Annotated in this window: 53 protein-coding genes and 2 pseudogenes (1 of these 55 cut by a window edge); 26 read left to right on the forward strand and 29 right to left on the reverse strand. The window is 66.2% G+C overall.

Annotated features, from left to right (window positions below):
- Together ABB30_RS00150 and ABB30_RS15980 are read right to left on the reverse strand one after the other, a co-directional pair.
- On the reverse strand, nt 1–1,280 hold a 1,280-nt coding region (locus ABB30_RS00150), incomplete at its 3' end, for a DUF7507 domain-containing protein (protein WP_161808796.1).
- Between the two features lie 294 nt (nt 1,281–1,574).
- The gene (locus ABB30_RS15980; protein WP_152980461.1) at nt 1,575–1,781 is read right to left on the reverse strand and encodes a hypothetical protein; all 207 of its coding nucleotides are present in this window, start codon (nt 1,779–1,781) and stop codon (nt 1,575–1,577) included.
- Between ABB30_RS15980 and ABB30_RS00155 the strand changes: the two genes are divergently transcribed.
- Complete coding sequence (locus ABB30_RS00155) at nt 1,774–2,031, forward strand: DUF2789 domain-containing protein (protein ID WP_057636282.1); 258 nt, start codon at nt 1,774–1,776, stop codon at nt 2,029–2,031. The two genes, ABB30_RS15980 and ABB30_RS00155, sit on opposite strands and share 8 nt — an antisense overlap.
- 87 nt (nt 2,032–2,118) lie before the next feature.
- Here ABB30_RS00155 and ABB30_RS00160 read toward each other — a convergent pair whose 3' ends face one another.
- From ABB30_RS00160 to ABB30_RS00180, 5 genes are read right to left on the reverse strand one after another with little or no spacing between them, the layout of a single operon-like run.
- Complete coding sequence (locus tag ABB30_RS00160; RefSeq protein WP_057636283.1) at nt 2,119–3,354, reverse strand: CaiB/BaiF CoA transferase family protein; 1,236 nt, start codon at nt 3,352–3,354, stop codon at nt 2,119–2,121.
- The gene (locus tag ABB30_RS00165; RefSeq protein WP_057636220.1) at nt 3,351–4,745 is read right to left on the reverse strand and encodes an amidase; all 1,395 of its coding nucleotides are present in this window, start codon (nt 4,743–4,745) and stop codon (nt 3,351–3,353) included. The genes ABB30_RS00160 and ABB30_RS00165 overlap by 4 nt, the downstream gene beginning before the upstream one ends.
- Before the next feature lie 10 nt (nt 4,746–4,755).
- Nucleotides 4,756–6,153: a phenylacetate--CoA ligase family protein gene (locus ABB30_RS00170; RefSeq protein WP_057636221.1), complete on the reverse strand. Its 1,398-nt coding sequence runs from the start codon at nt 6,151–6,153 to the stop codon at nt 4,756–4,758.
- Nucleotides 6,150–7,541, reverse strand: coding sequence for an MmgE/PrpD family protein (locus ABB30_RS00175; protein WP_057636222.1), 1,392 nt, complete (start codon nt 7,539–7,541; stop codon nt 6,150–6,152). The genes ABB30_RS00170 and ABB30_RS00175 overlap by 4 nt, the downstream gene beginning before the upstream one ends.
- Entirely contained in the window at nt 7,532–8,941 is a 1,410-nt protein-coding gene (locus ABB30_RS00180; protein WP_057636223.1) for an MmgE/PrpD family protein, read from the reverse strand. Before ABB30_RS00180 ends, ABB30_RS00175 begins: the two co-directional genes overlap by 10 nt.
- Nucleotides 8,942–9,026: 85 nt before the next feature.
- Here ABB30_RS00180 and ABB30_RS00185 point away from each other — a divergent pair, with 85 nt between their 5' ends.
- Together ABB30_RS00185 and ABB30_RS00190 are read left to right on the forward strand one after the other, a co-directional pair.
- Entirely contained in the window at nt 9,027–10,268 is a 1,242-nt protein-coding gene (locus ABB30_RS00185) for an acetyl-CoA hydrolase/transferase family protein (RefSeq protein WP_057636224.1), read from the forward strand.
- A 19-nt stretch (nt 10,269–10,287) separates the two neighbouring features.
- On the forward strand, nt 10,288–11,028 hold the full coding sequence (locus ABB30_RS00190) for a GntR family transcriptional regulator (protein WP_057636225.1): 741 nt from the start codon (nt 10,288–10,290) through the stop codon (nt 11,026–11,028).
- Nucleotides 11,029–11,191: 163 nt separating this feature from the next.
- On the opposite strand, the gene ABB30_RS00195 is transcribed toward ABB30_RS00190, so the two are convergent.
- Together ABB30_RS00195 and ABB30_RS00200 are read right to left on the reverse strand one after the other, a co-directional pair.
- Nucleotides 11,192–11,383: a hypothetical protein gene (locus ABB30_RS00195; RefSeq protein WP_057636226.1), complete on the reverse strand. Its 192-nt coding sequence runs from the start codon at nt 11,381–11,383 to the stop codon at nt 11,192–11,194.
- Nucleotides 11,384–11,385: 2 nt separating this feature from the next.
- Nucleotides 11,386–12,897, reverse strand: a complete 1,512-nt coding sequence (locus ABB30_RS00200; RefSeq protein WP_057636227.1) for an FAD-dependent oxidoreductase — start codon at nt 12,895–12,897, stop codon at nt 11,386–11,388.
- A 109-nt stretch (nt 12,898–13,006) separates the two neighbouring features.
- Between ABB30_RS00200 and ABB30_RS00205 the strand changes: the two genes are divergently transcribed.
- On the forward strand, nt 13,007–13,930 hold the full coding sequence (locus ABB30_RS00205) for a LysR family transcriptional regulator (RefSeq protein WP_057636228.1): 924 nt from the start codon (nt 13,007–13,009) through the stop codon (nt 13,928–13,930).
- 43 nt (nt 13,931–13,973) lie between these two features.
- On the opposite strand, the gene ABB30_RS00210 is transcribed toward ABB30_RS00205, so the two are convergent.
- Nucleotides 13,974–14,918, reverse strand: a complete 945-nt coding sequence (locus ABB30_RS00210) for a sensor domain-containing diguanylate cyclase (protein WP_083489584.1) — start codon at nt 14,916–14,918, stop codon at nt 13,974–13,976.
- 247 nt (nt 14,919–15,165) lie between these two features.
- Here ABB30_RS00210 and ABB30_RS00215 point away from each other — a divergent pair, with 247 nt between their 5' ends.
- The 4 genes from ABB30_RS00215 (at nt 15,166) to ABB30_RS00230 (ending at nt 17,722) form a co-directional block, all read left to right on the forward strand.
- Nucleotides 15,166–15,453 carry a hypothetical protein gene (locus ABB30_RS00215; RefSeq protein WP_057636230.1) on the forward strand — a complete coding sequence of 96 codons (288 nt, stop codon included), beginning with the start codon at nt 15,166–15,168 and terminating at the stop codon, nt 15,451–15,453.
- Nucleotides 15,450–15,884 carry a hypothetical protein gene (locus tag ABB30_RS00220; protein ID WP_057636231.1) on the forward strand — a complete coding sequence of 145 codons (435 nt, stop codon included), beginning with the start codon at nt 15,450–15,452 and terminating at the stop codon, nt 15,882–15,884. Before ABB30_RS00215 ends, ABB30_RS00220 begins: the two co-directional genes overlap by 4 nt.
- A gap of 2 nt (nt 15,885–15,886) precedes the next feature.
- Nucleotides 15,887–16,768, forward strand: coding sequence for a formylglycine-generating enzyme family protein (locus ABB30_RS00225; RefSeq protein ID WP_057636232.1), 882 nt, complete (start codon nt 15,887–15,889; stop codon nt 16,766–16,768).
- A 117-nt stretch (nt 16,769–16,885) separates the two neighbouring features.
- The gene (locus ABB30_RS00230; protein WP_161808797.1) at nt 16,886–17,722 is read left to right on the forward strand and encodes a MipA/OmpV family protein; all 837 of its coding nucleotides are present in this window, start codon (nt 16,886–16,888) and stop codon (nt 17,720–17,722) included.
- Nucleotides 17,723–17,737: 15 nt separating this feature from the next.
- Here ABB30_RS00230 and ABB30_RS00235 read toward each other — a convergent pair whose 3' ends face one another.
- Nucleotides 17,738–18,613, reverse strand: a complete 876-nt coding sequence (locus ABB30_RS00235; protein WP_057636234.1) for a MerR family transcriptional regulator — start codon at nt 18,611–18,613, stop codon at nt 17,738–17,740.
- A gap of 97 nt (nt 18,614–18,710) precedes the next feature.
- Here ABB30_RS00235 and ABB30_RS00240 point away from each other — a divergent pair, with 97 nt between their 5' ends.
- Both ABB30_RS00240 and ABB30_RS00245 read left to right on the forward strand, forming a co-directional pair.
- The gene (locus tag ABB30_RS00240) at nt 18,711–19,259 is read left to right on the forward strand and encodes a fasciclin domain-containing protein (protein WP_169788477.1); all 549 of its coding nucleotides are present in this window, start codon (nt 18,711–18,713) and stop codon (nt 19,257–19,259) included.
- A gap of 35 nt (nt 19,260–19,294) precedes the next feature.
- Nucleotides 19,295–19,535, forward strand: a pseudogene (locus ABB30_RS00245) (DUF378 domain-containing protein); the annotation flags it as partial.
- Between the two features lie 130 nt (nt 19,536–19,665).
- On the opposite strand, the gene ABB30_RS00250 reads toward ABB30_RS00245, so the two are convergent.
- Nucleotides 19,666–20,529, reverse strand: a complete 864-nt coding sequence (locus ABB30_RS00250; RefSeq protein ID WP_057636236.1) for a PA4780 family RIO1-like protein kinase — start codon at nt 20,527–20,529, stop codon at nt 19,666–19,668.
- Between the two features lie 199 nt (nt 20,530–20,728).
- Here ABB30_RS00250 and ABB30_RS00255 point away from each other — a divergent pair, with 199 nt between their 5' ends.
- A complete protein-coding gene (locus ABB30_RS00255; RefSeq protein WP_057636237.1) occupies nt 20,729–21,178 on the forward strand; it encodes a hypothetical protein in 450 nt (149 codons plus the stop codon).
- Between the two features lie 45 nt (nt 21,179–21,223).
- Nucleotides 21,224–22,396, forward strand: coding sequence for an XAC2610-related protein (locus ABB30_RS15985; protein WP_152980462.1), 1,173 nt, complete (start codon nt 21,224–21,226; stop codon nt 22,394–22,396).
- A gap of 113 nt (nt 22,397–22,509) precedes the next feature.
- On the opposite strand, the gene ABB30_RS00265 is transcribed toward ABB30_RS15985, so the two are convergent.
- From ABB30_RS00265 to ABB30_RS00295, 7 genes are all read right to left on the reverse strand, one after another.
- Nucleotides 22,510–24,072, reverse strand: coding sequence for an FAD-binding oxidoreductase (locus tag ABB30_RS00265; RefSeq protein WP_057636239.1), 1,563 nt, complete (start codon nt 24,070–24,072; stop codon nt 22,510–22,512).
- Nucleotides 24,073–24,091: 19 nt separating this feature from the next.
- The gene (locus ABB30_RS00270; RefSeq protein WP_057636240.1) at nt 24,092–25,672 is read right to left on the reverse strand and encodes an alpha/beta hydrolase; all 1,581 of its coding nucleotides are present in this window, start codon (nt 25,670–25,672) and stop codon (nt 24,092–24,094) included.
- Nucleotides 25,672–26,685, reverse strand: coding sequence for an NADP-dependent oxidoreductase (locus tag ABB30_RS00275; protein WP_057636241.1), 1,014 nt, complete (start codon nt 26,683–26,685; stop codon nt 25,672–25,674). The genes ABB30_RS00270 and ABB30_RS00275 overlap by 1 nt, the downstream gene beginning before the upstream one ends.
- Nucleotides 26,686–26,687: 2 nt before the next feature.
- Nucleotides 26,688–27,851 (reverse strand): acyl-CoA dehydrogenase family protein, encoded by a 1,164-nt coding sequence (locus ABB30_RS00280; protein WP_057636242.1) that lies wholly within the window; start codon nt 27,849–27,851, stop codon nt 26,688–26,690.
- Between the two features lie 53 nt (nt 27,852–27,904).
- The gene (locus ABB30_RS00285; protein WP_057636243.1) at nt 27,905–29,263 is read right to left on the reverse strand and encodes a flavin monoamine oxidase family protein; all 1,359 of its coding nucleotides are present in this window, start codon (nt 29,261–29,263) and stop codon (nt 27,905–27,907) included.
- 108 nt (nt 29,264–29,371) lie between these two features.
- The gene (locus ABB30_RS00290) at nt 29,372–31,804 is read right to left on the reverse strand and encodes a TonB-dependent receptor (protein WP_057636244.1); all 2,433 of its coding nucleotides are present in this window, start codon (nt 31,802–31,804) and stop codon (nt 29,372–29,374) included.
- A gap of 128 nt (nt 31,805–31,932) precedes the next feature.
- Complete coding sequence (locus ABB30_RS00295) at nt 31,933–32,787, reverse strand: DUF1838 family protein (protein ID WP_083489589.1); 855 nt, start codon at nt 32,785–32,787, stop codon at nt 31,933–31,935.
- Between the two features lie 351 nt (nt 32,788–33,138).
- Between ABB30_RS00295 and ABB30_RS00300 the strand changes: the two genes are divergently transcribed.
- From ABB30_RS00300 to ABB30_RS00325, 6 genes and pseudogenes are all read left to right on the forward strand, one after another.
- Nucleotides 33,139–34,326 (forward strand): class I SAM-dependent methyltransferase, encoded by a 1,188-nt coding sequence (locus ABB30_RS00300; protein WP_057636246.1) that lies wholly within the window; start codon nt 33,139–33,141, stop codon nt 34,324–34,326.
- Nucleotides 34,323–34,688 carry a hypothetical protein gene (locus ABB30_RS00305; RefSeq protein ID WP_057636247.1) on the forward strand — a complete coding sequence of 122 codons (366 nt, stop codon included), beginning with the start codon at nt 34,323–34,325 and terminating at the stop codon, nt 34,686–34,688. Before ABB30_RS00300 ends, ABB30_RS00305 begins: the two co-directional genes overlap by 4 nt.
- 56 nt (nt 34,689–34,744) lie before the next feature.
- Complete coding sequence (locus tag ABB30_RS00310) at nt 34,745–35,251, forward strand: hypothetical protein (protein WP_057636248.1); 507 nt, start codon at nt 34,745–34,747, stop codon at nt 35,249–35,251.
- Between the two features lie 91 nt (nt 35,252–35,342).
- Nucleotides 35,343–36,485, forward strand: coding sequence for a nitrilase-related carbon-nitrogen hydrolase (locus ABB30_RS00315; RefSeq protein WP_083489590.1), 1,143 nt, complete (start codon nt 35,343–35,345; stop codon nt 36,483–36,485).
- A gap of 114 nt (nt 36,486–36,599) precedes the next feature.
- A pseudogene (locus ABB30_RS00320) lies at nt 36,600–37,292 on the forward strand (IlvD/Edd family dehydratase); the annotation flags it as partial.
- Nucleotides 37,293–37,322: 30 nt separating this feature from the next.
- On the forward strand, nt 37,323–37,919 hold the full coding sequence (locus ABB30_RS00325) for a hypothetical protein (RefSeq protein ID WP_057636250.1): 597 nt from the start codon (nt 37,323–37,325) through the stop codon (nt 37,917–37,919).
- A gap of 518 nt (nt 37,920–38,437) precedes the next feature.
- Here ABB30_RS00325 and ABB30_RS00330 read toward each other — a convergent pair.
- Nucleotides 38,438–39,733, reverse strand: coding sequence for a GGDEF domain-containing protein (locus ABB30_RS00330; protein WP_245626376.1), 1,296 nt, complete (start codon nt 39,731–39,733; stop codon nt 38,438–38,440).
- Between the two features lie 234 nt (nt 39,734–39,967).
- On the opposite strand from ABB30_RS00330, the gene ABB30_RS00335 reads away from it, so the two are divergent.
- The gene (locus tag ABB30_RS00335) at nt 39,968–40,438 is read left to right on the forward strand and encodes a hypothetical protein (protein ID WP_057636251.1); all 471 of its coding nucleotides are present in this window, start codon (nt 39,968–39,970) and stop codon (nt 40,436–40,438) included.
- A 402-nt stretch (nt 40,439–40,840) separates the two neighbouring features.
- On the opposite strand, the gene ABB30_RS00340 is transcribed toward ABB30_RS00335, so the two are convergent.
- The 8 genes from ABB30_RS00340 to ABB30_RS00375 form a co-directional block, all read right to left on the reverse strand.
- The gene (locus ABB30_RS00340; RefSeq protein ID WP_057636252.1) at nt 40,841–41,959 is read right to left on the reverse strand and encodes a CaiB/BaiF CoA transferase family protein; all 1,119 of its coding nucleotides are present in this window, start codon (nt 41,957–41,959) and stop codon (nt 40,841–40,843) included.
- Nucleotides 41,956–43,140, reverse strand: a complete 1,185-nt coding sequence (locus tag ABB30_RS00345; RefSeq protein ID WP_057636253.1) for a CaiB/BaiF CoA transferase family protein — start codon at nt 43,138–43,140, stop codon at nt 41,956–41,958. The genes ABB30_RS00340 and ABB30_RS00345 overlap by 4 nt, the downstream gene beginning before the upstream one ends.
- Before the next feature lie 83 nt (nt 43,141–43,223).
- On the reverse strand, nt 43,224–44,393 hold the full coding sequence (locus tag ABB30_RS00350; protein ID WP_211263424.1) for an acyl-CoA dehydrogenase family protein: 1,170 nt from the start codon (nt 44,391–44,393) through the stop codon (nt 43,224–43,226).
- 11 nt (nt 44,394–44,404) lie between these two features.
- Entirely contained in the window at nt 44,405–44,923 is a 519-nt protein-coding gene (locus ABB30_RS00355) for a MaoC family dehydratase (protein WP_057636254.1), read from the reverse strand.
- Nucleotides 44,924–45,018: 95 nt separating this feature from the next.
- The gene (locus ABB30_RS00360; protein ID WP_057636255.1) at nt 45,019–45,873 is read right to left on the reverse strand and encodes an HpcH/HpaI aldolase/citrate lyase family protein; all 855 of its coding nucleotides are present in this window, start codon (nt 45,871–45,873) and stop codon (nt 45,019–45,021) included.
- Nucleotides 45,870–46,736, reverse strand: coding sequence for a polysaccharide deacetylase family protein (locus ABB30_RS00365; RefSeq protein WP_057636256.1), 867 nt, complete (start codon nt 46,734–46,736; stop codon nt 45,870–45,872). The genes ABB30_RS00360 and ABB30_RS00365 overlap by 4 nt, the downstream gene beginning before the upstream one ends.
- A gap of 30 nt (nt 46,737–46,766) precedes the next feature.
- Nucleotides 46,767–47,609, reverse strand: coding sequence for an SDR family NAD(P)-dependent oxidoreductase (locus ABB30_RS00370; RefSeq protein ID WP_057636257.1), 843 nt, complete (start codon nt 47,607–47,609; stop codon nt 46,767–46,769).
- Between the two features lie 23 nt (nt 47,610–47,632).
- Nucleotides 47,633–47,941 carry an REDY-like protein HapK gene (locus tag ABB30_RS00375; protein WP_057636258.1) on the reverse strand — a complete coding sequence of 103 codons (309 nt, stop codon included), beginning with the start codon at nt 47,939–47,941 and terminating at the stop codon, nt 47,633–47,635.
- Between the two features lie 141 nt (nt 47,942–48,082).
- Between ABB30_RS00375 and ABB30_RS00380 the strand changes: the two genes are divergently transcribed.
- From ABB30_RS00380 to ABB30_RS00410, 7 genes are all read left to right on the forward strand, one after another.
- A complete protein-coding gene (locus ABB30_RS00380) occupies nt 48,083–49,306 on the forward strand; it encodes an MFS transporter (RefSeq protein ID WP_057636259.1) in 1,224 nt (407 codons plus the stop codon).
- A gap of 32 nt (nt 49,307–49,338) precedes the next feature.
- The gene (locus ABB30_RS00385) at nt 49,339–50,013 is read left to right on the forward strand and encodes an isochorismatase family protein (protein WP_211263425.1); all 675 of its coding nucleotides are present in this window, start codon (nt 49,339–49,341) and stop codon (nt 50,011–50,013) included.
- The gene (locus tag ABB30_RS00390; protein WP_057636261.1) at nt 50,010–50,945 is read left to right on the forward strand and encodes a polysaccharide deacetylase family protein; all 936 of its coding nucleotides are present in this window, start codon (nt 50,010–50,012) and stop codon (nt 50,943–50,945) included. Before ABB30_RS00385 ends, ABB30_RS00390 begins: the two co-directional genes overlap by 4 nt.
- Nucleotides 50,942–51,877, forward strand: coding sequence for a polysaccharide deacetylase family protein (locus tag ABB30_RS00395; RefSeq protein ID WP_057636262.1), 936 nt, complete (start codon nt 50,942–50,944; stop codon nt 51,875–51,877). Before ABB30_RS00390 ends, ABB30_RS00395 begins: the two co-directional genes overlap by 4 nt.
- A gap of 63 nt (nt 51,878–51,940) precedes the next feature.
- Nucleotides 51,941–53,620, forward strand: coding sequence for an electron transfer flavoprotein-ubiquinone oxidoreductase (locus ABB30_RS00400; protein ID WP_057636263.1), 1,680 nt, complete (start codon nt 51,941–51,943; stop codon nt 53,618–53,620).
- Nucleotides 53,621–53,661: 41 nt separating this feature from the next.
- Nucleotides 53,662–54,549 carry a methylisocitrate lyase gene (gene prpB / locus ABB30_RS00405; RefSeq protein WP_057636264.1) on the forward strand — a complete coding sequence of 296 codons (888 nt, stop codon included), beginning with the start codon at nt 53,662–53,664 and terminating at the stop codon, nt 54,547–54,549.
- A 281-nt stretch (nt 54,550–54,830) separates the two neighbouring features.
- Nucleotides 54,831–55,244, forward strand: a complete 414-nt coding sequence (locus ABB30_RS00410) for a c-type cytochrome (RefSeq protein WP_083489593.1) — start codon at nt 54,831–54,833, stop codon at nt 55,242–55,244.
- 23 nt (nt 55,245–55,267) lie between these two features.
- On the opposite strand, the gene ABB30_RS00415 is transcribed toward ABB30_RS00410, so the two are convergent.
- On the reverse strand, nt 55,268–56,251 hold the 3' portion of the coding sequence (locus tag ABB30_RS00415) for a T6SS phospholipase effector Tle1-like catalytic domain-containing protein (protein WP_057636265.1). The gene runs 459 nt beyond the window's last position; 984 of the gene's 1,443 nt are visible here — the last part of the coding sequence; the start codon falls outside the window, past its right edge — the gene reads right to left on this strand; its stop codon occupies nt 55,268–55,270.

Raw genomic sequence — 56,251 nt, forward strand, 5'->3', positions numbered from 1 at the left:
TCTTTACTCGGGCACCGGGTGCCGCTCACCGTGTCGATCACCGAGGTACCGGCAGCCACGGTCACGCGGGCCTTGTAGGTCACGGTGTGGGTGCCGATGGCGGCACCGGCCGGCAGCGTGCACACCAGCGGATTGGCGGCATTGCAGCTGAAATCCGGCGCGACGATCGAGCCAGCCACCAGCTCCAGGCCGGTACCCAGGGTATCGGTCAGGGTGGTCGCGGTGACGGTCTTGGCGTCGGTCACCACCACACTCAGGGTGTAGCTGATCTCGTCATTGACCTGGGCCGGAGTGCGCGGTGCAACCGCGCTCTTGCTCAGGGCAACGGTTGGCAGCAGCACCGGATGGGAGGTGGTGCAACTGGCACCGGCCGTACAGGCCGCGCCAGTCACCGTATTGGTGACCGTACCAGTGGCTGCGGCGTTGACCGTGACCTGGTAGGTGAGATCGAGGGTACCGACGGCAGTACCCGCCGGCAGCACGCAGCTCATGACCCTGCCGCTGGCAGTACAACCGGCAGGCAACGGGGTAACGAAGTCGAGCCCTGGCGACAGGGTGTCGGTCAGCGTGGTGGCAGTGACGGTGGCCGCACCGCTAACGGTGGCAGTCAGGGTGTAGCTGATCTGGTCACCGCGTTGTACGGCCGTGCCACTGGCCGGAGTGGCAGCCTTGGCCACAGTCACCACCGGCTGCACCACCGTGCTGGTCACGGTGCTGCTGCAGGACGGGCCGGGCGTACCTTCGGTCGGGCAGCGGGCATCACCACCACCAGCGACCGTGGCGGTATTGACGACCTGCGGCAACGCGGCCGGCAATACGCTGGCGGTCACCGTGATCGGCGGTGCTGCGGCACCGACAGCCACCGCGGCGGTACGCGTACAGACCACCACATTGCTGGGGTTAGAGCAGGTCCAGCCCGTACCTGTGGCCGATACATAGCCCAGGCCAGCAGGCAGGGGGTCACGTACGGTGATCGTCCCGGAGGTTGCCAAGGTGCCGGTGTTGTTGACCTGCAGGGTGTAGATGACGTTGCCACCGACCACCAATGGGCTGGCCGTGGCGGTCTTGCTGATGGCCAGCTGCGGGGAGCCAACCTGATTGGTCACGGCGGAAGAAACGGTGCAGTTGCCCTGCTCGTTCGGGGTGGTGCAACGCCAGCCCGTCGGCGGCGAGAGATAGGCGGTGTTGGTCACCGAGGTCTGTGCAAGCGCACTGCCCGCCATTGCCAACAGGGCAAACACCACCCAGACCCGGCCAGTACGCAACAAATGACGATCCATGTTCACAGCCGACCCCTGCATGCCAATTCAGTCGATTCCCACGGATTTCCGCGGGTACTTTGGGATGCAAGGAAACGTGACCTGGGTCGCACAAATCAAGCGGCTCGCGCCGGAGTTTTGGCGCACAACAGACTGCGAAAAGCTAAACGGGTCATAAAGTGACGCTTAACGTCACATAACAAGCGTCAAATCAATGACTAAAATATGAATGGTAATTAAACGTAAGAGGGATGTCGCGACGGCAACATCTATATGAATACGCATATTTGTGAGCGACTGCGCAAAAGTGTGGGCTTATTCACACTTTCCACGCCATGCTGGTGTTGACGCGAAATTGACACTATCGAAAGCGCCGATGACAACCGCCAGAATTACGTCACAGGCCAGTTTCCGCCCCTGCCCTCCCCCGGCAGAAAGCGTCGACGCAGCGATTGCATCAACGGCGATCAGCAGCGAGGCTGTCGCCATCCCCTTGATGACGCTGGATGCTTTGATGGACACCCGTGAAATCCGCATGACGAACCTGTTCCTGCAGCTGGGCCTGCCCGCCGACGAGGACGCCATTGCCCGCTTCTTCCTCGACAACCAGTTGCCCGAGGAAGTGCCGCTGGCCGATGCGCCGATCTGGAACGAGGGCCAGCGCCAGTTCCTGCGCGAGGCACTCAAGGCCGACGACGAATGGTCGCTGGTGGTGGATGCGCTCAATGAGTCCCTGCACGAGGATGCGGTGAAGGCACGCACGGCCCGCTGAGCACGGCAGGCACGAAAAAGGCCGGGAACTCCCGGCCTTTTGTTTTGCATCCACGCCCACAAGCAGCGGGCTGGCGCTGCGCCGTGATCAGCCGGTACGGCCGATCACTCCGGCATCGTGCAGGGCATCGCAGCCAGCCGTGTCGATCCCCAGCACCTGCTCCAGGACCTGGTCGGTGTGCTGGCCCAATACCGGCCCGGCGGCACGGTACTGTACCGGCGTGGCCGAGAAACACAGCGGGTTGCGGACCATGGCCACGTCCTGGCCACTGGCATGGGGCAGCTCGATGCGCAGGCCGCGTGCCTTGACCTGGGCATCGTCAAAGACCTGGTCGATACGGTTGACCGGGTTGGCCGGCACCACCGCCGCTTCCAGCGCGGCCAGCCAGTGCGCCGCCGGCTGGGTGCGAAGGATGGCCTGCAGCAACGGCACCAGCTCGGCACGCGCCGCCACACGGTCGGCATTGGTCGCATAGCGTGGATCGGCGGCCAGGTCCGGACGCCCGATCACCTCGCAGAAGCGGGCGAACTGGCCGTCATTGCCCACGGCCAGCATGAAATAGCCATCGGCTGCCGGCATCACCTGGTAGGGCACGATGTTCGGATGCGCGGTGCCCTGACGGCCCGGCACCACCCCGCCGACCAGATAGTTGGAGGCCTGGTTGGCCAGCCACGCCACCTGGGTATCGAGCAGGGCCAGATCGATCTGCTGCCCTTCCCCGGTGCGCTCGGCATGGCGCAGCGCGGCCAGGATGCCGGCCACCGCGTACATGCCGGTGAGCAGGTCGGTGGCGGCCACGCCCACCTTCTGCGGGCCACCTCCCGGGGTGCCATCGGCCTCGCCGGTCACGCTCATCAGGCCGCCGATGGCCTGGATCGCCGCGTCATAGCCGGCGCGCTGGGCATACGGGCCGTCCTGGCCGTAGCCGGTGATGGAGCAGTACACCAGCTTGGGGTTGATCTGTTTCAGGCTGTCCCAGTCCAGGCCGTACTTCTTCAGCCCGCCGACCTTGTAGTTCTCCACCAGCACATCGCAATGCACCACCAGCTCGCGCAGCAACTGCTGGCCCTGGGGGGTGGCCATGTCGATGGCCACCGAACGCTTGCCACGGTTGGCGCACAGGTAATACGCCGATTCGCGGGTCGGGTTGCCATCGGCATCGATGAGGAATGGCGGGCCCCAGCTGCGGGTGTCGTCCCCTGCCCCGGGCTTTTCGACCTTGATCACATCGGCGCCGAAATCGGCCAGCACCTGGGTGGCCCAGGGGCCGGCCAGAATGCGCGACAGGTCCAGCACACGCACACCATCGAGCGGCTGCATCATGGCCACCACTCCTTCACCGCCGCCGGCAAGGCGGCCACATGGCCCACGGCCTGCTGGAAGGCCTGTGCCAGCGCCATGAGGGTGTATTCCTCACCGATGCGCCCGACCAGCTGCATGCCGATCGGCAGTTCGCCGGCACCCACCGGCAACGGCACCGACAGGGCTGGGTTGCCGGCCATGTTGGCATAGGCGGTGAGATCGGCCTGGCTGGCCGGCACCGGGCTGCCATGGGCAAAGGCCCGCTGCGGCGCGGTCGGCATGACCAGCACATCGCATCCGGCCAGGTACTGCTGCAGCTGTACCTGGGCGCGATCGGCCAGCAGGGACGCGGCGGCCAGATCGGCCGCGCTCTTGCCCTCGGCCCAGCCCATCAGCTTGACCAGCAGCGGCGAAAACAACGAACGGTCTCCACCCCAGGCCTCGGCATGCTCGATCAGCATTTCCGCTTCGCACATCAGCAGGCCGGCACGCCGTGCCTGGCCGGAGGTGAAGCTCGGCCCCGGCAAGGCCACACGCTGGTGGCCCAGGCCAGCCAGCACGCGCAGGCCGTCTTCGAAAGCGGCCTGCACATCGGCATCGACCTCGGCAGCGCTGCCGAAATCCACCACGCCGATGCGCAGCGCACCGGTCTGCGCCGGCAGGAAATGGATGGGACGCGACTGCGCACAGTCCGGATCGAATGCCGCCAGGGTCTGCAGCAGCACCGGCAGGTCGCGGGCAGAACGGGCCAGCGGTCCAATGTGGTCCAGACGGCGGCACAGTGCCACCGTGCCGCGGGTACTGATCGCTCCCCAGCTGGGCTTCAATCCCACCACACCGCAGTAGGCGGCCGGGATGCGCACCGAGCCCATGGTGTCGGTGCCCAGCGCGGCCGCACACAGGCCGGCGGCCACCGCCGCACCACTGCCACCGGACGAACCGCCCGGGGTATAGCCGTGGCGGTGCGGGTTGTGGCAATCGCCGTAGAACGGGTTGGCGTTGTCCGCGCCCATCGCCGCTTCGTGCATGTTGAGCTTGCCGACAATCACCGCACCGGCCGCGCGCAGGGCCGCCACGGCCGGGTTGTCCTGGGCTGCCGGCACACTGTGCCGGCGCGTGCCCATGCCGGCGGTGGTCACCGCACCGGCCACGTCGATGTTGTCCTTGATCGCCACCGGCACGCCTTCCAGCGCGCGGGCGGTACCGGCAGCAAGGCGCGCATCGCTGATCGCTGCCGCCGCCAGGGCGGCGTCGGCATCGACACTGAGATAGGCATTGACCGCCCCGGCACTGGCCGCGGTGGCGGCCAGGGTCTGGGTCACCAGTTCGACACTGGAAATCTGCCGGTCAGCGAGCAGGGCCCGCTGGTCGGTCAGGTCACGGGCCAGCAGCCCGGCATCGGCATGGCTCACGGCAACGTCCTCAGGCAAAGCGCTTGTCGATCAGGCGCACCGGCTTCTGCCGCACTTCGATACCGGTCAGCGGGGCCAGCGAACCCGGTGCGCACAGCACCACGCTCATTTCCACGCCCAGCTTCTGCTTGAGCAGGCTGCAGAAGGCTGCATTGACCTGGGCATCGTCCAGCGCCGCGGAGGTTTCCACGTGCACGGCCAGTTCGTCGCGGCCGGTTTCATCGCGGCTGGCCATGCAGATGAACTCGCCGGCAAACGCGGCGTGCTCTTCCAGGATCGGTGCCATCGCCTGCGGGAACACGTTGATGCCGCGGATCTTGACCATGTTGTCGCTGCGGCCGAGGAAGCCCTCGATGCGTCGCAGGTTCATGCCCAGCGAAGACGGCGTGGTCAGCACGCGGGTCACGTCATGGGTGTTGAAGCGGATGATCGGGTAGATGTCGTCCTTGTACAGGCAGGTCACCACCATGTCGCCGACATCGCCATCGGCCACGATCTGGCCGTCGTCCACGCCGAGGATTTCCACGTACTGGGCGTCTTCCATCAGGTACAGGCCATCCTGGTCCGGGCCCTGGCCGGCAATCGCACCGGTGTCGCCCACGCCGTACCAGTCATACAGCTCCACCCCGCCCCAGGCCGCCGACAACGACTCGCGCGATTCACGGCCCAGGTGGCCGCAGATCATCCGCACCGGGATGTCCTTGCCCGGCTCCAGGCCCTGCTCGCGGGCCACATCGGCCAGCTTCTTGATGTAATCGGCAAAGCCAACGATGACATTGGTGCCCATGCTCTTCATCAGCTGCACCTGCTGCGCCGAACGCATCTCGATGCCGGTGCCGGCCGAGCAGAACAGGGCCTGGGTGTAATGGGTGACCGCCTCGCGCACGTAGTGGCCGCCGTTGATCATGCCGTGGCCATACACCGAATGGACCACATCGCCCGGCTGCATGCCCTGCCAGCGGTAGAGGCGGGCCAGCAGCAGGCTCTGCACTTCGCGCGAATGCGGCGAGAACACCAGCGGCTGCGGGCGGCCGGTGGTGCCGGAGGTGGTGTGGAACACCAGCGGCTTGCTGCCGGCTTCGGTGCCGTCCTGCCAACCGTGGAAATCGCCCAGCGGCGGATATGCTTCCACCGAGGCCATGATCTCGTGCTTGCCGAACACCGGCAGCTTGGTGATGTCATCCAGGCTCTGGATGTCTTCCGGCTTGATCCCGGCATTGCCCCACAGGCGCTGGTAGAACGGGATCTGCCAGGCACGGGCGACGCAGCGCAGGAACTTTTCGTTCTGCTCGGCGCGCAGCTGCTCGCGGCTGATGGCCTTGAACTTGTCGGTGAAAGCCTGGTCCAGCGGGAACTGCTTGAGCAGCTCCTTGACATCGAACGACTCGAAATACGTGGCGTAGCTCATGGTGCCTCGACGATCAGCAGGTCGACCAGCGTTCGGACATCGGCGATGTCCTCCAGATGGTCAATGTGGGAGATAAGGGTGGAACGGTGTTGCACGTCAAACTCACGCGCGGCGTGATCCAGGCAGTGGTGGAACTTCTCCAGCTGCTGCTCACGGCAAAGGGGGCGCTGCGGCGAACCGATGGCCGCATCACGGTGGTTGTGCAGGACCCGGCCATCGCGCAGGGTCACGCGCATGGACTGCGGCACCAGTGCGTTGGGGTCGCTGCAGTCATTGGGCAGCAGCTGCACTGCCGGGGCAAAGGCGGCCAGGCGCGGATCGGCCAGTTTTCCCGGCGCATAGGCCGACAGGCCGACCTTGCCGTCCAGAAGCACGGTGCCGAGCAGGAACGGCAGGCACAGGCGCGCATAGCTGGTCTGCATGTCGGCGGCATACGGGCGGCCGACCAGGCGGTGCACCAGCGGCGGTGCCAGCAGCTCGATGCCCGCCACGTTGTCCAGGGTCAGGCCATGGGCCGCACGCAGCTCCATCAGCATGTCCTGGGCGGCATGCGCTGCGCCGCCGGTGGGGAACACCTTGTGGCTGACGCTGAGCATCTGCGACTCAGCGCCATGCAGTTTCTGCAGCGACGGGCCGGTATCGAACTGCCCTTCAATCAATGGCAGGTAGCCGAACGGGCCTTCCAGCATGTCCTGCGGGGCCGGGAAACCATTGCGGGCCAGCTCCCAGCAGCTGAGTGCGGCCCGCGAGTTCAGGGCGATCTGCAGGGCCAGGGTCGGCGAGCCTTCCACATGCGCCTGCATGGTGCCGGACAGGTGCGAATAGGTCAGGCCCAGCGCGTTGCGCACGGTGGCCTGGTCAGCAGCGTACAAGTGGGCGATGCCGGCCGTGGCACCGAGCGCACCGCACATGGCCGGACGGAAGAAGCGCATCGGCGCCCGCCCGCTGATGCCCAGCAGGGTGGCCACATCCACTGCCACGTTCAAGGCACTGATCAGGGTGCGGCCATCCACCACGCCCAGGCCACGGTTGGCCTTGTCTTCAGCCGCGGCGATCAGGGCCGAGGCGATCACCGCCATCGGGTGCACCACCGCCGGCATGTGCACGCAATCAAATTCCTGGCAGTGGATCTGCCAGCCATTGACCATCGCCGCACTGGCCGCCGGCAGCGGTTCACCGGTGACCCAGGCCCGCGCCGCATTGCCACTGCCGTAGCTGGCCGCACTGGCACGCACCGCGGCGGTCAGCGGCACCTGGGTACCGGAGCCGGAAATGCCCACCGCCAGCGAGTCCATCAGGAACACCTTGCTGGCCGCTACCGCCTCGGCGCCGAGGTGGTCAAAACGCAGCGTGACAGCATGCTGCAGCAGGGCATCGGTCAGTGACATGGGCTTACCTGTGACAGCAACGGAGTGAGGGTATCCAGCGTGCCGCCTTCGGCCAGATTGCGCACTTGGACGATCAGCGCATGGGCCAGGCCGGGCTCCACCCCGCCCCACTGCGCCAGCTCCATCGCCTTGGTGTCGATATCGGCCGGGTGCATCGGCTGCTCCGGGTCACCCCAGGCATCGACGCGCTGGGCCTGCAGCACACGGCCATCGGCCAGCTGCACCCGCACGTTGGCACCGTAATGGGCCGGGAAGCGCGCCGAGCAGGCCGCATCCTCGACAACCTGCACAGCGCTGCGCAGGCGTGCAATGGCCGGATCAGCGCAGGCCGCATCGGTGTAATGGGCCAGCACCGGGGTGCCATGGGCACAGATCGCCGCCAGTGCGTGCTGCAGGGAAAATTTGGCCTGCAGCGCAGTCTGCGGCTCGGCCCGATCGCAGAAGCGCAGGGCCTCGGCATAGGTGGCCACCTCGATGGCCACCACCTGGGCGCCATCACCGGGACGGCCACTGGCCAGTGCATCGTGCAGGGCATCGATGGCCGGGTGCGCATGCCGGCAGGCCGGCCACGGTTTGAGGCTGGTGCTGTGGATCAGCCAGTCCGCCTCTGCGGCCACCACGAGGGCCGGCTCGGCCTGCGGTGCAGTGGCGGCGAACAGGCCCTGCTCGCCTTCCAGGATGTAGCGCGGACCGCGCAGCCCGGCCTGGGCCAGCAGCGCGGCCTGCCAGCCGCTCTGCGCGGCCTGGGCGTTGTGCAAGGATTTGGTCGGCACGCTTTCATGGCGCATCTGCCACAGCCCGCCGGTACGACTGCCTGCCGTGCCCAGGGCATCAGCGGTCTGCGTTGCGTCCAGCCCCAGCACCGAGGCGGCGGCCGCGGTGGCGCCGAACGCGCCGGCGGTGGAGGTGGGGTGCCAGTAGCGGTAATGCGAGGTGCCCAGCGCGCGACCAACACGGATGGTGGCCTCGTAGCCACGCACGATCGCATCGAGCAGGTCATGGCCGTTGCCGTTCTGGCGCTGGGTCGCGGCCAGGGCCACCGGAATCACCACCGGGCCCGGATGCAGGATCGCCGCGCGGTGCACGTCATCCATCTCCAGCACATTGCCCAGCGCGGCATTGATCAGCAGCGCATCGTGGATGTCGTGCTGGCCGGCCGACAAGGCCGTGCACGGGCCCGGCGCGCACGAGGCCACCACGCCCTGCAGCTGCTGTGCCAGCGGGCCGCGCAAACCACCCAGGGCACAGCCCAGCCAGTCCACCAGCAGGGCCGCGGCACGTTGCCGCGCAGGCGCATCCACCGGCCGCTGCAGTTGCGTTGCCAGCTGTTGCACAAGCGAAGGAGAAGCCACGGTCATCACGGATTCCTGGATCAAGAAGCGGCACGACAAACGGCGCATGGGCGCCCGTCCAGGTTTTGATGATAACCAACTTTGTCCGGACATATCATATGATCCGCGCATTGGACCCACATTGGATGTTTGTATGCCGCACGTGCTGGACAGCTCCCGCTTCCTGGATTACATCCGCGCTGCCAGCGAGGTGTATGCCCCCGGCTGCGCTGGCCATTCGCTGCTGTTCCAGCAGTGGCTGCAGGCCGAACCGCAGGCCAGCGCCGGCACCCGCTACAGCGGCGTGCAGATTCCCACGGTCAACCGTTTCGACTTTGCCGGCCTGCACCCGCAGGCACGCCAGCGCACCATCTTCCTGTCGGCCGAACTGCGCGCCAGCTGGCTCGATGGCCGGGTGGATTACCTGCCGCTGACCTACAGCGCCACCTGGCGCTGGCTGCGCGATACCGCGCGCTTCGACGTGGCCCTGGTGCAGGTGGCACCGCCGGATGAAAACGGCAACTGCTCGCTGGGCATTGCCTGCGACTTCACCCCGGCCGCCTGGCCCAATGCACGCATCGTGCTGGCCCACATCAACCCGCTGATGCCGCGCACCCGTGGCCCGTCCATTCCCTACAGCGCAATCACCGCGGCCATCGTGGCCGAGGCGCCGCTGCTGGAAGTACCCGATCCGGCCGCCGATGGCGCCATGGATGCGGTGGCCGAGCGTGTGGCCGGGCTGATCGGCGATGGCGCGACCCTGCAGCTGGGCCTGGGCCGGCTGCAGTCGGCGGTGCTGCGTGCGGTGGCTGACCGGCGCAACCTGCGCATCCACAGCGGCATGGTCTCCGATGGCCTGCTCGGCCTGTATGAATCCGGTGCGCTGGCCGATGCCGAGGATGCCGTGGTGGCCGGCGTGGCCCTGGGCACCGACGCGCTGTACCGGGCCTGCGAACGCATTGCCTTCCGCGAGGTCGGCTACACCCATGCCGCCGCCACACTCGGCAAGATCGACGGCCTGCACGCCATCAACAGCGCGCTGTCGGTGGACCTGCTGGGCCAGGTCAACGGCGAATTCCTGTCCGGCAAGCAAATGAGCGGGGTCGGCGGCCTGCCCGATTTCATCCACGGTGCTCGCCAAACCGTGGCCGGGCGCGGCATCATTGCCCTGCCTGCCAGCACCCCGAAGGGGCAATGCCGCATCGTGCCGATGCTGCCCGCTGGACCGGTAAGCCTTGCCCGCGTGGATGCCGACTGCATCGTCACCGAGCATGGCGTGGCTGACCTGCGTCATCTGGATGTACACCAACGTGCTGCCGCCCTGATCGCAATCGCCGCCCCCGAGCACCGTGAGGGCCTGGCCAGTGCCTGGCATGACCTCTCACGGACTCTCTAGTACAAGGATCTGGTTCCACATGACTGGCACGCGCCGAAGCAAACCCCGTTACGCCGAACTCGGCGATGAGCTGCAGGCAGCAATCGAGAAGGGCGAATATCCGGTCGGCACCCTGCTGCCGACCGAACTGGAGCTGTGCGAGCGCTTTCAGGTCAGCCGGCATACCGCCCGCGCCGCCCTGGCCCAGCTGATCAGTGCCGGCCTGGTGGACCGCCGCCCCGGCGCCGGCACCCGGGTCATCGCCCAGAACGTGGCCATGCGCTACGAGCACGAGATCGACACCGTCGACCTGCTGATGCAGTACGGCAACTCCACCCGCCTGCAGGTGATCACCGCCCAGCGCCTGCCGGCCACGGCCGAGGTCGCCCGCCAGCTGGAAATTGCCGAAGGCAAGGATTACCTGCGCCTGTACACCCTGCGTCTTGAAGAGCCCAGCCGGCAGCCGCTGGCGGTGACCGAGATGTGGGTGCCGGTGCGTACCGGGGTGCCGGTGGACAAGCTGCTGGACGTGGCCAGCGCGGCCCGTGCGGTGGCCCGCTTCCTGGAGCCGAGCAAGCTGTCACGGGTGGAGCAGGTGTTTGATGCCACCTCCTTCAGCACCGAGGACGCACGCCAGCTGAGCATCAAGAAGAGCGAGCCGGCCATGCGCGTGCAGCGCCGCTACCGCGATGCCCAGGGCAAGATGCTGATGATCGCCACCAGCCTGCATCCGCCGGGGCGCTTTGCCTATTCGATGGTGCTCTCGCGCAACCATCGCTGAGCGGCGCAACAGGCACAAAAAAGCCGGCAACTGCATGCAGTGCCGGCTTTTTTGTGCCCGGCCTTGGCCGGTGGTGCAGCCGGCCGATGCGTCCGGGGGAGGGAACGACACATCGGGCGGTCTGCCACCACCGCGGCCTGGCAGCAGCCAGGCCGGCCAGGGCTTACTTCTTGAACAACAGGGCCAGCACGTTCGGACGCAGCGCCATGCGCATCATCTGGCGGAACTCGGCCGGGGTCAGCGAGGTCTTGCACTGCATCATGCCGGCCACACCGTTCATCACCAGAAGACCGTCTTCGGCGGTGACTTCGTTGATGCGCACATCCAGCTTGGTCATCGGGGTCACGACCTTCATGCTCAGCCCTCCCAGTTGGCCAGGCCGACGATGCCACGGCCCGCAGCGCGGCCGGAGATCATCGCTTCGGTCAGGTAGGAACCGTTCTGGTACAGGTCGGAGAACATCGAGCCCATTTCGCCGGCTTCATACAGGCGCGGGATCGGCTGGCCGGCGTGGTCGAGCACTTCGGACTTGATGTTGCGGCGGGCACCACCACCGGTGCAGACGATCACCGGGTCGATGCGCACGCCGTAGAACGGACCCTGTGCGATCGGCTGCAGGGTCAGCGGATTGCGGTCGAACACTTCGTCCTTGCCGGCGGCGCAGGCGGCGTTGTAGCGGTCCACTTCGGCGCGCAGCTTGGCCGGGTCACGGCCGATCAGCACGGCCAGTTCCTCGATGGTGTCGGCCTTCTGGATCCAACCCTTGGCGATTTCGGCCGAGTTGTCGTCCGACCACTGGTAACCACGCACCACCGGGTTCCAGCTCATCACTTCCACCACCAGCTTGTTGTACTGGCAGGTGTTGTGGTCAAAGATCATGTGCACCGGCTGCGCACGGTAGTGCGGGGTGTCCACCCAGTGGCCGTGTTTCTTTTCCTTGTAGTGGGTCAGCTGCAGCTCGGCGGTTTCGTTGTAGAAACGCTCGGTGTTGGCGTCCACTTCGATCCAGCTGAAGCTCTGCCAGAAGAACTGGCGCAGGAAGCCGTTGACGAACCCTTCCGGCTTGAAGCCCGGCCAGATACCGCCGGACTGGCCCTGGTTGCGCATGTGCCACAGGTCGGCACCGGCCTTCTGCAGGATCTTGATGCCGTCGCCGGTGTTGTGCGGGGTGCCCAGCGGGGCCGGATTGGCCAGGCCGAAGTAGTTGCGCTGCATGTCCAGGTTGGCTTCAAAGCCACCGGTGGCCATCACCACGCCCTTGTTGGCGCGGATGTTGACGCGCTGGCCATTCTGCTCGGCAACCACGCCGAACACTTCCAGGCTGTCCGGGTCCTGGACCAGGTCCTTGACCGGCGATTCAAAGGCGATCTGGATGCGCGGGCGCTGGCGGATGTTCTCGCGGAAGGCCAGGTACACGCCCGAAGGCAGCGGCAGGATGGTGGCGGTGCAGTGCACGGCCTCGCGGGCACCGAATTCCGGGAATTCCAGCACCGCATCGCGCTCGGAGAAGCCGGTGCCATGGATGTACTGGGCGCCGGCCTGGGCGGCACGCTCCTGGATCCACGGTTCCAGCGCTTCCATGGCCTCGGACCACGGCACCAGCATGTCTTCCGGGATCGGGTTGGCCACGCTCATCTTGCGCTGGTATTCGGCCAGCACCTTGGCGTTCTTGGTGATCAGCAGCGACTGCCCGGCCACGCGGCTGTTGCCGCCGGTCTCGGCTTCCGGTGCCTTTTCCAGGATCAGGATGGACAGGTTCGGGTCGGCATCATGTGCTTCGATGGCCGCGCTCATCGCCGCCAGGCCGAAGCCGCCGATGACGAGGTCGTACTGCTGGTCCCACTGCTTTACCGAATTCAAGCTGGCCATGATCCCTCCCGGGAATGTTGCGAATGTCCGTACTTTTGGACATGACCGTACATATCGCCAACCAATTTGCGTACGATCCACAACCAATGGTTGTTGATGGATGGCACCGATGGACCTGCGTCAGCTGCGTTACTTCCTCGCCGTGGTCGAAAACGGCAGCTTTACACGGGCCGCGGCGGCCACCGGGCGCACCCAGCAGGCCCTGAGCAAGGGCATCACCGCGCTGGAGCAGCAACTGGGAGAACGCCTGTTCGCACGCGGCACCCGCCAGGCCCAGCTCACCGATGCCGGCCGCCTGCTGCTGGACCACGCCCGCACCGCCGATGAGGCCGTGCGCCGCTTCGAGGACCGCCTGACCGAGATGCAGACCGGCAGCGAAGGCCAGGTGCGCATCGGCACCGGCCCTTCCACCGCCGGCTCGCTGGTAGCCCCGGCAGTGTTGGCCCTGCGCCGGCACTGGCCGAAGATCGGCGTGCATGTGGTCGGCGGCATCGCCCCGGAGCTGCAACCGGCCCTGCTCGCGCGCGAGCTGGACGTGGTGGTGACCCTGCACACGGCAGGCGAGGACACGCCGGACCCGCGCATCCACAGCGAAGTGCTGATGCATGACGAGTACCGGGTGGTGGCCAGCGTGCGTCATCCCTTGGCACGCAAGAAGAACATCGACCCGGCCCGGCTGATCGACCAGCACTGGATCTTCGGCCGCCGCCTGGGCGCGGTGGAGCTGGCCTTCCGCCAGCATTTCCTCGATGCAGGCCTGCAGCCACCGGCCAACACCATGGAGACCAGCTCACCGGAGTTCCTGCGTGCACTGGTACGCGAAGGCAGCTACCTGACCCTGCTGCCCAGCCGCCTGGCCCAGGCCGAACTGCTCACTGGCCAATGGGTGGCGCTGGATGTACCCGGAGTGCTGTGGCAGCGCCCGGTGATGGCCTATACCCGTGCCGGCGAACCGCAGAGTGCCCCGTTGGCCCGCCTGCTGCAGGCCCTGCGCAATGCCGCACAGATCGCCGGGATGCGCGAACTGGTCTGAGCAGCGCCGCCCGCTGCCCCGGGCAGGCCCTGTGCCGAGGCTGTCAACGCAGTGACTGCTGCAGGGCCTTCTGGGCGTACATCCGCGCATCGGCGCGGGCCAGCAGCGCATCACTGTGCTCGCCCGGCCGGTAGCGGGCAACGCCCACCGAGCCGGTGACCATCAACGACTTGCCGGCATGGGTCATCGGCCCGAAGGCGCCACCGATGCGCTCGCGCAGCCAGCCTGCGGCATCGGTGTCCTGGACGATCACCACAAACTCATCGCCACCGGTACGGGCAATGAAGGCGTCCTCGCCCAGGCAATGGCGCAGGCGCCGGCCCAGTTCGCGGATCAGGCGATCACCGGCCGAATGGCCATGCGCATCGTTGACCTGCTTGAAGTCATCCACATCAATCAGGGCCAGGGTCAGTTCGGGCGCCTCCTGCGCAGCCAGGCACTGGCCCAGGTACTGGTCAAACCCACGCCGGTTGGCCAGCCCGGACAGCGCATCGGTACAGGCGGCGGCCTGCAGTGCCGCGGCCTGGGCCTCCTGCAGCCGCGTACGCTCGGAGACATCGACAATGATCTCCAGGTCGTAGGCAATGCCCTCCACCACGGTGCGCTGGGCCGAAATCAGGGTGGAGATGACCCGGCCATCGGCATGGCGGATGTTCACCGGCTCGCCCACATAGCCGCCCTCGGCCTCCAGTTGCCGGTTGCGCCGGGCAAAACCCTCATCGACCACCGCCGCCACATTGGCCACCCGGGCCTGGCACAGCTCGCTCCAGCTGCGCCCGACCAGATCCAGATAGGCCTGGTTGACCTTCAGGTAGCGTGCGGCTTCGCCGTCGCTGCTGGTGATGGCAATGGCGATCGGGGAAAACTCGAACATCCGCACCAGCATCGCGGTCAGGATGTAGGGCGAATTGACGTCCACCTGCGGTGATTTCAGGCAGGCGCAATCGCACGGCAATGCCGGGCTTGATTGCAGCAGTGTCAGCTTCATTGTCCATCTCCCCCCGAGTTTGCCGCCGCGCCGTCACCGGCCCGCCCGCGCGCAACGGCATGAACGGCGAATCTAGCGCCAATGCCAGCCGCATTTGTGAAGATGATCACAAAACCACGCCACCTCCGCGGGTACGCATGCAGCACTCATCCCCTGCCTGCCACCGCCGGCCATGACACCTGGCCCCATTGCCGACTGGCCTCACTATTGATCGAATAGACGCCTGTTCACCTTCGCGGGATGTCGCATGTTGTCGTGGCGTGGTTATGGTCTGCTCGGCATCTTGCTGCCGATCCTGTGCATGGCAGTAATGGCCTTGGTGCTGGGCGATATCAGCCACCCGGCCAGTGCCGGGGTGTTCTGGGGCCTGCTGCTGGCCAGCTGCCCGCTGTTGTGGGTGCTGGGCAGGCGCCTGAATGGCGATGCCGAACCCGGCGACGAACCGCACCGCTTCATGGGCCTGGCCCTGCACAAGGTACCGCTGCTGTATCTGGGCCTGTTCGTGCTGTACCTGCTGGGCAAGGCCCTGCAATGAGCAGCGATTTTTACACCCTGTACCGTCGCAACCGCCTGCGTGGCGTGCTGCTGTTCCTGAGCCTGGCCTGCCTGGTCGGTTTCATTGCCGATGTGGTGGACCGCCATGCCTTGACCGGCGGCATCCCGGCCACGGTCACCCGTGCTTCCACCTTCACCACCCAAGCCAACCAGTGGTTTGCCAGCGGGGATGGCCAGCTGGATGTGCGCATCACCCCGGACAGGGGCACCGCCTTTGTCTATCCGCTGCTTTTCAGCCGCGCTGATATCGAGCACCTGCTGGCCGACGGCAGCCTCCGCATCAAGTACGTGGCCGACCGCCCGGCCCGCCACTGGCGCGACGGTGAGCCGCTGCCGCCGCTGGACTGGTACCTGCTGGGCCTGAGCCTGTTGTTGGCCGGTGTGTTCGGCCTGTCACTGAGGATGCGTTGAACATGCCCGCCCACCCACACACCTGCCTGGTGGCCATCCTGCTCGGCCTGGCCCTGCTGTGCCCTGCTCCGGCTTGGGCGCGTGGCCCGTTGCTGGCTGCCAGTGCCGGCCCGTCACCGGCCGAACGCATCGGCCTGCGCTCGATGCGCCTGCCCGCCGGCAGTTTTGCCATGGGTGGCTGCAACGGCAGCAGCTGCCAGCCCGATGATGCCCGTGCGCAACCCGAGGAAGGCCCGCCCACCCGGGTGCAGGTGCCCGGCTTCATCCTCGGCAAGTTCGAGATCACCCTCGGCCAGTACCTGACCTTCATCCAGGCCACCGGTGCCCAGAAAACCCTGCATCCGCACTTCCATGACTACAACACCCGCGGCCCGGATGCGCCGGTGGTGCTGGTCAGCTGGAAGGATGCGCAGGCGTTCGTGGCCTGGCTCAACAGCGCCGGCCGCGGCGGCTGGCGCCTGCCCACCGAAGCCGAATGGGAATATGCCTGCCGTGCCGGCGGGCGCCACCTGTACTGCGGCAGCAACAATGCCGATGCGGTGGCCTGGTACTCCGGCAATGCCGACCATGGCACGGGCATCAACTGGCAGCAGCCGGTCGGACGCAAGCCGGCCAACCGCTTTGGCCTGCATGACATGAGCGGCAATGTGGCCGAATGGGTACAGGACTGCTGGCACGACAGCCATGCCGGCCGTCCGGCCGATGCCAGCGCGCGCAACGATGGCTGCCGCGCCGGTGACGGCTTTGCCCGGCGTGTGGTGCGCGGCGGCGCACATGACCTGCTGCACTGGCTCAGCCGGGCCAGCGCGCGGCGGGCCAGCAATGCCGGCGGGGCCGACACCACCAGCGGCTTCCGGGTCGCCCGCGACCTGCCGCCTGCCTGAGCAATGCAGTGCCATGAAGCCCTTGCCACCTGCAGCCACACCGCCGCTGCAAGCGTCCCGAAGGCCCTTGCTGTACCGTGCAGGCAGTCTTCCACCCGGGTGTACCTGAGGAAAGCCTTGCCTGCATTGCTGCCGGGCGGCACCTGCCTTGCCCTGGCCACCACCGCGCAGGCCCAGCCCGGCCCGCCCCGCTCGCCCTGGGGCATCGGTGTGGCCGCGGCGGTGTCTGACAGCGTGCATGCCGGTGAGGGCACCCGCGTGCTGCCGATCCCACTGCTGTCCTACGAGACTCCGCGCTTCCATTTCCGCGGGCTCACCGCCGGCTGGCGGGTGGCCGGTGACGACGCACTGGAAGTGTCGTTGCTGGCCAAGGCCCGCCTGGACGGGTTCGATGCCGATGACCTGGGCCGCCGCCAGCTTGCTGCCAACGGGGTGGATCGCAACGGGCGGTCTGACCGTGACAAGGGCCTGGACCTGGACCTGGACCTGGACCTGGGGATGGACTGGAGCAGACGCGGCGGCAAGTTGCAGCGCGAGCTGCTCAGCGATGCGACCAACCGCAGCGGTGGCCATGAAATCCCGCTGCAGTACGGCTACCCGCTGCGTATCGGTGCGACAGCGCTGACCCCGCAGATCGGTGCCAGCTGGCAGTCGTCCGACCTGGCCAACTACTACGGCACGCTGGAACGCGGGATCACCCGCAGTGCACCACGCTACCGCCCCGGGACCGTCACCGTGCCGCACCTGGGCGTGTCGCTGCTGCGCCCGCTGGGCACGCGCTGGGCCCAGGTCGGCAATGCCCGCTACAGCCGCCTGCCCTCGGCACTGGCCGACAGCCCGCTGGTGCATGCCGGCACCGATGGCCCGCTGTCGCTGTTTGTCGGCGTCTCTGGCGGCTTCACCCCGTGCTGGGTGCGCCCGGATCAAGCAACGGCCGCCTGCCGGCGCGGGTGAGCGGACGGCAGGCGCTCACACCCGCAGGGCCAGATGGCGCAGGGCATCGGCACTGCCGATCACCCGCAGGCGCGGCAGGGCCAACTCCTCGCCCAGGTAGGCGGCATTGGCCCCGCCCAGCCAGACCGGGATGTCCGCATGCAGTGCCGCATCCAGGCTGCGCAGCTCATCGAGCACCTGGCCGGCATGGGCCGGGTAGATCGAGCTGATCGCCACGGCCGCGGCCTGCACCCGGTTGGCCACCCGCGCCAGCTCCACTGCCGGCAATTCGGCCCCCAGGTACAGCACCGGCACCCCGGCATCGAAAGCCTGCAGGGCCGCACCGATCAACCCCAGCTGGTGCTGCTCGCCGGGCAGGGTGGCAAACAGCACGCGGGCTTTGTGCTCGCGTGGGTGCTGGTTGAGGATGGACAGCAGGCGGGCCTGCAGCAGGCTGCTGACCAGGCGCTCCTGGGCAATGGCCAGGCGGCCATCGGCCCAGCGCACTCCCACCTCGTGCAGCAGCGGGTTGACCAGGCGCCCGATCAGCACCGACAACGGCAAGGTGGCGATGGCCACGGTCAATTCGCGGTCAAATACATCCACCTGGTAATCGGCAATGGCATCGAGCATGCGCCCGGGCAGGTCATCCACCGCACCGTAGGCCAGTTGCCGGCTGTCCTCCAGCAGGCCCTGCAGGGCAGCATCGTCCAGCGCCGCCAGACGGCTGATGGCATGGCCACGGTCGGTGAGCCGGTACAGCAGGGTCAGCCGCTGCAACATCGCCGCGTCGTAGCTGCGCCGCCCCTTGTCGTCGCGGTGCGGCACCACCGCCGCGTAGCGGCGCTCCCAGGCGCGCAGTGTTTCCGGGGTGAGGCCGGTCAGCCCGGCAGTGGCTTTGACGGAGTACATGGCCAAAATGTACAGCCTTTGTACAACCCAGTGTTGTACGAATTTATAACTGCAACCACCACAGACTGGGCCCACGTTCCCAACTGGTGTTGCCACGATGAACCTGCACAACCTGATCACCGCCAAGACCCTGCGCATCCTTCCCCTGGCACTGGGCATGGCCCTGGCCGCCCCGCTGGCCATGGCCGCCGGCACCGGTGGCACCCACGCAGCCCCGGCACAGAGCCGTGCCAGCGCCGACATCGTGGACACCGCCGTGGCGGCGGGCCAGTTCACCACCCTGGCCGCCGCACTGAAGGCCGCAGGCCTGGTCGACACCCTCAAGGGCAGCGGCCCGTTCACCGTGTTTGCCCCCACCGATGCCGCCTTTGCCGCCCTGCCGGCCGGCACCGTGGAAAACCTGCTCAAGCCGGAAAACAAGGATCAGCTGGTGTCCATCCTGACCTACCACGTGGTGCCCGGCAGCGTGCCGGCCGCCACGGTGGTGACCCTGAGCGAAGCGGCCACGGTCAATGGTGACAAGGTGGACATCCGCACCGCCAACGGTGAGGTGATGGTCGATGGCGCCAAGGTCACCACCGCTGACGTGGCTGCCAGCAATGGCGTGATCCACGTCATCGACAAGGTGCTGATGCCCGGCAACTGAACCTCCCCCACCCTTGTAAATGCGGAGATGCACGCATGAAGTTCCTCAACGTCCTGACCCTGGTGCTGGTGATCGTTGGTGGCATCAACTGGGGCCTGGTGGGCGCTGCGCAGTTTGACCTGGTCGCCGCGCTGTTCGGCGGTCAAGACGCGCCCCTGGCTCGAGTGGTCTATGTGTTGGTCGGCCTGTCGGCCTTGTGGCAGCTGGTCGTGCTGCTGACCGGCAAGCGCGCCCACCGCTGATAGATCGTTGTACCGTCATTGCCGGGTCAATCCCCTGCCCGGCAGTGTCAGCGCCCTGGCCATCCCGCGCTCCCCTCGCGGGGTGGCCATCTTCAATGCAAAAGGCAGTGGCCAGGACGCCCCGGCCACTGCCTTGTGTGCTGCACACTGCCACACCGCAGGGCTCAGTAATCCTCGTCCTCGGCAGCGGCCTGACGGCCCTGCTCGCGGATCAGCGCCATCTCGCGGGCGTCGTTGATCGCCTCGCGCACGCTGTCCAGGTCCACCGCGCTCTCATCCGGGGTGTACTCGCCGGTGAGCACGGTATCCGGGAACAGGTCACCGGCCTGGAACAGCTCCCACATCTGCTCACCGAACCAGGTGTCCAGCAGCTCGGGCGCGCTGCGGCCCAGAAACGCGGTGAGGTTGTTGACGTCACGCAGCAGCATGTTGCGTGCGGCATTGTTGCCGGCCGCGCTGACCACCTGCGGAAAATCGATCACGATCGGGCCATCCGGGCCCACCAGCACGTTGTAAGGCGACAGGTCACCGTGGATCAGGCCGCAGCAGAGCATCTTCTTGATCTGCTCCAGCAACACCGCGTGGTACTGGCGCGCCACCTCGGCCTCCAGCTCCACCTCGCCCAGGCGGGCGGCACTGAAGCCTTCGGCATCGGTGACCAGTTCCATCACCAGCACGCCATGGAAGTAGCCGAACGGCTCGGGTACGCGTACACCTGCCGCACGCAGTTGGTACAAGGCATCGACCTCGGTGTTCTTCCACTCCGCTTCCTGCTGCTTGCGCCCGTACTTGCTGGATTTGGCAATCGCGCGCGCCTCGCGGCTGCCGCGCACCTTGCGCCCTTCCTGGTATTGCACGCGCTGCTGGAAGCTGCGCTGGGCCATGTCCTTGTAGACCTTGGCGCAACGCACCTCGTCACCACTGCGCACCACGTACACGGCCGCTTCCTTGCCGCTTTTCAGAGGACGCAGGACCTCGTCAATCACGCCGTCGTCAATCAATTCCTGGAGTTGGGCCGGTGTCTTCACTGTGTCTCGCAAGCAGGGCCGCGGCAGCGGCGTGGTGGTCAAGGCTCCATTGTTGCCCAAAGCCCGGCTCAAAACCTGACATCGACTGGCCACGCGGCAGGTAGCCCGTGGCCAGTGTTCACAATGGGCACTGACGCACAGCAGGCTGGGCCAATCCCTGCAAGGATGGCGGGTTTGTTCCTGCCTGCCCTGCCCGCCCATGCCTGTCCTGACGCAACGAACCCTGCTGGCCACCCTCACCGTTACCGCCCTGCTGGCCGGCGGCATTGGCCTGAGCCTGGGCATGCGCCTGGGCAAGGGCCCGCAGCATGACCTGGCCCGCGACAATCTGATTGCCATGCAGCCGCTGCTGCAGTTGCCGCCCACCGATGACCCCGGCTTCGCCCAGGCCCTGCAGCAGTTGCAGCACAGCCACAGCCAGCACCTGCTGATGAGCTACCGCCATGCCGATACGGCGCAGCGCCGGCAGATCGCCGTGGCCCTGGGCCGGGCCAATGCCCAAGGCTGGTACAGCACCGCCGATTTCTCCCGCCTGCAAGCCAGCCTGACCTGCCTTGAGCAAAGCCCCGAACAGCCCCTGCCCCAGTGCCTGGCACAGCAGCTGCAGCCGGCCGACGAAGCCAGCCCCGTAGCCACCACCCAGCCCTGATCCTGCGGGTACGCCCGGACAGCCGCGCACGGCACCCCTCAAGGCTTGAGCTCCATCGCAGGTGGGCAGCTGCCGATCGCGTTATGGTCGGCGCTGGATCTGGCCTGCACCAAGGAGTGGACAATGCCGCACCCATCCCCATTACGGCTTTCCTGCAGCCTGGGCGTCGCGCTGCTGGCTGCAGCCGGCAGCCACGTACGAGCACAGCCCTTTACCGACAACCCCTATCTCAGCCCGGAGGTCAATGCCGCCCTCGCTGACCCGCAGTTACCAGTCCGCAAGTACCGGGGAGACCTCAGTGGCTGGACCAAGCGCTTTGAAACCTGCATCAGTACCCAGAACCGCGACCTTCCCGCCCCACGTCGCCAGTGCATAGCGGACGAGATCGAGTACAAACTGGGTGTTACATCCGTCTACCATAAGACACTACTGGACGCCGCCCGGCAGAAAGCCCCGCAAAGCGTTGCCGATATCGATGGACAACATCAGCAATGGCTTGAGCAGTATCACTCAAGCTGTGAGATCGAAAAAAACCAATCCACGCCATTTTCACGGGAGCAGTGCCAACTCGATTTGATTGATGAATTCATTCATCAGACAGCGCAACGAAAGACTTCGATATTGTCCTATCGAGAGGCTATCGCTGAGCAGCTTCCTCCCACGGCCCATGGCTCGGCCACCCTGATCCTGGGTGATGCCCGGATCGCGGTCTCGGTGGATGCCTGCCCAGGGGTCAAGAGCGACCTTTTCCGCGCTTGTGAGAATGTGCGCCTTGCGGTCAGCACGCCGGACATTGCTGAGCAGCACCTGCAGCTGCCCGAAGTGATTTTCTCCGACCATGAGAACGATGCCAGTGCCAATCGTGGCACGCTGGAGCAGGGTTTTGCCTGGGGCAAGTACAGCCTGATGCTGCTGGACCTCAACAATGACGGGCACGAGGACCTGATGGCCTGGACTGGCTTCGACGGCAGCTACGGCGACCCGTCCTACACCTACTTCCTGTATGACGCCGATGCCAAGGCCTTTGTCGAAAATACCGCCATCCAGGCATTGGTGGAGATGCACTCACTGTCGCGCGTTGTCGATGGCCAATTCGAATTCTGGTACCGCAGCGGGCCGTGCGAACGGGGAGAAAAAAGCATCCGCTTCGAAGGGAACGTGCCAAGGGTCATCAAAAGCAGTGACGAGAACAGCTGCACAAACGCCGATCAAGGCTGATCGCCGCACCAGGCCCGGCCCTGACCCGGACAACCGTTACTGGCAGCCCTTACAAAACAACGGCCAGGCAATGCCTGGCCGTTGTTTCAACCGTTGAACCTTGAGGCAGTGCTTCAGCGGCTGAGCACGCCGGGGTTCATCAGGCCCTTGGGGTCGAGCTGGGCCTTGATCGCATCAAGCACGGCCAGGGCGGCCGGGTCGCGGCCGGCGCGGTAGTCGTAGAACTTGCCCAGCTGCAGGTTGGCCGCACCGTGGGCACGCATGACATCGGCGATCTGGCGCTTGAGCGTGTCCGCGGCGGCGCGGGCTTGCAGGTGCTCACCCGGGCAGCCGATGCGCTGCTGGTGGTCGGCATCCACGGTACGCACATGGAAGGCGTTGTGGCTGTCGGGCCAGTAGATGCACGGCTCGATCACCGCGACCTGCTCGCCCACGCTGGACATCAGGGTGCCGATGAACAGGCCATGCTGTTCCATGGTCGCCGCTTCGCGGGCGAACAGGTCCTGCAGGGCGTTGAACATGCCCACCGCCTTGGAGTGCGGCACCAGCGCATGCACCGGGGCCCAGCGCTCGCCCTGCGGGCCGAGCATGGAGTTCCAGGCGGCAAACGGGTTGGCGGCCATCATCTTCGGAATCGACGGTTCCACCGATTCGCCGAGGTTGCCGACCAGCTTTTTGGCACGCGCGACGCGATCGGCCACTTCGGCCGCGCTGTCGCCCTCCAGGGTGATGTGCAGCGAGAACTGCTGCTGGTCCACGATGTCACGGCCCTTCACCGCCAGCTTCAGGCCGGAGATCAGGCCGCCCTTCTTGATCACGTTGGTCAGCGACTTCACGTCGCTGGCCAGGCTGGCGCGGCGCATGCGGATGGCGGTCAGCGACGGGTCAAAGGCCGCCGTCTCGCTGGCCAGGCCGTGACGGGCCAGCACGCCCAGGGCGCCAAACAGGCCATCGGCGCTGGTGAACTGCCAGGACAGGTAGTCCATGTGGCTGTGCAGCGGGATCAGCTTGAGCACCACGCGGGTCTTGATGCCGAGCAGTCCGCAGTCACCGAGGAACACGCCGGTCAGGTCCGGGCCGTACCAGCGGAAGAACGGGCTGGTGTTGGCCGCCGCCGCCGAGCCGGTGGTGAGGATGTCACCGTTGGCGGTGACCACCTGCAGGCCGAGCACCGCATCGGCAGAGCAGCCGTAACGGGCCGAGCCGTTGAAGATGGCGCCCTGCGACATGCCGCCGCCGACGGTGGCGTGCGAGCCGGACATCGGGCCGAAGTACGGGGTGCGCACGCCCTTGGCGTCCAGGGCGGTCTTCAGATCGCGCCAGGTCACGCCGGCTTCGACGATGACGTAGGCGTCCTCGACGTTGATCTCCACGATCTTGTCCAGGCCGCCGGTATCGACCAGCACGCTCGGGCTTTGCGCGGCGATGTAACCGCCGGTGTAACTCATGCCGCCGCCACGCGGGATCACCGCAATGCCGGCGGCGGTGAGCTCACGTACCGCATCGGCCAGTTCGGCCGCGGTGGACGGGCGCAGCACCGCCAGCAGCGGCTGGCCGGCGGAATACACATCGGTACCGAAATAGGCCAGTTCGGCCGGATCGGTGATCACCGCAGCACCCAGACGGGCCTGCAGCTGGGCCAGCACGGCCGGGGCGGAATCGACAGCAGCATTCATGGGGGTACGTCCTTGGGGGTTACGACAGCAGGGCGGCAGCGCGCCCCTGGTAATCATTGGCCGGTTCGGCCGATACGCTCAGCGGCACGCGCAGCTGGCGCAGTTGTGCGGGAAGGTCGGACGGGGTGGCGGCGGCCAGCAGCGGGGCCAGGCGCGGGCCCAGACGCAGCAGTTCGACCACATTGGCATGCACCCGGGCCGGGGCCGGCGCATCGACCAGGCGGCGCGCAGCGGCGCAGGATGCCATCCACGGCCAGATCAAGTGGCGCTCGCGCTCCCAATGCCAGGCATCGCCCAGATGGCCACCGGCGCGGTCCACCGTGGTCACCGGCAGGTTGGCCAGCAGGCAGGCCTGCTCGTCGGCAGTGAGCAGCCACGGCGTATCCAGATGGGCCTTGCCCAGGCGCTGGCCGTAATGCGCGGCCAGGCCCGGCAGGTAGGCGGCCGCGGCCCCGTGCAGGCTCAGCTGCAACGTTGCCGCCGGTGCACAGGCATCGATCAGGGCCGCAATGCCGGCCAACATGGTGGCCACATCCAGGGTGGCATCGGTCTCGCTGGAGGCACCATGGCCGGGCAGGTCCAGCAGCAGCAGCGGGCCCTCGGCGGCCACATCGGCCGGAGTGAACGGGGCGCTGCCCGGCGCGTGCAGCCAGACCGACAGCGGCCCTTGCCCGCGACGCAGCCAGCCGGCCACCTCGCCGGCAGCAGAGCCCACCAGCACACGCTGCCAATGGTCGGCGCGGGGCGATTGGACGATGGCCGGGGCCACCGGCTCGGCGGCCAGGGTGGCCGGCAGCCAGGTATCCAGCCGCTGCAGCATGGCCGGGATGCTGCCCGGCTCCTCGACCACGGCCACGTTGGCCGGCAGGTCGGTCAGGCGCGGCATGTGGGCCAGCAGCGGGTCACCGTGGCGGAACACGATCAGGCTGGGCACACGCAGCTGGCTGACCCAGTGGTGGTCGTTGTGGGCAAAGGCAGCGGCATAGCCGGTGCGGTAGTGGTCGCCCACGTCCAGCACGTCCATCACCGCGTCATGGGTGGCCTGCACCGTGGCCGGGGGAATCGCCATGGCCGCGGCGGCGCGGCCGTCGTACCACGGGAAGAAATACTTCTGCTCGCGGATGCGGCACCACAGCCAGCGCAGGTGCGAGCCATCCCACTGCGGTACGAAGGGCGGCAGGTAGGCATCGCCGTACAGGGCGCTTTCTGCCGGGGTGAAGGCGGCATAGCCGTCCACCACCAGGGCGCTCACTGTCTGCGGGTGGGCCCAGGCCAGCCAGGTGGCGACCAGGCCGCCGGTATGCATGCCGAACACCGCCACCCGCTCCAGCCCCAGAGCCTGCACCAGTTCCCAGGTGGCATGGCCGAAGGCGGCCATGTCACGCGGGCCGTCAACCGGCAGCGGATCGGAATAGCCGAAGCCCGGCGTGTCCGGGGCGATCACGGTGAAGTGCGGCGCGTAGCGGGCCATCATCTCGGCCCACATGCGCGAATTCTGCGGCGACTGGTGGATCAGCAGCAGCGCCGGGCCCTGCCCAGCGCGCCGGTAATGCACCTGGCGGCCGTTGATGTCGACGAAATGGCGGGTAATTGCGTGCATTACGGATGTTCCACTGCAACGAGGGCCTTGCCGGTGTTTTCGCCATTGAGCAGGCCGATGAAGCCGGCCGCGGCCTGTTCCAGCCCGTGATGGATGTGCTCGCGGTAGTGCAGCTGGCCAGCGGCGATCAGCCCGGCCAGCTCCTGGCGGCAGGTACCGAAATCGGCCAGATGGTCATACACCACCAGCCCTTCCAGCCGCGCGCGTGCACCGATCACCGGGCCCAGGTTCGGGCCGGGCGGGCGCTGCGCACGGTTGTACTGGTCACTCAGGCCGCACAGCACCACGCGGGCGCGCAGGGCCAGCTGGCCGAGCACGGTTTCCAGCACCGCGCCGCCCACATTGTCGAAATAGCCGTCGATGCGCTGCGGGCAGGCCGCACGCAATGCATCGGCAAAATCAGGGGCGCGGTAATTGACGCAGGCATCAAAGCCATAGGTGGCGGTGACCAGGTCGCACTTTTCATCCGTGCTGGTCAGCCCGACCACGCGCGCGCCGGCGGCCTTGCACAGCTGGCCGGCAACCGAGCCGACCGCACCGGCCGCGGTGGAGATGACGATGGTCTGCCCGGCTTCGGGCGCCAGGATGCGGCGCACCCCGGCCCAGGCGGTGAGCCCGGGAATGCCCAGCACGCCGACCGCCGTGGCTGGTGGCGCCAGTGTTGCATCCACCGCCTGCAGGGCGTTGGCATCGGCCACGGCGTACTGCGCCCAGCCCAGCAGGCCGGTCACCCACTGTCCAGCAGCGAAGCGGCCACTGGCATCGTCCACCACCTGGCCCACGGCATAACCGGGCACCACTGCACCCAGCGGCGGGCACGGAGCCACGTAGCGCCCGCCCAGCTGGGCCCGCAGGAACGGGTCCAGCGAGAGCCAGTACAGGCGCACCAGCACCTGCCCGGCTCCCGGTTGCGGCACCGGCAACGATTGCAGGGAAAAGTCCGACGGCTGCGGCATCCCGTCCGGGATGGCGCGCAGACACACCGCCTGCATCGTGGCCGGCACGCGCTGCATGATCAGAACGCGTTGATGCCGGTCAGCTCACGGCCGACCACCAGCTGGTGCACGGTCTCGGTGCCTTCATAGGTAATGACCGATTCCAGATTCAGGGCATGACGGATGGCCGCATGCTCGGTGGTGATGCCGGCACCGCCGAGCAGGTCACGGCATTCGCGGGCGATGTCGATGGCCATGCGGCAGTTGTTCCACTTGGCAATGCTGACCTGGGTCGGCTGCATCTTGTCCGCTTCCTTCAGGCGGCCCAGCTGCAGCGACAGCAGCTGTGCGGCGGTGATGCGGCGGGCCATGTCGGCCATCTTGATCTGGGCGCTCTGGGTAGCCGCGACCGGGCGGCCGAACAGGATGCGCTCCTTGGTGTAGGCCAGCACTTCTTCCAGGCAGGCCTGGGCGGCGCCGATCGGGCCCCAGGTGATGCCGTAGCGGGCCTGGGTCAGGCAGCCCAGCGGACCCTTCAGGCCCTTCACGTTGGGCAGGCGGTTGGCATCGGGCACGCGCACGTTGTCAAAGAACAGTGCGCCGGTGGCCGAGGCTCGCAGGCTCATCTTGTGCTTGATTTCCTGCACGCTGAAGCCCGGGGTGCCCTTCTCGATCACAAAGCCCTGGATGCCGTCTTCGGTGTGGGCCCAGACAATGGCGATGTCGGCCATCGGTGCATTGGTGATCCACATCTTCGAACCGTTGATCACCCACTCGTTGCCGTCCTTGACGGCACGGGTCTTCATGCTGGCCGGGTCCGAACCGCCGTGGGCCTCGGTCAGGCCGAAGCAGCCGATGACCTTGCCGGCGGCCATGTCCGGCAGCCAGCGCATGCGCTGCTCTTCGCTGCCGTAGGCATAGATGGGGTACATGCACAGCGAGCTCTGCACCGAGACAAAGCTGCGCAGGCCCGAATCGCCGCGCTCCAGCTCCTGGCAGATCAGGCCGTAGCTGACATAGCCCAGGTTGGAGCCGCCGTACTGTTCCGGCAAGGTGGCGCCCAGCAGGCCCATGTCGGCCACTTCGGCGATCAGTTCCTTCGGGAACTGGCCCTTGTCGAAGCAGTCACCGATGATCGGCAGCACGCGCTCGTTGGTGAAACGGGCCACCGATTCCTGGATGGCACGCTCTTCTTCGGTGAGCAGGGAGGCAACGTCGTACAGGTCAAACGGATTCAGGCTCATGCAATTCTCACTGGCACACAAGGTGCTGGGCGGTGGGGGTGAAGTTACGGTATTCAGGCGGACAGGATGGCGGCAGCGGCGCGTTCGCCGGACTGCACGGCAGCCTCCATGCCCGGGACATGCAGTTCGGTCTGCTCGCCGGCAAAGTGCAGGCGGCCGAACGGGGTGTTGTTCCACTGCCGGGTCTGCGCAAAGCGCCCCGGCTTGATCTCGGCAAACGCGCCACCGGCCAGCGGATCACCGCCCCAGCTGCGCGTTTCCAGCAATTGCAGGGCACCACGGCTGGCCGGGCGCACGCGGGCGAATTCGTCGATGATCCACTGCGCGCGGGCGGCCGCATCCAGGGTGTCGGCCTTTTCGGCCAGCGCACCACTGAGCCAGACGATCAGGCGGTTGATCTGGCCATCGTCGCCGGGCACGGCAAACACGCGCTGCAGCGCACCGGTGCCCCACAGCCACAACGGCAGGCCGTCCTCTTCCCAGAACGGTCGGGTCGGCTGCAGGTGCACGGTGGTCACCGCATTGCCGCCACGCTCGGCCCAGATGGCCTGCTGCGCGGCCGGCGGTGCCGGGTCGATGACGATGCGCGACAGCGGCAGGCTGGGAATGGCCAGCACCACGTGGCCGGCCTGGAAGCGACGGCCATCGGCACACCGTACCTGCACACCACGGCCACTGCTTTCAATGGCCGCGACCTGGGCATTGCGTACCACCTCGGCCGACAGCGAGGCGGCCATGGCTTCCGGCAGCGCCTGGCTGCCACCGCTGACCCAGCCGGTGCCCGGGGCGCCGTAACGGCGCAGGGCATCGCGGCGCAGCACGTCCAGCGCGCTCACCGTATGCAGCGAGGAATAGGCACTGCCAACATCCATCAGGCCGATGGCATCGGCCGACCAGCCCCTGGCGGCCAGGTGCTGGGCCAGCGACACGTCCAGGGCCAGGTTGGCCGGGTCGTTCCAGCTGTCCAGCGCCGGCAGCGCGTTTTCATTCAGGGCGGTGCTCAGCAACAGGGTCGGTGGCAGCTCGCGCTCACGCCCGGTCAGGGTGTTGTACGCGCTGCTGCCCCACTGCGAGGACGGGATGATCCCATCGCCGAGCTGGAAGCCCATGCCACTGGCCGGCGGACGGGCCACGGCCGGCGGCTCGATGCCCACCGCCACGCGCTGGGCGTGGGCATGCACGCGCGCATAGCCGGTGCCGACCTCGACCCCGCCAATTTCAAAACGCAGCCCGTTGCGGACCACGGTATGCAAACGGCCACCGATGCGATCGGAGGCCTCCAGCACCCTCACCCGTGCACCGCCGGCTTCGAGCTGGTGCGCGGCGGCCAGGCCCGCCAGGCCGGCGCCGATGACCAGCACGTCGCTGCGTGCAGCACCACGGCCGATGCTGCGTGCCTGGGCCGGCAGCATCGCCAATGCCGATGCGGCACCAAGGCCAGCAAGGAAATGTCGTCTGTGCATACTGCCTGCCCTTGAATAGTGACCGGCCTGGCTGCTGCCAGGCCGGTGGATTGGTACTTAGAACTTGTAGCTGACTTCCACACCGTACATGCGCGGCATCGACGGGGTGATACCGAAATCACGCAGGTTGGTGACAGCCAGACCCGTCAACGGCGGCACCGCCGGCACGGCCACATAGGCTTCCGGGTCGATGGCACGCTGTGCCTCTTCCGGGGTGCGGTCGTTGAAGGCGTTGTTGACGTAGGCGCTGACCTGCCACTGCTCGCTCGGACGCAGGGTGAAGCGCAGGTTGGTACGGGTCGCCGCACCGACCGAGGCCAGGTTGTCCACCTGCACGTAACGGCGGCCTTCGTAGGCCACGTCGGTGTTCAGGGTGTACTCCCAGCCGTTGGCAAACGCACCGTCATACATCAGGCCCAGGGTGGCCTTGTGCTTGGGCACGCGCGGCAGCTTGTAGCCGGCCGCATTGGCCGCCGCGTCCGCCAAGGTCGGGGCCGGGCCGGTACCGAACAGGTCGGCCTGGTCCTGGCTGATGAAGCTCTTGATCTGCGCATCGGTGTAGGAATAGGCCAGCGACGCCAGCCAGCCCGGGGCGAACACCCACTGGCTTTCCAGCTCGAAGCCCTTGATTTCCGACTCACCCACGTTGGTGGTGTAGCTGGTGGAGAACAGGGTGCCGTTCTTGCGGATCACCGGGCCGGTTTCGGTCAGCTGCTGGTTGGTCCAGTCGATCAGGTAGACGTTGGCATTCAGGCGCAGGGTGCCGTCCAGCCAGTCGCTCTTGATGCCCAGCTCGTAGTTGATGGCTTCTTCTTCCTCGTAGGAGGACAGGCCGGCGGCAATCAGGCGGTCACGCTCGGCTTCCTGGAAGTCGGCGCGGTAGACGTCGGAGTTGAAGCCGCCCGGCTTGGTGCCCTTGGAGATCAAACCGTAGACGTTGACGTTGTCTGCGGCCTGGTAGCTCAGGGTCCAGCGCGGGGTGAAGCTGGTGAAGGTCTCGTTCAGTGCCCAGGCCTGGGTGTAGGTGTTGGCACCGAGCACACGGCGGTCCACACCGCCCTTGCTGATTTCGTCCCACGCATAGCGGGCTTCGATCGAGGTGGTCCACTTGTCGGTGATGTTCCAGTTCACCATGGCGTAGACCGCCTTGTTGGTGGTTTCATCATCCGGATCGGTCGGCACCTGCTGCACCGAACGGGTGCCCGGCAGGTAGAAGCCGGTCAGGTCACCACCCCAGCCCGGCTGGGCCTGCTGGTTGTAGTAGTACAGGCCGACCATGCCCGACACGTCCAGCGACTGGTCGCTGCTCAGGCGCAGGTCCTGCGACCAGTTCTTCACCGCGGTGTTGGTGAAGGTTTCAAACGCACCGCCGTAGCCACGGTCGCTGCTGTAGTCCTGGTCGGTACCGGCGTAGGTCGAGCTGTCGTTGTAGGCAGTGGTCGAGGTGAAGGTCCAGTTGTTGTCGAAGAAGTATTCGGCACGCAGGCTGGTACGCAGGAAGTCGGTCTTGCGGCCGGCAAAGTAACCGGCAGCGGTGAACTCGTCGGTGTTGATGGCGTAATCGGTCGGCGCCTTGACGTCACCACACCAGTAGCCCCGGTGGCGGTTGGCCAGCACCGGGTACAGGCCGAAGTACAGCGCGCCGGTTTCCTGCGGCAGGTAGCAGTTGAGGTTTTCGCTGCCGATGGTGGCAATGGCGAAATGCTCGTCGCGGCTCTTCTGCTGCATCACGCGGGCGGTGATGTCCAGCTTCTCGGTCGGCGACCAGGCCACGGCAACCATGCCGCTGATGGTCTCGGTACCGCCCAGGTCCTTCTTGTCGGAAGCCTGGTTGTAGTACATGCCGTCATTGCCGCGCTTGTTCAGGCTGACGTCGTAACCGAAGGTGCCGTCCTCATTGCCACCGGAGTGGAACAGGCCCAGCTTTTCCTGGCCGAAGTTGCCGGCGCCCAGGGTCAGCTTGGTGCCCGGGGCGCTGCCCGGGCGGCGGGTGATGAAGTCCACCGCACCGGAGAAGGTACGACGGCCGTAAGCGGCCGACTGCGGGCCACGCACCACTTCCACGCGCTGGATGTTTTCCAGGCCATAGCTGGAAATGTCGCCTTCCACGTAGATGCCGTCGATGAAGAACGAGGCATTGGCCTCGCCCTGGATGTTGGACATGCCGCGGATCACCGGGCGGTCAAAGCCACGGCCGTAGCCGGACTTGAAGGAGAAGCTCGGCGACATGGCGGCGATGTCGCGCACATCCACCAGGCCCTTCTTCTCGATGGTGGCCTCGGAGATGGCCGAGATCGGCAGCGGCATCTGCTGCAGCGGCTCGGCGACACCACGGGCGGTGACTTCGATCGATTCCAGGCTGGTGACCGGGCCAGCGGCGGCATCGGCCGGTTCGGCAGCGGGGTTGTCTGCAGCAACGGCGTGACCTGCACTGATCATCAGTGCAAGTGCGATGGAGGAGCACAGCAGGTCGGGCTTGACGGTTTTCATGGCGTTTTCCGGAAAGATGGGCCGGGGGATGCGGTGAGTGACATCGTCTGGGGGAGGAGGCACTGCATCACTTGCGTCTGGCGTCGTGCGGTCTTGCGTGTTGCGGTCGTACGGTGGCGCGGTCTGGCTCAGTCACTGCTGCCGTCAGCCGGCTGGCGGTCACGGTAGTAACTCCAGCTGGTGACGTTGGGTTGCACCCATTGCGCCGGGGCAGTGGCGTATTCGGGGTAATCGCGGGCGATGCGCGCGCGGATGTCCTCGGGCAGTTCATCCACCGAAGCGCGCTTGTTGCCCTGGGCCACGTACAGCAGCGAGCCTTCGCGGGTGCCCAGCTTCATCCACGGCAGCCACGGGCCGACGCGGGTCCAGCCGTAGGTGACCGGCACCTGGCTCAGGCTGGCGTCTTCCATCGCTGCGCGCGGGGTGAAGAACATGAAGTGTTCCGAACCGATGTACATCGGGCCGGAGGATTCGGCCGGGAACTTCGCCGGCGACAACGGGTTGGGATAGGCCAGCGGGATGTTCAAGGTCAGCATCAGGGTGTCGCCGGCCTGCACCCACGGCAGCGGTACGTCGTGGCCCGGCGCATTGAGCACGGTGTTGACCGGGTCATTGGCCACGTGCACCACCTCGACGGTCTGGCCGCTGTACGGGTTGTCCCACTGGTCGATGATCTGGCCGGTGGCCAGGTCGCGGTAGAAGGTCAACTCACGGGTGACCAGGCGCCAGGTGCCGTCGGCCAGCTTCTCCGAACGGCAGATGTTGTAGCCCTCGAAGCCCAGCAGCGGCGCAGCCTTCTTCTCCGGCTCCTGCGCAAACAGGGTACCTTCCCACCACAGCAGCACATCTTGCTTGGGGTCCAGCGAGCAGCGCATCTTGACCAGCGCTTCGGTACGCCCGGCGGCAGAATCAAGGTCCAGCGCGCTGGCCTGCGCCGAAAGTGCGATTGCAGTGCCGGCCAACAATGTGAAAAGTGTCTTCATTCCCAGTCCCCCCGCCGCCTCGAAGGCTGCCTGTCGTAGTACGAAATGGTGTCATTGCGAAGGCCGCGTGATGACCACCAAGTGACATATAGCTATAACATTAGATCATACTTGTCCAGTCATTTAGCCCTGCCGAAAGGCACCCCGTCAATGACCGGACAAACTTGCGCAAAGCATTGCCCTGCAACGCTTTGCTTTGTTGCAAAGCAGCAAAACAAGCTGACTGCGAATTGATCCAGATCAAGGAAACCGGCAGGTCTGGACCCGTACCTTGACCTGGCCGGTTTTTTTGACATATAGCTATATCATTAGAACCTGGGCACCCGCCCTGTCCTGACCCGGAGCAACGCCATGAGCGAGCAAGTCCTGCCCCCCAGCTGGCAACACGTAGGCCGCCACGACCTGTTCCCGGTCAGCGCGCACGATGACACCGCGCGCTTCGACTTCCTGGCCAACCTCAATGGCTACCTGGCCAGCCAGGTCAGCCCCAAGGTCAAGCAGTCCTACGACAAGCGGGTCAAGCCGGCATTCGAGAAGGCCGTCGGCCGCGAACCGGCCAGCCGCCATGAAGTGCGCAAGGCCATGGCCGGCGATCCGGTCTACCAGACCTGGAGTGCGCTGCGCCGCAGCTCGATGGAAATGCGCCAGCAGGCCGGCCGCTCGCTGGTGCTGCGCCAGGCCGATGCCCTGATCGACAAGGCCCGCCGCTACAACCAGGCCGATGACGGCCTGAAGCTGGACGCCAGCGTGCAGGTGCCGCGCTACGCCAGCGCGGTGGACATCCACTGCATGCCCGGTGGCTACCACACCGAACTGACTGCCGATGACGTCACCGCGGCGGCCAACTACGACTGCGGCATCTTCGCCACCACCGGCGGCATGCTCGGCCGTTACAACGATGGCGGCGGCCAGGCCCTGGCCCAGTGGCTGGCCGAGCACCACCCGGACTTCAAGCCCAAGCGCATCCTGGATATCGGCTGCACCGTCGGCCACAACATCGTGCCGCTGGCCCAGGCCTTCCCGGAGGCCGAGGTGATCGCCATCGACGTGGCCACCCCGATGCTGCGCTACGCCCATGCCCGCGCCCGCTCGCTGGGGGTGAACAACATCACCTTCGTGCAGGCCAATGGCGAGGCGCTGGACTTCCCCGATGGCCACTTCGACATCGTCATGACCTCGATGTTCTGGCACGAGACCAGTTCCAAGGCCATGCCCAGGATGCTCGGCGAATGCCACCGCGTGCTGGCCGCAGGCGGCCTGACCGCCCACCTGGAACAGCCGCAGTACCACGGCATGGACCCGTACGAGCAGTTCATCCGCGACTGGGATGCCTACAACAACAACGAGCCGTTCTGGAGCGTCATGCACGAGTACGACCTGCAGGACATGATGACCAAGGCAGGCTTTGCCCCGCAGCAGTACTTTGAAACCAAGATCCGCGGTGTGGTTGACCGCGACATCTTCCCGGTGGCCAGCGAAAAGGGCGAGGACCACGGTCGCGCCGCCCTGTGGACGATGTTCGGAGCGTGGAAAGCATGAGCAACACGATTGACCCCATCAGCCAGGCCGGTACCCGCGCCAAGGGCAAGCGTCCCTACTTCTTCAAGGACGCCGATGTCGAGCGCCTGCTCGGTATCGTCATGGCGGTGGCCATGGAAAACGCAGTAACCCGCCAGCGCCTGGACGCGCTGGAACGGCTGGTCGAGCAAAAGGGATTGCTCACCCGCCAGGAGCTGGAACAGTTCACCCCGGACCGCACGGCAGAAGCCGAGCGCACGGTGTGGATGAAGGAATATATCGCCCGGGTGCTGCGCATCGTGCAGCAGGAAACCGAAGCGATCGAAGGCGGTGCTATGGACGTGCCGATGGAAGAAGTGATGGATGCACTTCGCAATGACTGAGACCTGCGCCGAGGCCAGGCCTCAAATCTGACATCAACACGACAAAGAGAACCGTTATGCCGAACATGCAGCTGCACATGCCGATCCTGGCCCGCCACGAAGGCATCTGGGATGGCTTCTACCGCTACTACGATGCCGACGGCAACAAGATCGACGAGCACAAGTCGCGCCTGATCTGCCGCTTCACCGACGACGAAGCCGTTCCCTACCACCAGACCAACCACTACAGCTGGGACGATGGCAAGGTGGAAGTGCGTGACTTCGCCACCCGCTACGAGTTCGGCCGCGTCATCTTCGACAACGAGCTGATCTACGGCTGGGCTGCCGAAGTGCCGCTGGACGACTTCCACCGCACCGTGATGCTGTACTGGAAGCGCAAGGGCGAGGAAGGCCTGGAACTGTACGAAATGATCCAGATCTCCGACTGCGGCCAGCTGCGCAACCGCGTGTGGCACTGGTACAAGAACGGCGTGCTGGTCCAGCGCACCCTGATTGACGAAAAGTTCGTCAGCAAGGACTGGCAGAAGGTGACCGGCCACAGCTTCAACGGCGAAGCCATCTGATGACGGCACCACGCCGCCATTGATCTTCGCAACACCGCGCAACCCCGGACGGTAACGCCCGGGGTTGTGTCTTTCCATTACGAGGTAACAGATGAGCAACTCCAGGAGACAGTTCCTTTCCGGTGCCGCAGGCCTGGCCGCCCTTGGTGTGGCCGGCCCTTCCCTGCTCGGTGCCAGCGCACCGGCGCAGGCGGCCATGGGCAAGGGCCCGGACACGCCCAACCAGCGTGACGACGGCACCTACGACGTGGTTGAACTGGCAAAGCCGGCCTGGATGCTCGGCCTGGTGCAGTCGCGCGTGCACAGCTTCGATGCCAAGGAATGGAAAGCCGGCACCCGCCGCAACCTGGCCCACATGCTGGACCTGATCGACAAGGCCCACTACCACGCCAAGCCGGACCTGCTGCAGTTCCACGAGTTCCCGCTGACCGGCTGGCGCAAGTGGACCCGCAACGAAATCCTGAAGTTCGCCATCACCATCCCCGGTGAGGAAACCGAGGCCATTGCCGCCAAGGCACGCCAGTACGGCACCTGGATCGTGTTCGGCGCCTACGCCACCGATCCGGACTGGCCGGGCCACGTGCTGTCGATCACCACGATCATCAACGACAAGGGCGAGATCGTCGACAAGCACTGGAAGGCACGCAACCTCAAGGGCGCCTTCCCGGATTTCGAGCTGTTCACCACCACTACCTACGACGTGCTGGACCGCTACGTGGAAATGTACGGCCGCGATGCCGTGGTGCCGGTTACCCGCACCCCGCTGGGCAACATCTGCACCTCCTCCACCCAGCGTGAGCCGGAGCTGTTCCGCGCGATGGCCCTGAAGGGCGCGGAAATCTTCCTGCGCACCGCTTCGGGCGGCTTCTCGCCGCTGGACGTGCAGGCCTGTGCGCTCTACAACGGCGTGTACTCGTCCATCGTCAACAACTCCATCTCCCCGGACAACGGCCCCTACTTCGATGACCCGGGTTCGGGCGGCACCGCCGTCTACGGCCCGCAGGGCACCGTGGTGGCCGAAGCCGCCGGCGCCCACGAAACCCTGGTGCTGGCCAGCATCCCGATCGGCACCCTGCGCGCACGCAAGCGCCAGCCGGTGATGCACGCCGACCTGTACAACGACATCTACGCCAACTACCGCAGTGCCTACGCCCCCAACCTGTGGGAAGAGCACCTGCCCGAGTCGCTGGAAGATGCCGCCCAGTACATCCGCGGCAAGTCGCGCTGGAAGTGAGTTTCCTGCGGGCTTGACTGCATACAACAACGGCGCCGAAAGGCGTCGTTGTTGGTTTCAGGCTTGCTGTCACTTGGAAAGTTCACTCTGACCCGAGTTTTCCGAGTTTTCCGCATCCCGACCCAGGTGGCCTTCAGCCAGTCCACCCGCTGGCCGTCGCTGGATACCGACCGCGCCGAGGGCTGCATCCGCGACGTGGCGCATGCCTTCTCCAGCGAAGGCGGGCTGGCCGTGCTGTACGGCAACCTCGCCGCCGATGGCTGCGTGGTCAAGACCGCCGGCGTGGACGAATCCATCCACGTGTTCGAAGGCAACGCCCGCGTCTATGAAAGCCAGGACGCCGCGGTCAAGGGCATCCTCGGCAACGAAGTGCAGGCCGGCGACGTGGTGGTGATCCGCTACGAAGGGCCGAAGGGCGGCCCGGGCATGCAGGAGATGCTGTACCCGACCAGCTACCTGAAATCCAAGGGGCTGGGCAAGGCCTGCGCGCTGCTCACCGACGGCCGCTTCTCCGGCGGCACCTCGGGCCTGAGCATCGGCCATTGCTCGCCGGAAGCAGCCGGCGGCGGCACGATTGGCCTGGTCCGCGACGGCGACCGCATCCTGATCGACATCCCGCAGCGCGGCATCAACCTGCTGGTGGACGACGCTGAGCTGACCCGTCGCCGCACCGAGCAGGAGGCCAAGGGCTGGAAGCCGGCGCAGGCCCGCCCTCGCAAGGTCAGCACCGCACTGAAGGCCTATGCCCTGCTCGCCACCAGCGCCGACAAGGGCGCCGTGCGTGACAAGGCCCTGCTCGACGGTTGACGCCGCGCGCGGGGGCGGCAGACTGGTGCGATGGATACCACCCCGCCCCCCCTGATACCCCGCGCGATCTGCCACTGGAACGACCAGCCCTACCGGCTGACAGAGGCGCAGCTGGGTGCGTTCGTCGATGAGCACATCCCTGCCCTGATCTGGGACTTCGACATCCAGGCCGAACGCATCGACCCCGATGACGTGCTGCTGGACGAAGACGACCTGCCACCGGACAGCCTGCACCTGCGCGTCCACGACTGCCCCGCCTTCCACAGCGGCCCGGGCGAAGTGACGCGCTGGAATGACATCGCGGGCAAACACATTGCGCTGACCGGCGAGGACGAACCGGAAGTGCTGGTCTACACCGGCGAGCATCTCGGCCTGACCGACGGCGCCTTCGAGCTGCGCGAGATCGACGGCCGGCTGTGGATCCACCTGCACGGACACTGCGATGGCATGCACGGCCCGGCGCGCATCGTGCTGGATGCACCGCTGGACTTCGGCACGATCGCCTGCGGCCGCAGCGACGAAGCCCATGCACGCGCGCGCATCGCCAGCGTAGTGGACCCGGCGCACTACACCTTTGAAAGCGACCGCTATGGCGTGGCCCGCTTCAGGCCGATCGGGGGCCGCTGAGCGTCGGCCGCCATCCCCTCCGCCTGCGATGGCGTCACGGGCAACAGGTCCAGCGGGCTGCGGACACCGCCGGCGCCGCGCCCAAACACATGCGTATACAACTGCGTGGTCGTCACGTCCTTGTGCCCCAGCAGTTACTGCAAGGTACGGATATCGCATCCCGCATCGAGCAGGTGCGTGAAAACACGATCCATGAAAACACGATCCAGAGTGTACTTCCAAGCGTCTCGCGTGCACTGAAAACACGATCCAGAGTGTACTTCCAAGCGTCTCGCGTGCACTCGAACGTCAGCTTTGATGTGCGCAGACAAGAACAGCGACATCCATGTCATAGACCGCCGCGCCCACAAGCCATGACGACACGCGGAACATATGGACGAGTCATTCGGACGAATCATCCGATGCATGCACCCCACCTAGCACGAGAACACCCTTCAGCGACGTGGCAGCTATGAACAACAACGGCGCCCAAAGGCGCCGTTGTTACATGCAGCATCCAAGCAGATGGGCAACAGCCATCAATCCACCGCCAGCTTCTTGCCACCGACAATCTCGGCCATGGTGCGTTGGCCGTGCAGGCGCACGCAGTTGCGGCCGGCATCCTTGGCCGCATACAGGGCCTTGTCGGCCGCCTTGATCACCGCATGCGGGCTGCTGCCGGCACGCTGGTCGGCCACGCCCATGCTGGCGGTGACATGCACCACCGGGCCATTGCCGCCCTGGCCACGACGCTGGCTGCCTTGGGCGTCGTCGCGCCCCCGCTCGCTGCGGTTGCGCAGCTGCATCCGTGCCTGCTCGATGGCCATACGCACGTCTTCAATCGCCTCACGGGCAGTACGCGCATCGCGGCCATCGAACAGCAGGGTGAATTCCTCGCCACCGTAGCGGAACGCCCGGCCACCGCCGCCTACCCGGGCCAGGCGGCTTGCCACCAGTTTGAGCACCTCATCGCCGGCATCGTGGCCATGGGTGTCATTGAACTTCTTGAAGTGGTCCACATCGACCATGGCGATGGTGTACTGGCTGCCCACCCGCTTGAGCGCCTCGTTCAAGGCGCGGCGGCCCGGCAGGCCGGTCAGGTCATCGCGGAAGGCCAGGTCAAAGGCCTCCTGCACGACAGCGCAGATCAGCAGGGCCATGGCCACCAGCGGCGTGGTCACCAGCACGGCCGGGGTCATGAAGATGCGTGGCAACATAACGTACATGCACAGCAGGGCCAGCAGCGCGGCAATGTCACAGGGCCGGCGCCGGCGGTGCGCACGCCAAGCCAGCGCCGCACCGAGCAGCAGGAACAGCCAACCCGGCAACTGCGCCAAGGCGCTGATATCGGTCTGCAGGGCGGGCCAGTGCACGTCGGAGATCATCCGCTGCATGCCTTCCGGGTTCTGCTGTGCCAGCAGCGAGAACGGCAGCAGCACACAGGCCAGGACCAGGCAGCGCAGGCCGATATCCCGCCTTGGCCGCCCGCGTTCGGGCCAGAAGGCCATGCCGGCAAACAGCAACGGCAGCCACAGGCTGATGCTGTGGAAGATCACCTGTGTGGCGGGCAGCAGCATCCCCGTACGCTGGAAGTGGGCCACCGGCACCTGCAGCAGCACCAGGCTGGCATACAGCAGCAACAGCTGGAACAACACGCGCACACGGCCATACAGCAGGCACAGACCACTGCCGATACCCAAAACAATCAACGGCAGCACCCGGTGCATCTGGTTGCTGACATCACCCTCCCCCGCACTGCCCCACAGCAACACCCCCAGCCCAAGGGCCGGCACGGTGAACAGCAACGAGGCAATTTTTCGCAATACGGAAGTCAACAGCGCATTCCCACAAACAACCGGCCAGCGCACACAGCGGCACAAGCGATGGACAGGTTGTTGGATAACGGCCGCTGCATTGCCAGCTTTAGCCCGCATGGCTCTGCGCTGCGTACAGGCGCATGCGCTGCATGGGCCGGGCAATCCCCCAGCCGCCCGGCGTGGGGAGCGGATCACCTGGGCTGCACAGGCAGCGGGGTATCACTGCAGCCTCCAACGCCAAGGAGTTCGCAGATGCCTATTACCCGGGCCAAAGCCACTACCCTGCTCAACCAGCGCGAGATGGCGCTGTTCGATGACAGCCGTGCCAATGCACTGCGCCAGCTGGATGAGAAAGCCCTGAGCGCCCGCATCACCCGTGCCCGTGCCGGCCGCGACCGTGCACGTGACCTGGTGCAGCGACAGACATTGAGCAGCCGCGATGCAACCGGCAGCAAGCGGGGAAACAGTGGCAACGCCAATGCCCGCAGCGCAGACAAGGCCGCGCTGATGGCCGATATCCTGGCCCGCTTCGAAGGCCAGCTGACCAAGTGCCAGGCCAGTACGGCCGGCCCTGCAATGACGTCCAAGCAGGCTCCCGCCAGCAAGGTAGCGAAGGCACCGGCCAAGGCCGTGCGCAAGGCCGCCCGACGCCGCACGGTGGTGCCGGCCACCGCCGCCAGCCTGAGCAAACCCAACCGCACCCGCCAACGCGTGGTGCTGTAAACGCCTGCACGGCCTATGGCCAGAGCCACCAACGGCGCCATCAGGCGCCGTTGTTATGTGGGGGATCGGGAAGGCATCGCGGCGAGCGCCGCTCCCACAAAAGCATCCCGGCTTGGACCTCTCCTACAAAAGCATCGCGGCCAGGGCCGCTCCTACAAACAGCGCTGGTCTGTTTGGGCTGGGCTGGCCATTGCCGATCCAGCGGTAGGAGCGCATCCGGGCGCGACCGCTTGAGGCCATGAACACCAACGGCGCCAGAAGGCGCCGTTGGTGTGTTTGGCTATCGGCAAGGCATCGCGGCGAGCGCCGCTCCCACAAAAGCATCGCGGCCTGGGCCCCTCCTAGAAAAGCCATCGCGGACGGGGCCGCTCCCCCAGGCTGGGGCTAACACCAAGCCAGGTCTCAACCCAGGCCGAGTTCCTTGAGCACGGCGTCGGTGGAGCCGCCGATGGCATCCAGGGCGGGGTTGATGCGGCCGGGTTCGTTGGCGAACTTGATCGGGATGCCCAGGTGCTTGCCGCCGTCCGGGTCGGTCCAGACCATCTCGCGGGCGGCGGTGTGCGGATCATTGAAGGCTTCGGTCAATGTCTTGACCGGTGCCCAGCACACATCCAGGCCGTGCAGGAACAGGCTCCATTCGCTCAGGGTGCGGCGGATGAAGGTATTGGCGAGGAATTCCTTGACCGGGTTCTGCACCGGGCCGGGCGGCTGGTGGCACAGGTGGATCAGGTCCGGGCGGCCAAGAGCGCCGAGCAGGTTCTCGGCAAACTTGTGTTCCGAGCCACCAATGGCCAGCCAGCGGCCATCGCTGCACTGGTACAGGCGGTACATGGCATTGCCACCCCAGCTGCGCTCGTCCTGGATGACCGGGTCACGGCCATTGGCAAACGGCGGGCCGACTACATTGGGCAGCCAGCTCATCAGCGCGTCCTGCATCGAGATGTCGATGAAGTCGCCGGCACCGGTCTTTTCCCGGCGCAGCAGGGCCATCAGGATGCCGCTCATGGCCATCAGCGAGCCGGCCATGTCGGCCACCGGCATGTGCGGCATGGCCGGGGTGCCGTCCGGGGCGCGGTTGAGGCTGACCACACCGGTGTCGGCCTGCATGGCCAGGTCGTGTGCGGGGCGGTTGACCTTGGGCCCGGTCTGGCCGAAGGCGCTGATCGAGCAGTACACCACGCGCGGGTTGATGGCCTGGCAGCTGGCGTAATCAATGCCCAGACGCTTGGCCACGCCGGGGCGGAAGGCCTCCACCACCACATCGGCCCATTCCACCAGCTTGGCAAACGCGGTCTTGCCGGCCTCGCTCTTCAGGTCCAGCACGATGCAGCGCTTGCCACGGTGGGTATTGCGGAACCAGGTGGCGACGCCCGCCTGCTTCAGGCCAACCTCGCGCACCGGCTCGCCGGTGGGCGGCTCGATCTTGATCACATCGGCGCCGTGGTCGGCCATCACCATGGTCAGGTGCGGGCCGGGCAGGAACAGCGACAGGTCCAGGACGCGGACGCCTTCCAGCTTCATGCCAGCTCTCCCAGCAGGCGCACGATGGCGGCATCGTCATAGCCCAGCTCGGCCAGCAGCTCCTGGGCATCGGCATTGAGCGGCGGGCAGGCTGCGCCAGTGAGGCGCTGGCCATCCAGCTTGACCGGGTTGCACAGCACGCGCTGCGGGCCCTGCGGGTGGTCGATGGTCTGCACCATGCCCACGCGCTCCACGTACGGGTTGTCCAGCGCGGCGGCCACGTCCAGGATCGGCGCCACCGGAATCTTGCCGGCAAACACCTCCATCCACTGCGCGGTGGTGCGGGTGGACAGCACCGCGTCCACCAGCGGGGTCAGCTCCAGGCGCGATTCACGACGGGCGGCAAAGTTGGCAAAGCGGGCCTCGCCTGCCCACTCCGGCGAGCCGATGCCGGCGATGAAGGTCTGCCAGAACTTCTCCAGCATGCACATCACCATGATCCAGCCATCGGCGGTGCGGTAGACCTGGCACGGCACGGTGGACGGATGCGCGCTGCGCTCCAGGCGCTCGGTGCGGTGGCCGTTGTTGAGGTACCAGGTGGCCGGGTAGCTGAGCTGGTGCAGGGCCACGTCGAACAGACTCACGTCCACATCGCGGCCGATGCCGGTGCGCATCGCACCGACCACGCCGGCCAGCAGGGCCATGGACATGGTGGTGCCGGTCATGAAGTCGACCATGGACAGGCCGAAGCGCGCCGGCGGTGCATCCGGCTCACCGGTCAGGGCCATGAAGCCGGCTTCGGCCTGCATCAGGTAGTCATAGCCCGGCCAGGCCGCACGCTCGTTGTCACGACCGTATGCGGACAGGTGCGCGCAGACGATCTTCGGGTTGATCCTGGACAGGGTGGCGTAATCCAGGCCGAGCTTTTCCGGCTGGTCACCACGCAGGTTGTTGAGCACGGCATCGGCGGTGCCGATCAGCTTTTCAAACACCTCACGGCCTTCGGCGGCCTTCAAGTCCAGGCGCAGCGAGCGCTTGTTGAGGTTGAAGGTCTGGAAGAACAGGCTGTCGCCCTGGCCCAGGAAATACGGGCCGGTGGAGCGCGACACATCGCCGCCCGGCGGCGATTCAATCTTGATCACCTCCGCGCCGAGGTCAGCCAGGTGCATCGAGCCATAGGGGCCGGCGCCGTATTGTTCCACGGCAACGATGCGCAGGCCCTTGAGCGGAAGGTCTTTCATGATTCATCCCAATACTGAAAATAAAAACGCTGCGGCAACCCGCAAGGGCCACCGCAGCGAGAGACACGCGACGGTGGCGCGGATCAGATCTTGTTGCGGGCAACCAGCTGCTTGGCAATGATGATGCGCTGCATCTCGTTGGTGCCTTCGCCGATGCACATCAGCATCGCATCGCGGTAGAAGCGCTCGATGTCATATTCCACCGAGTAGCTGTAGCCGCCGAAGATACGCATGCCTTCCTGGGCGCAGAACACGCCGGTTTCGGTGGCAAAGTACTTGGCCATGCCCGCTTCCATGTCGCAACGCTCGCCCTTGTCATAGGCATTGGCGGCGCTTTCGATCAGCAGCTTGGAGGCCTCGACCTTGGCCGCCATTTCACCCAGCTTGAGCTGGATGGCCTGGTGCTCGGCAATCGGCTTGCCGAAGGTCATGCGCTCCTGGGCGTAGCGCACCGCCAGGCGCAGCGCGCCTTCGGCGATGCCACAACCACGGGCGGCGACGTTGATACGGCCCAGTTCCAGGCCACCGACGGCATGCAGGAAGCCCTTGCCTTCTTCGCCGCCGAGCACGCAGTCGGCCGGCACCTTGTAGTTCTCGAACACCAGCTCGCAGGTGTCGATGGCGCGGTAACCGGCCTTCTTCATCTTCTTGGCGACGATGAAGCCTTCGCTCTTTTCGGCGATGAACATGGTCATGCCCTTGTGGCGCGGCTGCGCCTCCGGGTCGGTCTTGGCCAGCAACAGGATCATGTCGCCGTACATCGAGTTGGTGATCCAGGTCTTGGCGCCGTTGATGACGTAATGGTCACCCTCGCGCTTGGCCACGGTGCGGATCGCCTGCAGGTCGGTGCCGGCATTGGGCTCGGTCAGGCCCAGGCCACCACGCAGCTCACCGGTGGCCATGCGCGGCAGGTACTTGCGCTTCTGCTCTTCGGTACCGCAACGCTCGATGGCCGCAGCCATGATCAGGTGCGAGTTGAAGATGCCCGACGGCGCCATCCACACCGAAGCGACCTTGACCACGATCTTGGCGTAGATGCGCGCCGGCAGGCCCAGGCCGCCGTATTCGGGCGAGATGGTGGCACCGAACAGGCCAAGGTCCTTCATCTCCTCGACCAGCTGATGCGGGTACTTGTCTTCCTGGTCGTACTCCTGGGCAATCGGGGCAACCGACTTTTCCACCCAGTTGTCGATGGCGTCGAGCAGGGTCTGCTCTTCTTCCGGGCCCCACATCAGATCCATTTCGGTGCTCATCGCCATATTCCTCAGTAGTTGACCTTGTCTTCGACCGAGTGGCCGATCTTGGCAATCAGCATGGTGCGGGTGAAGGTGCACACCAGCTTGCCGTCCTGGTTGTAGCCATCGGTCTGCACGGTGACGATGCCGGCGCCCGGACGCGAAGCCGACTCACGCTTGCCCAGCACCTTGGATTCGCACATCAGGGTGTCGCCGACAAACAGCGGGAAGGTCATCTTGATGTCGCCCCAGCCCAGGTTGGCAATGGCCTTCTGCGACACGTCGGTCACGCTCATGCCCACCATCAGGGCCACGGTGAACGGCGAGCAGACGATGCACTTGCCGAATTCCGATTCCTTTGCGTACTCCTTGTCGAAGTGCATCGGATGGGTGTTCATGGTCAGCAGGGTGAACCAGGTGTTGTCGGTTTCGGTGATCGAACGGCCCGGGCGGTGCTCGTAGATGTCACCGACATTGAACTCTTCGTAGTGACGACCGAAGGTCTCACGGAAACGGTTTTCAGCGATCTGCTTGACGTTCTGAACCATGGGAGGTGTCCTTTTTCGTTCGGTTTGTGCTGGCTTGCGGGCGCAGCTTGGTCAAAGAGGGGCAATGCCCCATGTTCAATGCAGCGATAAAGCGGTCAGTCCTGGCGCAGGCCGTGCAGCCCCAGGGCAATGGCACGTTCGGCAGCAATTTCGATCGGGCGGTCCACCAGCTTGCCGTCCACCGCCACCGCGCCACCGCCGTTGTCGGCCATGGCCGCGACCACGCGGCGGGCATAATCCAGCTCGTTGGCGGTAGGCAGGTAACGGCTCTGGATGGTGTCCACCTGGGCCGGGTGGATCGCCGCCTTGGCGGTGAAGCCCAGGGCGATCACGCGGTCGGTTTCCTCACGCAGGCCGGCCTCGTCCTTGATGTCCAGGTACGGCACGTCCATGCAGCCGACATTGGCCTCGGCAGCGATGGTGGCCAGCTGCACGCGCGGGTGGAAGAAACTCTCCCAGCCGGCGCGGCCACGCAGGGCCACGATGTAGTCGAAGCCGCCAAACATCAGGGCCTGCACGCGGCCGCTGGCGGCCACGATCTGGCGCGCATCCAGCAGGCCCTTGGGGGTTTCGATCTGCACGATGAAGCCGGTGTCGATCGCGGCCAGGGCTGCATCGGCGGCAGCCAGTTCAGCCGCGCTTTCCACCTTGGGCAGCATCACGAAGGCCGGACGCACACCGGCCGCGGCCAGGGCGGCCAGGTCGGCCTTGCCCAGCTCGCTGCTGACCGGGTTCACGCGCAGGCCGATCTCGTTGCCGCCGGCCTGGGCCTGGGCAAGAAATTCGATCACCGCGGCGCGGGCCGTTTCCTTGTCGCCCGGGGCAACCGCGTCTTCCAGGTCAATGCAGACTTGGTCGGCACCGGTGGCCACGGCCTTGGCGAAACGCTCCGGGCGCGAACCCGGAACGAACAGCAGGCAACGGCGCGGGTTGCTCAGCGGCGTGCTCACTTGGCAGCCACCTGGGCGGCAAAGTGCTCGGCAATCTGGCGGCGGGTGGCATACCAGGTACCCGGCTTGGTCGCCACGTACTGCAGGAACTTCTCGAAGGCACCGATGCGGCCCGGGCGGCCGATGATGCGCAGGTGCAGGCCCAGCGACATCACCTTCGGGCTGTGCTCGCCTTCGGCGTACAGGGTGTCGAAGGAATCAACGGCGTAGTCCAGCCAGTCCTTGGGCAGGTAGGACGGGGCCACCCACATCTTCATGTCGTTGGTGTCCAGCTGGTACGGCACCACGATCATCGGCTTGTCGCTGCCTTCCACCTCACCCCAGAACGGGGCATCGGCCGAGTAGTCGTCCATGTGGTAGAGGTAGCCCTCTTCCTGCAGCAGGCGACGGGTGTCGGCGGTGTGCAGGTAGCGCGAGAGCCAGCCGACCGGACGCTGGCCGGTGGTCGCCTCGATGCTGTCGGCCGCATCACGGATGAACTGGCGCTCCTGCTCCTGGTTGAAGCGGAACTGGTGGATCCAGCGGTGGCCGTGCGAGCAGACCTCGTGGCGGTTGTCGCGCAGGTAGGCGGCAATCTCCGGGGCACGTTCCAGCGACACCGCCGCTGCGGTGTAGGTGCTGGTGACGTTGTACTTGTCCAGCAGGGCGGCAATGCGGGCATGGCCTTCGTTGATGCCGTAGCGGTAGTTGGACTCGTTGCCGTAGTTGCGCACCGGCTTGGACAGGGTGACGTGCAGCTCGTCCACCGGCTCGGTGATCTTGTCACCCTGGCCGACGTTGTACTCGGACAGCTCCTCGACATTGACCACCACCGACAGGGCGAGGCGGGCATTGTTGGGCCAGGAATAGGCGGGCTTGCTCATGGGACGATCTCGAATGGGGGTGGGGCGAGGTCAGTGGTTTTCTTCACCGCCGGAGACGTTGATCGCCTCGCCGGTTATGTAGACCGCATCGTCGGAACACAAAAAGGCGGTGGCCGCGGCGGTATCGCCCGGCAGGCCCGGGCGACCCAGCGGAATGCGCGCGCGCATGTCGGCCAGGTACTGGTCCACGCTCTTGCCCTGCTTGGCAGCGAAGTATTCGTTCTGCCAGGCGCCCAGGCCGGTGGTGACATGGTTGGGGCAGACGGCATTGACGTTGATGCCGTGGCCGCCCAGCTCCAGCGCAGCAACCCGGGTCAGGCCGACCAGGCCGTGCTTGGAGGAGCAGTAGGCCGCCGCGTGCGGGAAGGCCGACTTGGCCGCCTGCGAGGCGATGTTGACGATGCGCCCGCTGCCCTGGGCAATCATCTGCCGGCCGGCGTGCTTGATGGTCAGGAACGGGCCGCGCAGGTTGACCCCGAGCACCGCATCCCACTCGCTGGCCTCGATATCGACAATGCCCTTCATCAGGTAACCGATGCCGGCGTTGTTGACCAGGATGTCCAGCGCACCGAACTTTTCCACCGTGGCGGCGACAACCGCCTGCACCTGGGCCTCGTCGAGCACATCCAGGGCCATGGCCACGCACTGGCCACCAGTAGCGGCAGCCAGCTCGGCGGCCACCTGGGCCATTTCCTCATCGGTGCCCACGGCGGTGACCGGCATTTCGGCACCACGCGCCTGGCCGATGTCGGTGAGCACCACGTTGCAGCCTTCTTCGAGCAGGCGGCGGGCAATGCCCTCGCCCAGGCCACCACGACGACCGGCACCGGTGATCAGTGCAACCTTGCCCTTGAGTTCGGGAAAACGTGCCATTGGACGAAAGTTTCCTTGTGCGATTACAGGGCGCTGGTGAGGATGAACAGCGGGTTGTCGGCGAACTGCTGGAACTGTGCTGCGCCGGCCTGGGCAGCCGGGTCGGACAGGTCGGCGCCGAAGGCGGCCATGTCCGGCACGCGGATGATTTCGACGTACTGGTAGGGCGAGGCGCCCTCACCGATCAGCAGGCCCGAGGCCTTGAGCACTTCGAACTTTTCCACCGAAGGCAGGCCGTTGACCACCGGCAGGTCGCTGTCGCGCACCCAGGCTTCGTACTGGGCGACATCCACGCCAGCCTTGAGATTGAACAGCACGATGACGGTCTGCATGACTTCCTCCGGGATTGAATACTGTGGCAAACTTTGTCCGGACAAAGTGTAGGCATGCCTTCCCGCCCCGGTCAACGCCGGAAACGGAAAATCCCCCCACGGGCATGTCGTGCTTCCGTGGTTCCTTGCGAGGTATGAAAGATGAAGCGTTACTACCCGTGGTTGATGGCGTTGATGGGGATGTTGGTGCTGTTGGTTTCCAACGGCCTGACCGTGACCGGGCTGACCGCCTTTGACGAGTCACTGCTCGCCGAATTCGGCTGGAGTCGCAGCGAGTTGAAACTGCGTGACCTGCTCACCCTGGTGCTGGCCGGTTGGATGGCACCGTTCCTGGGGGCACTGATCGACCGCATCGGCCCACGCAAGCTGGTGCTGGCCGGCGTCGCCCTGCTGGCTGCCCTGTATGCGGCGTATGCCCACGTGCAGTCGCTCACCCACCTGTATCTGATCCATATCGGCTTTGCTGCCGTACTGGTCGCCGCCGGCCTCAACGTAGCGGTGATCTTCATCTCCCAGTGGTTCCACACCCACCGCGGCACCGCCATCGGCATTGCGCTGATCGGCACCTCCCTGGGGGGCATGGTGTTTCCCAAACTGGGGGTGAAACTGCTCGAATCCATGGACTGGCGTGCGGCCCTGCTGTGGGAAACCGCCATCCCGGTGGCCTTCCTGCTGCTGGCCTTTGCCTTCATGCGCAGTCCGCAGGCTCTGGGCATGACCCCGTGGGGCGCGGAAAAGGCCGCGGCGGCAACGGCCGCCATCCCCGAAGCCGAGCGCCACACCGACCTGTCTTATACCCAGGCCATGCGCACCCGCACCTTCTGGGCGTTGGCCGTGGTGGCCATGGCCACCTTCTTCTCGATCATCGCCGCCTCCTCCAACCTGTTCCTGCACATGCGCGACCTGGGATTTGAACCGGCCCAGGCCGGCAACGGTCTGGGTGTGATGTTCGGCCTGGCCATGGTGGGCAAGTTCGCCTTCGGCCTGCTGGCCGACATCTTTCCGCCCAAGCGGGTGTTCCTGCTCAACCTGGCCCTGATGACCGCCGGTGGTTTCATCATGGCCACCATGCGTGTGGACCTGATCTGGTACGCCCTGATCCTGTTCGGTCTGGGCTGGGGCGGCCTGTACACGATGATCCAGCTGCTGGCGGTCAATGCCTTTGGCTTGAGCTCGGCCGGCAAGATCCTGGGCACCATCACCCTGCTTGATGCCACCACTGCCGGTCTGGGCGTGTGGCTGGCTGCCAAGATCTCGGACATGACCGGCAGCTATGCGCCGGCTTTCCAGCTGATCAGTGGCCTGCTGGTGCTGGCCCTGCTTGTCGCAACACTGGTGCGCAACGAACGCACCGCCACTGCCTGATTCCCACCTTGCCGCCAGACGGAGAACTCCCCATGCCTGTAATGGAAACGTCCAACCTGACCGCCCGCCAGTACTGGGACCAGGTCCGTGCCAACCCCAACCGCGCCAAGTTCGGCTTCGGCAAGCGCCCGGCCATCGTCAACATCGATGTCCAGCGCGCCTACACCGACCTGGATGCCTTCAAGACCGCCTACGAGACCGACCCGCGCCAGATCGAGCACATCAATGCCCTCTCGGGCCTGGTGCGTGACCTCGGCGGCCCGGTGGTGTGGACCTATGTGGCCTACCTGGAATCGGGCATCGATGCCGGCACCTGGGGCACCCGCACCAACACCCCCGATTCGCTGCAGAACATCAAGCACGGCTCCGAGCGCGCCCAGTTCGACCCGCGTGCCGACATCCAGCCGGCCGACATCGTCATGCACAAGCGCATGGCCAGCCCGTTCTTCGAGACCAACCTGTGGTCGCTGCTGACCTTCCAGCAGGTGGACACGCTGATCATCACCGGCGGCTCGACCTCCGGCTGCGTGCGCGCCTGCGTGATCGACAGCCTGTCGCGCGGCTACCGCTCCATCGTTCCGGAGCAGTGCGTGGCCGACAAGCACGAGATCCCGCACTTCGCCAACCTCGCCGACATCATGCTCAAGTACGGCGATGTGGAATCGGTGGATTACGTGGCCGACCAGCTCAAGGCCCTGCGCGCATGAGTACCCCGACCAAGGCCGACCCGGGCCTGTACGACTACCTGCCGTGGGACAGCCGGCCCAAGATCACCTGGCCGGGCAATGCCCGCGTGGCCCTGTGGATCGCGCCGAACATCGAGTTCTACGAATACGCCCCGCCGGCCAACCCGCACCGCAAGGCCTGGCCGCGCCCGCTGCCGGATATCCTCGGCTACGGCACCCGTGACTACGGCAACCGTGTCGGCCACCAGCGCATGATGCGGGTGCTGGACCAGTACGGCCTGCGCGGCTCGGTCTCCCTGTCCACCGCCCTGCTGCAGCACCATCCCGAAGTGATCGCGATGGCCGCCGAGCGCAACTGGGAATTCTTCAGCCACGGCATCTACAACACCCGCTACACCTATGGCCTGGACCAGGCCCAGGAGCGGGAGATGATCCAGCTGTCGATGGACCTGATCAAGCAGCACACCGGCCAGCACTGCGATGGCTACCTGGCCCCGGCCCTGTCGCATTCGCCGGACACCATCGACCTGTTCGCCGAATGCGGTGGCAACTACACCTGCGACCTGTTCCACGACGACCAGCCGACCCCGGTGATCACCCGCTCGGGCAAGAAGTTCGTGTCCGTGCCGTATTCGCTGGAGCTCAACGACACCATCGTCTACGTCACCAACAAGATCGAGCCGCGCCGCTACGGGCAGATGATCAAGGACGCCTTCGACCGCCTGTACGCCGAAGGCGAGCACTCCGGCACGGTGATGTGCGTGCCGCTGCATGCCTACCAGGTCAGCCACCCGCACCGCCTGGCCGCCTTCCAGGACGCCATGGACTACATCTGCAGCCATGACGGGGTGTGGAAGGCCACCGGCCGCGAGATCGCCCAGCACTATCTGGACAACCATTACGACGCCGCCCTGGCCGCCCAGGCAGCGGTGCGCGCCGAGGAGGCGGTATGAGCCAAGACGCGACAAACCAGGACCCGCGCCTGGACGCTTACCCGAAGATCGGCCACGGCATGGACCAGGACCGCTACACTTGGTCGATGCTGGCCGAACGTGCCCCGGTGCAGTGGCCCGGCGGCAAGCCGCTGGCGCTGTGGATCAACCTGTCGCTGGAGCACTTCCCGCTCAACCCCAAGGGTGAGGGCTTCAAGCCGCACGGCTCGATGACCATGCCCTACCCGGACCTGCGCCATTACACCCTGCGCGATTACGGCAACCGCGTCGGCGTGTTCCGCGTGCTCGACGCCCTCAAGGCCACCGGCCTGCAGGCCAGCCTGGCCATCAACGGCGAGCTGGCCGTGCGTTACCCGGCCCTGCTGCGCCGCCTGGGCGCCACCGGCTTCGAGTTCCTGGCCCATGGCTGGAACATGGACAGCGTGCACTACGGCGGGCTGGATGCCGCGCGCGAGGCCGGCTTCATTGCCGACACCCTGGCCGCATTGGCCCCGTACGCGCCGGCGCCGATCAGCGGCTGGCTCAGCCCTGCCCGCTCGCAATCGGAAAACACGCCCGAATTGCTGGCCGCCGCCGGGCTGTCGTGGTTCGGTGACTGGGTCAACGACGAGCTGCCCTACGCATTCAGCACCGCCAATGGCGAGCTGACCAGCCTGCCGCTGTCGCTGGAACTGGAAGACCGCTTCATCGTCGGCGAAAATCTGCACGCCGAAAGCGAGTATGCCGACCAGGTCATCGATGCCTGCGACTTCCTGCTGGAAGAAGCCCAACGCACCGGTGCCGGCCGCCTGCTGGCCCTGAACATCCACCCCTGGGTGATGGGCCAGCCGCACCGGATCAAGCACCTGGAACGGGTGCTGGCATACTTGGCGGCACGATCGCAGCTGATCTACAACGCTGCCCCCTCGCAGATCATCGCCGCAACGCGCTGACCCTGCCCCCACAGGCAATGCCGCCCTTTCCCGGGGCGGCCCACCCAACGAGCAACGCACTGCATGAACACTGAAGCCAACAATGCCCTGCCGCCGCGCGAAGCGATGGAATTTGACGTCGTCATTGTCGGTGGCGGCCCCGCCGGCCTGGCCACCGCCATCCGTCTGCGCCAGCTGGCCGTGGAAAAGGGCAATGAACTCAGCGTCTGCGTGCTGGAAAAGGGTTCCGAAGCCGGTGCCCACATCCTGTCCGGCGCGATCATGGACCCCAAGGCCCTGACCGAACTGTTCCCGGACTGGCAGAGCATGGGCGCACCGCTGAAGCAGGCCGTCACCAAGGATGAATTCCTGTTCCTGAGCGAAACCGGGGCCAAGTCCACCCCCGAAGCCCTGCTGCCGGAATGCTTCCACAACCACGGCAACTACATCGTTTCCCTGGGCGAAGTGACCCGCTGGCTGGCCCAGCAGGCCGAGGCACTGGAAGTGGCCATCTTCCCCGGCTTTGCCGCTGCTGAAGTGCTGTACTCCGCCGAAGGCGCGGTGATGGGCGTGGCCACCGGCGACATGGGCATCCTCAAGGATGGCAGCCAGGGCCCGAACTTCGAGCGCGGCATGGAGCTGCACGCCAAGTACACCATCTTCGCCGAAGGCTCGCGGGGCCACCTCGGCCGCCAGCTCATCAGCAAGTTCAAGCTGGACGAAGGCCGTGACCCGCAGTCCTACGGCATCGGCATCAAGGAGCTGTGGCAGGCCGACCCGGCCACCCACCAGCCGGGCCTGGTGGTGCACGCCGCCGGCTGGCCGCTGGACAGCGACACCTACGGCGGCTCGTTCCTGTACCACGCCGAGGGCGGCAAGATCGCCGTCGGCTTTGTGGTCGGCCTGGACTACAAGAACCCGTGGCTGAGCCCGTTCGAGGAATTCCAGCGCTTCAAGACCCACCCCGCCATTGCCAAGCACCTGGCCGGTGGCAAGCGCATTGCCTACGGCGCCCGCGCGATTACCGCCGGCGGCATCCTGTCCCTGCCCAAGACCGTGTTCCCGGGCGGCGCCCTGGTCGGCTGCGAGGCCGGTTACCTCAATGCCAGCCGCATCAAGGGCAGCCATGCCGCGATCAAGACCGGCATGCTCGCTGCCGAGGCCGCCTTCGAGGCCCTGGCCGCCGGCCGCAGCCATGACGAACTGGCCGCCTACCCGGAGGCCTTCGAGAAGAGCTGGCTGCATACCGAGCTGCTGCAGGCCAAGAACTTCAAGCAGTGGTTCAAGAAGGGCCGCACCGTGGCCACCCTGATGACCGGCATCGAGCAGTGGCTGCTGCCCAAGCTGGGCATCCGCAACGCACCGTGGACCATCCACCGCACCGTGGCCGACCACCAGTGCCTGGAGCCGGCGGCCAAGCACCAGAAGATCAACTACCCCAAGCCGGACGGCGTGCTCACCTTCGACCGCCTCAGCTCGGTGTTCCTGTCCTCGACCAACCACGACGAGCACCAGCCTTCGCACCTGACGTTGAAGGACGCCAGCATCCCGGTCAGCGTCAACCTGGCCACCTATGCCGGCCCGGAAGCGCGTTACTGCCCGGCCGGTGTGTACGAGTTCGTCGGTGAGGGCAGCGATACCCGCCTGCAGATCAACGCGCAGAACTGCGTGCACTGCAAGACCTGCGACATCAAGGACCCGACCCAGAACATCGTCTGGGTTACCCCGCAGGGTGGTGGTGGTCCAAACTATTCGGCGATGTAACGACAGACCCATTTTCGTAGTACGCAACCGTAGGAGTCACGATGAGCATTGCAAGCCCCGGTGCGCGCTTCCGCGTCGCACTGAAGGAAGAAAGCCCGCTGCAAATCCCGGGCACGATCAACGCCAACCATGCGCTGTTGGCCAAGCGTGCCGGCTTCCGCGCCATCTACCTGTCCGGTGGCGGCGTTGCCGCTGGCTCGCTGGGCCTGCCGGATCTGGGCATCCTGACCATGGATGACGTGCTCACCGACATCCGCCGCATCACCGATGTCTGCGACCTGCCGCTGATCTCGGACATCGACACCGGCTTCGGCCCGTCGGCGTTCAACATCGGCCGCACCATCAAGTCGCTGATCAAGGCCGGCGCGGCCGGTTGCCACATCGAAGACCAGGTCGGCGCCAAGCGCTGCGGCCACCGCCCGAACAAGGAAGTGGTGTCCATCGGCGAGATGGCCGACCGCGTCAAGGCGGCCGCCGATGCCAAGACCGACCCGGACTTCTTCCTGATCGCCCGTACCGACGCCATCGCCGTGCACGGCGTGGATGCGGCCATCGAGCGCGCCATTGCCTGCGTGGAAGCCGGTGCCGACGCCATCTTCGCCGAGGCCTCCTACGACCTGGAGACCTACCAGCGCTTCCGTGACGCGATCAAGGTGCCGCTGCTGGCCAACCTGACCGAGTTCGGCCAGACCCCGCTGTTCTCCACCGAAGAGCTGGCCTCGGTCGGTGTGGACATGTGCATCTACCCGCTGTCGGCGTTCCGCGCCATGAACAAGGCCGCCGAGGCCGTGTTCACCGCGATCCGCCGCGACGGCCACCAGCGCAACGTGGTGGACACCATGCAGACCCGCATGGAGCTGTATGACCGCATCGGCTACCACGACTACGAAGCCCGTCTGGACAGCGTGTTCGCCGCCGCCAAGAAGTAAGCCGCAACACCCTGTGGGAGCGTCCCCGGCCGCGCCTGTCGCGCCCGGGTGCGCTCCCACAGTCATTTCAGGCACCAGCCAGGCACCCGCCAGCCGGGATCACTGCCGCACCTCGCTCTCACCTCAAACTGTAGTCCTGCCCAAGACACAAGCGGCCCAGGCCGCGATTGCGGCACCGGCACTGGCACTGGCACTGGCCCTGCCTGATCGCAGGCACGACAATGAGGCATCCGGCTGCCGCCACAGGCCGCCACCTTGTTTGCCACGACGTCGATCCCGCCATGCCCCACTTCCGCCCTGCCCGCGCCCTTGCCTGCATCGTGCTGGCGGCCACTGTACTGAGCGCCTGCCAGCGCAACAGCGAACCGGAGGACCCGGCCCTGCGCGCCCAGCGTCTGGCCTTCGAGGTCTGCGCCTACTGCCATTCCAGCACCCCGGGCGGCATGCACAAGGTCGGGCCGAACCTGTACGGCGTATTCGGGCGCGAGGCCGCCAGTGCGCCGGGCTATGACTATTCCACCGCCTTGCGCGAATCGGACCTGGTCTGGGACGAAGGCACCCTGGAAGCCTTCCTGCGCAGCCCGTCCAGCGTGGTCCCCGGCAGCAAGATGGTCAACGCCACCGTGGACCCGGCGCGCCGCGCCGCGGTGATCGAGTACCTGAAATCACAGGCGCAACCGGCGCACACGCCGTAAGCACCGGCGCGGTGCATGCGCACTTACATGCGCATGCCGGCAGATGCCGCCTGCTGTGGGTTGTCACGCTCCTGCTGGCGCTGCGCCTCCTGCTGCTGGTTGATGTTCTCCAGCGCCTTCCAAGAGCTTTCCACCGGCACTGACAGCGCCTCGGCCGTATTGACCTGCAGACGCATGCGCAGCGCATCATCGGCATTGCCCTGCACCAGGAACACGTGCTGGCCAGCCGGGCCGGCTGCGCTGTCGCGGCTGAGCATCACATGGTCAACCCGCTCCATGCCGTTGGCCTTGGCCACGGTGAGAAGGCTGGCGGTCATCCGCTCGCTGGTGGCGTCGTAGCTGCGGCCAAGGCCGGCATCCATCTGCTCGACCTTCTGCCGGATTTGCTGATGCAGGGCGTGATCAGGATGACCGGGCATATCCGGGGTCAGCGGCCGCTCCGGTGTCGCCGTGGCCGCCACTTGTCCGGGTACCGGGCCGATAGTCACTTGCTGCCGTGCGAAGCGTGCATTGAGCGCCTCGTCACGCGGCTCGGCGTTGTTGGGGTCGGCCACCTTGTCGACCATGTGCTTGGGCACCAGTCGCTCGATGTAACCACCTTCACTCTGCCGGTCCACCTTGCTGCCCATCTGGTAAAGCAGCATGCCCTCCTCGGAACGGTGGATCACGTTCATGCGTGGATCCTGGCTTTCCTCGCGTTTTTCCAGGAACGGCTGGTTGCTCAGGCCGTTGAGGTAATCGGTCATCAGGTTGGCACTGCGCGCGCCCAGGCCATCGCGGTGGTAACTGCCGCCGACATCCGAATGCGCCCCCGGCACGGTGACCGCCAGCAGACGGCCATCAGCGGTCATGCCTGGGTCGATGATGTGGGTGGCCTTGAACGTGCCACGGCGCTCGTCCTCGGAAATGATCTGGAAGCCGGAAATCACCGATGGCGGCAGCCGCCGGTCCTTGTCGTTGACCGGCACCCCGGTGCCTACCGGGTCATACAGTGCCACCGCCTGGGC

The sequence above is a fragment of the Stenotrophomonas ginsengisoli genome (genome assembly GCF_001431485.1).
Taxonomy (GTDB): domain Bacteria; phylum Pseudomonadota; class Gammaproteobacteria; order Xanthomonadales; family Xanthomonadaceae; genus Stenotrophomonas; species Stenotrophomonas ginsengisoli.

What these genes read in the sequence shown, in the direction of transcription:
- ABB30_RS00240 (WP_169788477.1), top strand. Translation starts at nt 18,711, where the DNA reads ATGAACCTGCACAACCTGATCACCGCCAAGACCCTGCGCATCCTTCCC.
- ABB30_RS00195 (WP_057636226.1), bottom strand. Translation starts at nt 11,383, where the DNA reads ATGAAGGTCGTGACCCCGATGACCAAGCTGGATGTGCGCATCAACGAA.
- ABB30_RS00225 (WP_057636232.1), top strand. Translation starts at nt 15,887, where the DNA reads ATGCCCGCCCACCCACACACCTGCCTGGTGGCCATCCTGCTCGGCCTG.
- ABB30_RS00255 (WP_057636237.1), top strand. Translation starts at nt 20,729, where the DNA reads ATGCCTGTCCTGACGCAACGAACCCTGCTGGCCACCCTCACCGTTACC.
- ABB30_RS00400 (WP_057636263.1), top strand. Translation starts at nt 51,941, where the DNA reads ATGAACACTGAAGCCAACAATGCCCTGCCGCCGCGCGAAGCGATGGAA.
- ABB30_RS00355 (WP_057636254.1), bottom strand. Translation starts at nt 44,923, where the DNA reads ATGGTTCAGAACGTCAAGCAGATCGCTGAAAACCGTTTCCGTGAGACC.
- ABB30_RS00205 (WP_057636228.1), top strand. Translation starts at nt 13,007, where the DNA reads ATGGACCTGCGTCAGCTGCGTTACTTCCTCGCCGTGGTCGAAAACGGC.
- ABB30_RS00395 (WP_057636262.1), top strand. Translation starts at nt 50,942, where the DNA reads ATGAGCCAAGACGCGACAAACCAGGACCCGCGCCTGGACGCTTACCCG.
- ABB30_RS00315 (WP_083489590.1), top strand. Translation starts at nt 35,343, where the DNA reads ATGAGCAACTCCAGGAGACAGTTCCTTTCCGGTGCCGCAGGCCTGGCC.
- ABB30_RS00235 (WP_057636234.1), bottom strand. Translation starts at nt 18,613, where the DNA reads ATGTACTCCGTCAAAGCCACTGCCGGGCTGACCGGCCTCACCCCGGAA.
- ABB30_RS00185 (WP_057636224.1), top strand. Translation starts at nt 9,027, where the DNA reads ATGCCGCACGTGCTGGACAGCTCCCGCTTCCTGGATTACATCCGCGCT.
- ABB30_RS00295 (WP_083489589.1), bottom strand. Translation starts at nt 32,787, where the DNA reads ATGAAGACACTTTTCACATTGTTGGCCGGCACTGCAATCGCACTTTCG.
- ABB30_RS00350 (WP_211263424.1), bottom strand. Translation starts at nt 44,393, where the DNA reads ATGAGCACCGAAATGGATCTGATGTGGGGCCCGGAAGAAGAGCAGACC.
- ABB30_RS00170 (WP_057636221.1), bottom strand. Translation starts at nt 6,153, where the DNA reads ATGAGCTACGCCACGTATTTCGAGTCGTTCGATGTCAAGGAGCTGCTC.
- ABB30_RS00325 (WP_057636250.1), top strand. Translation starts at nt 37,323, where the DNA reads ATGGATACCACCCCGCCCCCCCTGATACCCCGCGCGATCTGCCACTGG.
- ABB30_RS00210 (WP_083489584.1), bottom strand. Translation starts at nt 14,918, where the DNA reads ATGAAGCTGACACTGCTGCAATCAAGCCCGGCATTGCCGTGCGATTGC.
- ABB30_RS00220 (WP_057636231.1), top strand. Translation starts at nt 15,450, where the DNA reads ATGAGCAGCGATTTTTACACCCTGTACCGTCGCAACCGCCTGCGTGGC.
- ABB30_RS00375 (WP_057636258.1), bottom strand. Translation starts at nt 47,941, where the DNA reads ATGCAGACCGTCATCGTGCTGTTCAATCTCAAGGCTGGCGTGGATGTC.
- ABB30_RS00340 (WP_057636252.1), bottom strand. Translation starts at nt 41,959, where the DNA reads ATGAAGCTGGAAGGCGTCCGCGTCCTGGACCTGTCGCTGTTCCTGCCC.
- ABB30_RS00155 (WP_057636282.1), top strand. Translation starts at nt 1,774, where the DNA reads ATGGACACCCGTGAAATCCGCATGACGAACCTGTTCCTGCAGCTGGGC.
- ABB30_RS00285 (WP_057636243.1), bottom strand. Translation starts at nt 29,263, where the DNA reads ATGCTGCCGGCCCAGGCACGCAGCATCGGCCGTGGTGCTGCACGCAGC.
- prpB (WP_057636264.1), top strand. Translation starts at nt 53,662, where the DNA reads ATGAGCATTGCAAGCCCCGGTGCGCGCTTCCGCGTCGCACTGAAGGAA.
- ABB30_RS00160 (WP_057636283.1), bottom strand. Translation starts at nt 3,354, where the DNA reads ATGATGCAGCCGCTCGATGGTGTGCGTGTGCTGGACCTGTCGCGCATT.
- ABB30_RS00385 (WP_211263425.1), top strand. Translation starts at nt 49,339, where the DNA reads ATGCCTGTAATGGAAACGTCCAACCTGACCGCCCGCCAGTACTGGGAC.
- ABB30_RS00175 (WP_057636222.1), bottom strand. Translation starts at nt 7,541, where the DNA reads ATGTCACTGACCGATGCCCTGCTGCAGCATGCTGTCACGCTGCGTTTT.
- ABB30_RS00275 (WP_057636241.1), bottom strand. Translation starts at nt 26,685, where the DNA reads ATGCAGCGCGTGCCGGCCACGATGCAGGCGGTGTGTCTGCGCGCCATC.
- ABB30_RS00345 (WP_057636253.1), bottom strand. Translation starts at nt 43,140, where the DNA reads ATGAAAGACCTTCCGCTCAAGGGCCTGCGCATCGTTGCCGTGGAACAA.
- ABB30_RS00200 (WP_057636227.1), bottom strand. Translation starts at nt 12,897, where the DNA reads ATGGCCAGCTTGAATTCGGTAAAGCAGTGGGACCAGCAGTACGACCTC.
- ABB30_RS00190 (WP_057636225.1), top strand. Translation starts at nt 10,288, where the DNA reads ATGACTGGCACGCGCCGAAGCAAACCCCGTTACGCCGAACTCGGCGAT.
- ABB30_RS00305 (WP_057636247.1), top strand. Translation starts at nt 34,323, where the DNA reads ATGAGCAACACGATTGACCCCATCAGCCAGGCCGGTACCCGCGCCAAG.
- ABB30_RS00265 (WP_057636239.1), bottom strand. Translation starts at nt 24,072, where the DNA reads ATGAATGCTGCTGTCGATTCCGCCCCGGCCGTGCTGGCCCAGCTGCAG.
- ABB30_RS00365 (WP_057636256.1), bottom strand. Translation starts at nt 46,736, where the DNA reads ATGAGCAAGCCCGCCTATTCCTGGCCCAACAATGCCCGCCTCGCCCTG.
- ABB30_RS00215 (WP_057636230.1), top strand. Translation starts at nt 15,166, where the DNA reads ATGTTGTCGTGGCGTGGTTATGGTCTGCTCGGCATCTTGCTGCCGATC.
- ABB30_RS00335 (WP_057636251.1), top strand. Translation starts at nt 39,968, where the DNA reads ATGCCTATTACCCGGGCCAAAGCCACTACCCTGCTCAACCAGCGCGAG.
- ABB30_RS00280 (WP_057636242.1), bottom strand. Translation starts at nt 27,851, where the DNA reads ATGAGCCTGAATCCGTTTGACCTGTACGACGTTGCCTCCCTGCTCACC.
- ABB30_RS00410 (WP_083489593.1), top strand. Translation starts at nt 54,831, where the DNA reads ATGCCCCACTTCCGCCCTGCCCGCGCCCTTGCCTGCATCGTGCTGGCG.
- ABB30_RS00180 (WP_057636223.1), bottom strand. Translation starts at nt 8,941, where the DNA reads ATGCGCCGTTTGTCGTGCCGCTTCTTGATCCAGGAATCCGTGATGACC.
- ABB30_RS00310 (WP_057636248.1), top strand. Translation starts at nt 34,745, where the DNA reads ATGCCGAACATGCAGCTGCACATGCCGATCCTGGCCCGCCACGAAGGC.
- ABB30_RS00300 (WP_057636246.1), top strand. Translation starts at nt 33,139, where the DNA reads ATGAGCGAGCAAGTCCTGCCCCCCAGCTGGCAACACGTAGGCCGCCAC.
- ABB30_RS00380 (WP_057636259.1), top strand. Translation starts at nt 48,083, where the DNA reads ATGAAGCGTTACTACCCGTGGTTGATGGCGTTGATGGGGATGTTGGTG.
- ABB30_RS00370 (WP_057636257.1), bottom strand. Translation starts at nt 47,609, where the DNA reads ATGGCACGTTTTCCCGAACTCAAGGGCAAGGTTGCACTGATCACCGGT.
- ABB30_RS00390 (WP_057636261.1), top strand. Translation starts at nt 50,010, where the DNA reads ATGAGTACCCCGACCAAGGCCGACCCGGGCCTGTACGACTACCTGCCG.
- ABB30_RS00270 (WP_057636240.1), bottom strand. Translation starts at nt 25,672, where the DNA reads ATGCACGCAATTACCCGCCATTTCGTCGACATCAACGGCCGCCAGGTG.
- ABB30_RS00290 (WP_057636244.1), bottom strand. Translation starts at nt 31,804, where the DNA reads ATGAAAACCGTCAAGCCCGACCTGCTGTGCTCCTCCATCGCACTTGCA.